The 56,526-nt window shown below is 71.6% G+C and carries 53 protein-coding genes (1 of these 53 only partly in view); 23 read left to right on the forward strand and 30 right to left on the reverse strand.

The window, feature by feature from the left end:
- Positions 1-2,328: the 5' end (the start) of an ATP-dependent helicase gene (locus FH608_RS09225; protein WP_139630403.1), read on the reverse strand. It extends 2,835 nt beyond the left edge of the window; 2,328 of the gene's 5,163 nt are visible here — the first part of the coding sequence; it begins with the start codon at positions 2,326-2,328; its stop codon lies beyond the left edge, outside the window.
- A 98-nt stretch (positions 2,329-2,426) separates the two neighbouring features.
- Here FH608_RS09225 and FH608_RS09230 point away from each other — a divergent pair, with 98 nt between their 5' ends.
- Positions 2,427-2,915 (forward strand): VOC family protein, encoded by a 489-nt coding sequence (locus tag FH608_RS09230; protein WP_139630008.1) that lies wholly within the window; start codon positions 2,427-2,429, stop codon positions 2,913-2,915.
- Between the two features lie 19 nt (positions 2,916-2,934).
- On the opposite strand, the gene FH608_RS09235 is transcribed toward FH608_RS09230, so the two are convergent.
- Positions 2,935-3,129 carry a hypothetical protein gene (locus FH608_RS09235; RefSeq protein WP_139630009.1) on the reverse strand — a complete coding sequence of 65 codons (195 nt, stop codon included), beginning with the start codon at positions 3,127-3,129 and terminating at the stop codon, positions 2,935-2,937.
- A gap of 44 nt (positions 3,130-3,173) precedes the next feature.
- On the opposite strand from FH608_RS09235, the gene FH608_RS09240 reads away from it, so the two are divergent.
- Positions 3,174-3,368, forward strand: a complete 195-nt coding sequence (locus FH608_RS09240) for a DUF3046 domain-containing protein (protein ID WP_139630010.1) — start codon at positions 3,174-3,176, stop codon at positions 3,366-3,368.
- On the opposite strand, the gene FH608_RS09245 is transcribed toward FH608_RS09240, so the two are convergent.
- Together FH608_RS09245 and FH608_RS09250 are read right to left on the reverse strand one after the other, a co-directional pair.
- Complete coding sequence (locus FH608_RS09245) at positions 3,365-3,637, reverse strand: hypothetical protein (protein ID WP_139630011.1); 273 nt, start codon at positions 3,635-3,637, stop codon at positions 3,365-3,367. The two genes, FH608_RS09240 and FH608_RS09245, sit on opposite strands and share 4 nt — an antisense overlap.
- 186 nt (positions 3,638-3,823) lie before the next feature.
- On the reverse strand, positions 3,824-4,585 hold the full coding sequence (locus tag FH608_RS09250) for an SDR family NAD(P)-dependent oxidoreductase (RefSeq protein WP_226899209.1): 762 nt from the start codon (positions 4,583-4,585) through the stop codon (positions 3,824-3,826).
- A 54-nt stretch (positions 4,586-4,639) separates the two neighbouring features.
- On the opposite strand from FH608_RS09250, the gene FH608_RS09255 reads away from it, so the two are divergent.
- The 4 genes from FH608_RS09255 (at position 4,640) to rny (ending at position 10,476) form a co-directional block, all read left to right on the forward strand.
- Entirely contained in the window at positions 4,640-4,993 is a 354-nt protein-coding gene (locus tag FH608_RS09255; RefSeq protein ID WP_139630013.1) for an ArsR/SmtB family transcription factor, read from the forward strand.
- A 614-nt stretch (positions 4,994-5,607) separates the two neighbouring features.
- A complete protein-coding gene (recA, locus tag FH608_RS09260) occupies positions 5,608-6,714 on the forward strand; it encodes a recombinase RecA (protein ID WP_139630014.1) in 1,107 nt (368 codons plus the stop codon).
- A 989-nt stretch (positions 6,715-7,703) separates the two neighbouring features.
- Positions 7,704-8,180, forward strand: a complete 477-nt coding sequence (gene recX, locus FH608_RS52520; protein ID WP_226899211.1) for a recombination regulator RecX — start codon at positions 7,704-7,706, stop codon at positions 8,178-8,180.
- Positions 8,181-8,856: 676 nt separating this feature from the next.
- Positions 8,857-10,476: a ribonuclease Y gene (gene rny, locus FH608_RS09270; protein WP_139630016.1), complete on the forward strand. Its 1,620-nt coding sequence runs from the start codon at positions 8,857-8,859 to the stop codon at positions 10,474-10,476.
- A gap of 63 nt (positions 10,477-10,539) precedes the next feature.
- Here rny and FH608_RS09275 read toward each other — a convergent pair whose 3' ends face one another.
- From FH608_RS09275 to FH608_RS09325, 11 genes are all read right to left on the reverse strand, one after another.
- Complete coding sequence (locus tag FH608_RS09275) at positions 10,540-11,499, reverse strand: ABC transporter permease (protein ID WP_139630404.1); 960 nt, start codon at positions 11,497-11,499, stop codon at positions 10,540-10,542.
- A 2-nt stretch (positions 11,500-11,501) separates the two neighbouring features.
- On the reverse strand, positions 11,502-12,458 hold the full coding sequence (locus tag FH608_RS09280; protein ID WP_139630017.1) for an ABC transporter permease: 957 nt from the start codon (positions 12,456-12,458) through the stop codon (positions 11,502-11,504).
- Entirely contained in the window at positions 12,455-13,438 is a 984-nt protein-coding gene (locus FH608_RS09285) for an ABC transporter ATP-binding protein (protein ID WP_139630018.1), read from the reverse strand. The genes FH608_RS09280 and FH608_RS09285 overlap by 4 nt, the downstream gene beginning before the upstream one ends.
- On the reverse strand, positions 13,438-14,460 hold the full coding sequence (locus FH608_RS09290) for an ABC transporter ATP-binding protein (RefSeq protein WP_139630019.1): 1,023 nt from the start codon (positions 14,458-14,460) through the stop codon (positions 13,438-13,440). Before FH608_RS09290 ends, FH608_RS09285 begins: the two co-directional genes overlap by 1 nt.
- Positions 14,460-16,286, reverse strand: coding sequence for an ABC transporter substrate-binding protein (locus FH608_RS09295; protein ID WP_226899213.1), 1,827 nt, complete (start codon positions 16,284-16,286; stop codon positions 14,460-14,462). Before FH608_RS09295 ends, FH608_RS09290 begins: the two co-directional genes overlap by 1 nt.
- 197 nt (positions 16,287-16,483) lie before the next feature.
- Entirely contained in the window at positions 16,484-18,292 is a 1,809-nt protein-coding gene (locus FH608_RS09300) for a prolyl oligopeptidase family serine peptidase (RefSeq protein ID WP_139630020.1), read from the reverse strand.
- Between the two features lie 20 nt (positions 18,293-18,312).
- Positions 18,313-19,191, reverse strand: coding sequence for a transporter substrate-binding domain-containing protein (locus FH608_RS09305; protein WP_139630021.1), 879 nt, complete (start codon positions 19,189-19,191; stop codon positions 18,313-18,315).
- Between the two features lie 144 nt (positions 19,192-19,335).
- Positions 19,336-20,220, reverse strand: a complete 885-nt coding sequence (locus FH608_RS09310) for an amino acid ABC transporter permease (protein WP_139630022.1) — start codon at positions 20,218-20,220, stop codon at positions 19,336-19,338.
- Positions 20,217-20,885, reverse strand: a complete 669-nt coding sequence (locus FH608_RS09315; protein WP_139630023.1) for an amino acid ABC transporter permease — start codon at positions 20,883-20,885, stop codon at positions 20,217-20,219. The genes FH608_RS09310 and FH608_RS09315 overlap by 4 nt, the downstream gene beginning before the upstream one ends.
- Positions 20,886-20,943: 58 nt before the next feature.
- On the reverse strand, positions 20,944-21,720 hold the full coding sequence (locus tag FH608_RS09320; RefSeq protein WP_226899214.1) for a glutamate ABC transporter substrate-binding protein: 777 nt from the start codon (positions 21,718-21,720) through the stop codon (positions 20,944-20,946).
- Positions 21,721-21,862: 142 nt separating this feature from the next.
- Positions 21,863-22,618 (reverse strand): amino acid ABC transporter ATP-binding protein, encoded by a 756-nt coding sequence (locus FH608_RS09325; protein WP_139630025.1) that lies wholly within the window; start codon positions 22,616-22,618, stop codon positions 21,863-21,865.
- Positions 22,619-22,756: 138 nt separating this feature from the next.
- Between FH608_RS09325 and miaB the strand changes: the two genes are divergently transcribed.
- The 4 genes from miaB (at position 22,757) to FH608_RS09350 (ending at position 27,681) form a co-directional block, all read left to right on the forward strand.
- The gene (gene miaB / locus FH608_RS09330) at positions 22,757-24,247 is read left to right on the forward strand and encodes a tRNA (N6-isopentenyl adenosine(37)-C2)-methylthiotransferase MiaB (RefSeq protein WP_139630026.1); all 1,491 of its coding nucleotides are present in this window, start codon (positions 22,757-22,759) and stop codon (positions 24,245-24,247) included.
- 1,200 nt (positions 24,248-25,447) lie between these two features.
- Positions 25,448-26,005: a hypothetical protein gene (locus FH608_RS51350; RefSeq protein ID WP_153261591.1), complete on the forward strand. Its 558-nt coding sequence runs from the start codon at positions 25,448-25,450 to the stop codon at positions 26,003-26,005.
- A 261-nt stretch (positions 26,006-26,266) separates the two neighbouring features.
- Positions 26,267-27,001, forward strand: coding sequence for an isocitrate lyase/PEP mutase family protein (locus FH608_RS09345; protein ID WP_139630028.1), 735 nt, complete (start codon positions 26,267-26,269; stop codon positions 26,999-27,001).
- A gap of 26 nt (positions 27,002-27,027) precedes the next feature.
- Positions 27,028-27,681 (forward strand): class III extradiol ring-cleavage dioxygenase family protein, encoded by a 654-nt coding sequence (locus FH608_RS09350; protein WP_139630029.1) that lies wholly within the window; start codon positions 27,028-27,030, stop codon positions 27,679-27,681.
- On the opposite strand, the gene FH608_RS09355 is transcribed toward FH608_RS09350, so the two are convergent.
- Positions 27,657-28,571, reverse strand: coding sequence for a ribonuclease Z (locus FH608_RS09355; RefSeq protein WP_139630030.1), 915 nt, complete (start codon positions 28,569-28,571; stop codon positions 27,657-27,659). The genes FH608_RS09350 and FH608_RS09355 overlap by 25 nt on opposite strands.
- A 1-nt stretch (position 28,572) precedes the next feature.
- Between FH608_RS09355 and FH608_RS09360 the strand changes: the two genes are divergently transcribed.
- The 6 genes from FH608_RS09360 (at position 28,573) to FH608_RS09385 (ending at position 34,791) form a co-directional block, all read left to right on the forward strand.
- On the forward strand, positions 28,573-29,082 hold the full coding sequence (locus FH608_RS09360; protein ID WP_226899216.1) for a methylated-DNA--[protein]-cysteine S-methyltransferase: 510 nt from the start codon (positions 28,573-28,575) through the stop codon (positions 29,080-29,082).
- A 13-nt stretch (positions 29,083-29,095) separates the two neighbouring features.
- Entirely contained in the window at positions 29,096-30,001 is a 906-nt protein-coding gene (gene miaA / locus FH608_RS09365) for a tRNA (adenosine(37)-N6)-dimethylallyltransferase MiaA (RefSeq protein WP_139630032.1), read from the forward strand.
- Positions 30,002-30,010: 9 nt separating this feature from the next.
- On the forward strand, positions 30,011-30,823 hold the full coding sequence (gene dapF / locus FH608_RS09370) for a diaminopimelate epimerase (RefSeq protein WP_139630033.1): 813 nt from the start codon (positions 30,011-30,013) through the stop codon (positions 30,821-30,823).
- Between the two features lie 49 nt (positions 30,824-30,872).
- On the forward strand, positions 30,873-31,628 hold the full coding sequence (locus FH608_RS09375) for an SCO6745 family protein (protein ID WP_226899218.1): 756 nt from the start codon (positions 30,873-30,875) through the stop codon (positions 31,626-31,628).
- A 19-nt stretch (positions 31,629-31,647) separates the two neighbouring features.
- Positions 31,648-33,924, forward strand: a complete 2,277-nt coding sequence (locus FH608_RS09380; RefSeq protein ID WP_193318322.1) for a tetratricopeptide repeat protein — start codon at positions 31,648-31,650, stop codon at positions 33,922-33,924.
- Positions 33,925-34,032: 108 nt separating this feature from the next.
- On the forward strand, positions 34,033-34,791 hold the full coding sequence (locus tag FH608_RS09385; RefSeq protein WP_139630035.1) for an SDR family NAD(P)-dependent oxidoreductase: 759 nt from the start codon (positions 34,033-34,035) through the stop codon (positions 34,789-34,791).
- Positions 34,792-34,796: 5 nt separating this feature from the next.
- Here FH608_RS09385 and FH608_RS09390 read toward each other — a convergent pair whose 3' ends face one another.
- The gene (locus FH608_RS09390; protein ID WP_139630036.1) at positions 34,797-35,297 is read right to left on the reverse strand and encodes a hypothetical protein; all 501 of its coding nucleotides are present in this window, start codon (positions 35,295-35,297) and stop codon (positions 34,797-34,799) included.
- A 92-nt stretch (positions 35,298-35,389) separates the two neighbouring features.
- On the opposite strand from FH608_RS09390, the gene FH608_RS09395 reads away from it, so the two are divergent.
- From FH608_RS09395 to FH608_RS09415, 5 genes are all read left to right on the forward strand, one after another.
- A complete protein-coding gene (locus FH608_RS09395) occupies positions 35,390-36,067 on the forward strand; it encodes a response regulator transcription factor (RefSeq protein ID WP_139630037.1) in 678 nt (225 codons plus the stop codon).
- A 25-nt stretch (positions 36,068-36,092) separates the two neighbouring features.
- Positions 36,093-37,331 carry a sensor histidine kinase gene (locus FH608_RS09400; RefSeq protein ID WP_139630038.1) on the forward strand — a complete coding sequence of 413 codons (1,239 nt, stop codon included), beginning with the start codon at positions 36,093-36,095 and terminating at the stop codon, positions 37,329-37,331.
- Positions 37,332-37,366: 35 nt separating this feature from the next.
- Positions 37,367-37,792, forward strand: a complete 426-nt coding sequence (locus FH608_RS09405; RefSeq protein ID WP_139630039.1) for a PepSY domain-containing protein — start codon at positions 37,367-37,369, stop codon at positions 37,790-37,792.
- A 100-nt stretch (positions 37,793-37,892) separates the two neighbouring features.
- A complete protein-coding gene (locus tag FH608_RS09410; protein WP_139630040.1) occupies positions 37,893-38,141 on the forward strand; it encodes a type II toxin-antitoxin system CcdA family antitoxin in 249 nt (82 codons plus the stop codon).
- Positions 38,138-38,539, forward strand: coding sequence for a DNA-binding protein (locus FH608_RS09415; RefSeq protein ID WP_139630041.1), 402 nt, complete (start codon positions 38,138-38,140; stop codon positions 38,537-38,539). The genes FH608_RS09410 and FH608_RS09415 overlap by 4 nt, the downstream gene beginning before the upstream one ends.
- Before the next feature lie 7 nt (positions 38,540-38,546).
- On the opposite strand, the gene FH608_RS09420 is transcribed toward FH608_RS09415, so the two are convergent.
- From FH608_RS09420 to FH608_RS09440, 5 genes are all read right to left on the reverse strand, one after another.
- On the reverse strand, positions 38,547-39,227 hold the full coding sequence (locus tag FH608_RS09420) for an HNH endonuclease family protein (protein ID WP_226899219.1): 681 nt from the start codon (positions 39,225-39,227) through the stop codon (positions 38,547-38,549).
- 64 nt (positions 39,228-39,291) lie between these two features.
- On the reverse strand, positions 39,292-42,414 hold the full coding sequence (locus tag FH608_RS09425) for a 2Fe-2S iron-sulfur cluster-binding protein (protein ID WP_139630042.1): 3,123 nt from the start codon (positions 42,412-42,414) through the stop codon (positions 39,292-39,294).
- Entirely contained in the window at positions 42,411-42,653 is a 243-nt protein-coding gene (locus tag FH608_RS09430; RefSeq protein ID WP_139630043.1) for a sarcosine oxidase subunit delta, read from the reverse strand. The genes FH608_RS09425 and FH608_RS09430 overlap by 4 nt, the downstream gene beginning before the upstream one ends.
- On the reverse strand, positions 42,653-43,867 hold the full coding sequence (locus tag FH608_RS09435) for a sarcosine oxidase subunit beta family protein (RefSeq protein ID WP_139630044.1): 1,215 nt from the start codon (positions 43,865-43,867) through the stop codon (positions 42,653-42,655). The genes FH608_RS09430 and FH608_RS09435 overlap by 1 nt, the downstream gene beginning before the upstream one ends.
- A complete protein-coding gene (locus FH608_RS09440; RefSeq protein WP_139630045.1) occupies positions 43,864-46,248 on the reverse strand; it encodes a GcvT family protein in 2,385 nt (794 codons plus the stop codon). The genes FH608_RS09435 and FH608_RS09440 overlap by 4 nt, the downstream gene beginning before the upstream one ends.
- Before the next feature lie 140 nt (positions 46,249-46,388).
- Between FH608_RS09440 and FH608_RS09445 the strand changes: the two genes are divergently transcribed.
- A complete protein-coding gene (locus FH608_RS09445) occupies positions 46,389-47,375 on the forward strand; it encodes a helix-turn-helix transcriptional regulator (protein ID WP_139630046.1) in 987 nt (328 codons plus the stop codon).
- A gap of 27 nt (positions 47,376-47,402) precedes the next feature.
- Here the strand turns inward: FH608_RS09445 and FH608_RS09450 are convergent, their stop codons facing one another.
- From FH608_RS09450 to aceB, 8 genes are all read right to left on the reverse strand, one after another.
- A complete protein-coding gene (locus FH608_RS09450) occupies positions 47,403-48,347 on the reverse strand; it encodes an acyltransferase domain-containing protein (RefSeq protein WP_139630047.1) in 945 nt (314 codons plus the stop codon).
- Between the two features lie 89 nt (positions 48,348-48,436).
- Entirely contained in the window at positions 48,437-48,649 is a 213-nt protein-coding gene (locus FH608_RS09455; protein WP_139630048.1) for a DUF2277 domain-containing protein, read from the reverse strand.
- A 3-nt stretch (positions 48,650-48,652) separates the two neighbouring features.
- On the reverse strand, positions 48,653-49,393 hold the full coding sequence (locus FH608_RS09460) for an IclR family transcriptional regulator (protein ID WP_139630049.1): 741 nt from the start codon (positions 49,391-49,393) through the stop codon (positions 48,653-48,655).
- A gap of 9 nt (positions 49,394-49,402) precedes the next feature.
- A complete protein-coding gene (locus tag FH608_RS09465) occupies positions 49,403-50,146 on the reverse strand; it encodes an IclR family transcriptional regulator (protein ID WP_139630050.1) in 744 nt (247 codons plus the stop codon).
- A complete protein-coding gene (locus FH608_RS09470) occupies positions 50,143-51,411 on the reverse strand; it encodes a (Fe-S)-binding protein (RefSeq protein ID WP_139630051.1) in 1,269 nt (422 codons plus the stop codon). Before FH608_RS09470 ends, FH608_RS09465 begins: the two co-directional genes overlap by 4 nt.
- Positions 51,412-51,413: 2 nt before the next feature.
- Entirely contained in the window at positions 51,414-52,580 is a 1,167-nt protein-coding gene (locus FH608_RS09475) for an FAD-binding oxidoreductase (RefSeq protein ID WP_139630052.1), read from the reverse strand.
- A complete protein-coding gene (locus FH608_RS09480) occupies positions 52,580-54,016 on the reverse strand; it encodes an FAD-linked oxidase C-terminal domain-containing protein (RefSeq protein WP_139630408.1) in 1,437 nt (478 codons plus the stop codon). Before FH608_RS09480 ends, FH608_RS09475 begins: the two co-directional genes overlap by 1 nt.
- A gap of 27 nt (positions 54,017-54,043) precedes the next feature.
- Entirely contained in the window at positions 54,044-55,621 is a 1,578-nt protein-coding gene (aceB, locus tag FH608_RS09485; protein ID WP_139630053.1) for a malate synthase A, read from the reverse strand.
- Between the two features lie 154 nt (positions 55,622-55,775).
- Between aceB and FH608_RS09490 the strand changes: the two genes are divergently transcribed.
- On the forward strand, positions 55,776-56,483 hold the full coding sequence (locus FH608_RS09490; protein WP_139630054.1) for a DUF4097 family beta strand repeat-containing protein: 708 nt from the start codon (positions 55,776-55,778) through the stop codon (positions 56,481-56,483).
- Positions 56,484-56,526 lie beyond the last annotated feature (43 nt).

Consider the following 56,526-nt stretch of genomic DNA (forward strand, 5'->3'; position numbering starts at 1 on the left):
CAGGAGGGTGCGGTCGTCGGGGACGTAGCCGGTGGCCTCGCGCTGCTCGTGGAGGTAGGCGAGGAGGTTCTCCGAGGCGTACTCGTCGAACCCGGCCGCGCGGATGCGCTCGGTCGAGCCCTGCTTGGCCTGCTCGCGGAGGAACTCCCCGATCGCCCTGCCCAGCTCGGCCGGCCGCCCCGGCGCGTCGCCGTGCCAGAACGGCAGCTTGCCCGGCTGGCCGGGCGCGGGCGAGACCAGCACCCGGTCGGCCGTGATGTCCTCGATCCGCCAGGACGTCGCCCCCAGCACGAACACATCGCCCACGCGCGACTCGTAGACCATCTCCTCGTCGAGCTCGCCCACCCTGGAGGCCTTCTCGCCCACCAGGAACACGCCGAACAGCCCGCGGTCGGGGATCGTGCCGCCGTTGGTGACCGCCAGCCGCTGCGCCCCCGGGCGGCCCTGGAGCACGCCGGTGACGCGGTCCCACACGACGCGCGGGCGCAGCTCGGCGAACTCCTCGCTCGGATAGCGCCCGGCCAGCATGTCGAGCGTGGCCTCCAGCGCGCTCCTGGGCAGCGTGGCGTAGGGGGCGGCCCGCTTGACGACCGCCTCCAGCTCGTCGACCGTCCACTCGTCCATCGCCGTCATGGCCACGATCTGCTGCGCCAGCACGTCGAGCGGATTACGCGGGTAGCGCAGCTCCTCGATCTCGCCGCTCTTCATCCGCTCGGCAACCACAGCCGTCTGTACGAGGTCGCCCCGGTATTTTGGGAAGATCACACCCTTGGACACCGCGCCGACCTGGTGCCCCGCCCGGCCGATGCGCTGCAGCCCGCTGGCCACGCTCGGCGGCGCCTCCACGCACGCGACCAGGTCGACCGCGCCCATGTCGATGCCCAGCTCAAGGCTGGAGGTGGCCACCACGGCAGGCAGCCGGCCGGACTTGAGCGCCTCCTCGATCTGCGCCCGCTCCTCCTTGGAGACCGAGCCGTGGTGCGCGCGGACGATCTCCGTCACGACGCCCTTGCTCGCCCCGGCCTGGGCCATCATGTCGGCGGGCATCCGCCTGACGGGCTCCCGCCCCGAGCCGTCCTCCAGGCCTCGCGTGCCCGGCATGCCGTGCGTCTCTCCAGGAGGGGGCGTCTCCCAGATCGACAGGTCGATGCTCTCGACGCCGCGCTCCCGCTCGTACGCCAGCTCGTTGAGCCGCGTGCACAGCCGCTCGGCCAGCCGCCGCGAGTTGGCGAAGACGATCGTCGAGCTGTGCGCCCCGATCAGGTCGAACAGCCGCTCCTCCACATGAGGCCAGATCGACCGGTTGGCCGGCTCCGGGGCGAAATCGCCCTCGCCGTCCGGCTGCGGGCGGCCGTCCATCTCGGTCATGTCCTCGACGGGGACGACGACCTCGACCTCGATGCGCTTCTCCGACGGCGGCTGCACGACGGTGGCCGGTCGCGTGCCGCCGAGGAACGCCGCGACCTCGCTCACCGGCCGCACGGTCGCCGACAGCCCGATCCGCTGCGCGGGCCGGTCGAGCAGCGCGTCGAGCCGCTCCAGGGTGAGCGCCAGATGGGCGCCGCGCTTGGTGGCCGCGACCGCGTGCACCTCGTCCACGATCACCGTCTCGACGCCGCGCAACGCCTCGCGCGCCTGGCTGGTGAGCAGCAGGAACAGCGACTCCGGCGTGGTGATGAGGATGTCGGACGGCCTGGTCGCGTATCGCCTGCGGTCCTCGGACGGGGTGTCGCCCGACCGGATCGCCACCGAGATCTCCGGCACCGGCAGCCCCAGCCTGCGCGCCGTCTGCCTGAGCCCCGCCAGCGGGGCGCGGAGGTTGCGCTCGACGTCCACGGCCAGCGCCTTCAGCGGCGACACGTAGAGCACCCGCGTGCCCTTACGCGGCTCGCCCTCCCCGCCTTCCTCGCCATTCCGGCCTGCCTTGCCCTGCCCGGTGGCCCTCGCCTGCGCGGTCGTTGCCTTCCCGGCGGTTTTCGCCTTGCCGGCCGCTCCCGCCTTGCCGGCGCGCCTGACCGCCTCCGGCTTCCCTGCCTTCCCGGTGCCGCTGACCGCCTCCGGCTTCCCTGCCGGGCCGGCACCCGTGACCGCCGCCGGATTCCCGGCCACGCCGGGTCCCCCGGGCTCCCCGATCTCCCCGGCCTTCTCGGACGCGAGCCGGTCGAGCGACCACAGGAACGCCGCCAGCGTCTTGCCGGACCCGGTGGGCGCGACGACCAGGGTGTTGTCGCCGCGCGAGATCGACTCCCACGCCCCCTCCTGGGCGGCCGTGGGCGCCAGGAAGGCGCCGGCGAACCATTCCCTGGTCACCTGGCTGAACTGGTCCATCGAGCTCACCAGCCCATAGTGCCTCGCGCCACCGACAGAAATCGCATTCGGGCCGCGGCGGGCGGTTGAGCCAGGGCCCCTGCGGACATACAGCGACCGTGACCATTGATTACGCGGCCATCGAAGCCCGCCGTGCGGAGATCCGGCGGCGTTACGTCTTAGCGCACCGGCCCTCGAGCAGCGCGCGCGGCCTGCACCACATGGCCCTGCTCTCGTCGGACGTCGAACGCACCATCAAGTTCTACCAGGAACTCCTGGAGTTCCCGCTCACCGAGATCATGGAGAACCGCGACTACAAAGGATCCAACCACTTCTTCTTCGACATCGGAAACGGCAACCTGCTCGCGTTCTTCGACTTCCCCGGGCTCGACCTCGGCCCGTACCAAGAGGTGCTGGGCGGGCTGCACCACATCGCGATCTCCGTCGACCCCGCCACCTGGGAGCGGCTGCGCGGGAAGCTGGAGATGGCCGGCGTGCCGCACCAGATAGAGAGCGGCGCCTCCATTTACTTCAAGGACCCCGACGGCGCCCGGCTGGAGCTGCTCGCCGACCATCTCGGTGAGATGTACGGCTCGCGCGTGTTGTGACCGCGGTCCGGCGCGCGCCCTAGCGTCGGGACGGGCGGCGCGTGCGGGGCCTGCCCGCACGTGGCGCCTGCCTGATGCCGGCGTGCCGTTCCACCCGCTCGGCCTTCTCCTTCTGTACGGCGAGACGCAGCGTGTGCAGCAGCCGGCGGCGCCTGGCGCGGTTGGCCTTGATCTTGGCTGTCTTCGGGGGTGAAGACTTGGGGGTCTTTGGCATGGGGATGTCTTACCCACGTCGCGGCCGTATCCATACTTGATGTCATGCGCCTGACGGAGTTCTGGAGACGGATGAACGCACATTTCGGTGAGACGTACGCCGAGTCGTGGGCGCGCGACTACGTACTCGCGCCGCTCGGCGGGCGCACCGTCGTGCAGGCGCTCGCCGACGGAGAGAGCGCCAAGACCGTCTGGCGCGCCGTCTGCCAGGTGGAGGACGTCGCGCCCAGGCTGCGCTAGGTCTGCGGCTTCTCCAGGATCTCCCGGAGCGCCGCCGCCGCCAGCTCCGGCTGGTCGGCGTCGCTCTGGCCGCCCGGCGACCACAGGTACGTCCATCCGCGGTGCGACGGAATGGCGAAGATCATCGTCTGGCGGCCGGTGCGCGGGTGCCAGACCCACAGCACCGGCTCGTGGTTGCCCACCATGCGGCTGACCAGCCCGTGATGAGGGAGCAACTCGGCGAGCGCCTCAAGACGGCTGCGTCGTTCACTGGTGTAGCCATTCGCCACTCGCCGCCTCCCAACCTCGCCCTGAAGTGAGTCTCCCCAGCTCATCGGGTGGACAACACGTTGGTGGCCAACATCATCCAGGCCGCATCGCGGTGCCGGTCCGGCAGCACGTCAGGGGTGCTTCCAGAGTGTTCCTCGCGGAGCGGAATCCTTTTTCAGGCACGTACGAGTTCCGTACCGTCCGGCTCAGACGAGCTCCAGGCCGCCGTCGACGGTGATGACCTGGCCGGTGATCCAGGTGGCGGCGGGGTCGGCCAAATGCAGGATCCACGCGGCAACCTCCTCGGGAGTGCCGCGGCGGCCGAGCGGGATGCGGTCGGCCTCGTCCCGTTTGATCTCCTCGACCACGGCGTGGGGCAGGCCGGAGGCGTGGAGCGCCTGGCTCTCGGTCGGCCCGGGGGCGAGGGCGTTGACCCGGATGCCGTCGGCGGCCAGCTCCAGCGCCCAGCTGCGGGTCAGCTGCTCCAGGGCGGCCTTGGACGCGGCGTAGTGTGCCGCGCCGGGCAGCGGCCGGTGGCCGAAGACGGAGGAGATGTTCACGATCGTGCCCCGGCTCGCGGTCAGGTGCGGCAGGGCGGCGTGGGCGAGCAGGCTGGGCGCGGTGACGTTGAGGGCGAGCAGGTCGGCGATGCGCCGGGCGTCGGTCTCGGCCAGCGGCATCATCGCGGTGGCGCCGGCGTTGTTGACGAGGACGTCTAGGCGCCCCCACCGTTCGACCGCCGCTTCGACGACCTTTCGGGGCGCGCCGTCGGCGGTGATGTCGGCGGTCAGTACGGCGATGCCGGGGTGCTGCGCGGCGGTGTCCCGCAGCGCGTCGCCGCGACGGCCCACGCCGAGCACGTGCGCCCCTGCGCGGGCGAGGGCCAGCGCTCCGGCGCGGCCGATCCCGGAGCCTGCTCCGGTCATGATCACGGTCTTGCCCTCAAGGCTGGCGGGATGGTCGGTCACGGCAGACTCTTTCATTCGATGTTCGGCAAACATCGAATAAGTTAGCATGGGGGGATGAGACGGGCGCATCACCCCCAGCTTGGCGATATCACCCTGACGGAGGTGATGGCCGCGCTCAGCGATCCCATCCGGGTCGGGCTGGTACGCGTACTGGCCGACGGGCATGAACGCGGCTGGGGAGAACTGCGCGCTCCGGTGGCCAAGTCGACGCTCAGCCACCACTTGCGGGTGCTGCGCGACGCGGGGCTCACCCGTACGCGCCAGGAGGGCACCCGGTGCTTCGTGGTGCTGCGCCGCGAGGAGGTGCAGGAGCGCTTCCCCGGACTCCTGGACGTGGTGCTGGCCGCCGCCGAGGCGGACGACGTGGGCCGCCAGGTCGGCGTGAAGGCGGCCCGAACGCCGGCCTGAACGTCAGCCCGAGCACCGACCCGAGCACCGGCTTGAACGTCGGCCCGAGCGCCCGCCTGGAACGTCGGCCCGAGCGCCCGCCTGAACGCTGATCCGAACGCCGGCCCGAGCGTCGGCTTGAATGCCGGTCCGAACATCCGCTTGAACGCTGACTCGAATGTCGGCCCGAACGCCGGGGCGCGGATGGCCGAGGTGGTGGCCTGGGGCGAGGAGGCGCCGACCCCGAACGCAGGAGGCGCGGCTCCGAACGTCAGGAGGCGCAGTCCCGAACTTCGGGGGAGTTCCAGGGCGGGCGGCAAGGGAGTGTCTGGACGGGCGTTGGCGAACACCTAGGCTGGCATCGGCTGAACGCCAGGACTGGCTACATCTCCGATCGAGCTTCGGTTCGTCGCCATGCGGCGGGCGCGCGGCCACCTGGGCCTCCGGCCGCCCGAGGTCACAGGGCAGGCGGCCGAAATGATGGCGACCTGCGTGTTCCTGCTGTGATCGAACAGCCGTTCGGCTACCATTGACTTCGCCGGGCCACCTCTTCCCCGGCAGTCGCAGAAAATGTCGGTGGCAGGCCGTAGCTTTCACTCGACTGATCGGACCACGACCCTCCAGGGGGAGCTCCCATGGCTATCAACGACCGCGAGAAGGCCCTCGAGACCGCCCTCGCTCAGATCGAGCGTCAGTTCGGCAAGGGCTCAGTGATGCGCCTGGGCGACGAAGCTCGAGCACCCATCGAGGTGATCCCCACAGGGTCGATCTCCCTCGACGTGGCTCTCGGCATCGGTGGCATGCCGCGTGGCCGCATCGTCGAGATCTACGGCCCGGAGTCGTCGGGTAAGACCACGATCGCCCTGCACGCGGTGGCCAACGCCCAGCGGGCCGGCGGCATCGCGGCCTTCGTCGACGCCGAGCACGCCCTCGACCCCGAATACGCCAAGAAGCTCGGGGTCGACACCGACGCCCTGCTGGTGTCCCAGCCCGACACCGGCGAGCAGGCGCTGGAGATCGCCGACATGCTGATCAGGTCCGGCGCCGTCGACATCATCGTCATCGACTCGGTGGCCGCGCTGGTGCCCAAGGCCGAGATCGAGGGCGAGATGGGCGACAGCCACGTCGGCCTCCAGGCCCGGCTCATGTCCCAGGCGCTGCGCAAGATCGCCGGCGCGCTCAACAGCACGGGCACCACCGCCATCTTCATCAACCAGCTCCGCGAGAAGATCGGCGTCATGTTCGGCAGCCCCGAGACGACGACGGGCGGCAAGGCGCTCAAGTTCTACGCCTCGGTCCGGATGGACATCCGCCGCATCGAGACCCTCAAGGACGGCACGGAGGCGGTCGGCAACCGCACCAGGGTCAAGGTCGTGAAGAACAAGATGGCCCCGCCCTTCCGCGTCGCCGACTTCGACATCCTCTACGGCGTGGGCATCTCCCGCGAGGGCGGCCTCATCGACATGGGTGTGGAGCACGGCTTCGTGCGCAAGTCCGGCGCGTGGTACACGTACGAGGGCGACCAGCTCGGCCAGGGCAAGGAGAACGCCCGCAACTTCCTGAAGAACCACCCCGACATGGCCAACGAGATCGAGAAGAAGATCAAGGACAAGCTCGGCGTGGGCCCCCGCCTCGACGCGCCCGCCGAAGCCGCCCCGGCCCCGGCCACCCCTGCCAAGGCCCCGGCCGGCGCGTCTTCCGGTCGTGGCTCCAAGTCCACTCCCAAGCCGGGTGACGTCTGATCGTCCGTCCCATGAGCGATCGCGTCCCTCCCATGAGCGACCCAGACCGGCCACAGGCGCCCCTACCTGGGGGTGCCCGGCCTGACTCCTCCTCCCGGGCCCCGTGGCGGGGCCGTGATCTGGCGCGCTCGGCGGCGGACGGCTGGCCATCGGTCGACGAGTGGCGCGACCAACGCGCCCGCCAGCGCCCCTCCACCTCACCCACCGACCCCCAACCCGACACAACCGCCCCTCGACCGGACACAACCGGCCCTCGACCTGCCGCGGCGGACCCTGGATCCGAGATAGCAGAATCTCCATCCGGGGCAGTGGCTTTCGAGGTGTCCGACCCTCCTTCCGGTCCTCCTCCCGGTGAGGCGGATCGTCGGCACGGTGCGGTGGATCTTTCCGATGGGGCGGATCGCCGGCATGGTGCGGCGGGCTTCGACTCGGAGGTGGAGGGCCTTCCATCCGGTACGGCGAGTCTGGGGGAAGAGGGTGTTCGATCCGGTATGGCGGATCGCGAGCCGGGCGTGGGGGATTCCCCTTCCCGGACGGCTGATCGCCGATCCGGCGCAACCGACTACGGAGGTGCCGGGTGGCACTCCGAAGTGCTGGCCGGCAGCAGTTGGTTCGCGGAGGAGCAGCCGGACGACGGAGGGGCCGGTCAGAAGCGGGCAGGCAGAGGACGGGGCTCGGGCCGCTCCAGCCGGCGGTCCGGCAAGAACGCGCGAAACCGGGGAAGGGCCTCCGAAGGGCTGGGCGCCGGAGCTGATCCAGACGCCGATGGTCCTGCGGGATCCTGGTGGGGTGGCGGTGAGGGCTCTGCTGGGGCGCCGTGGGGTGATGGCGCCGGCGGGTCCGGGCGAGGCGACGAGGGGGCTTTCTGGGCGCCGCATGGCGATGGTGGTGCCGAATCCGAGGCTGGGCGGGGGCGTGAGGGCGTTGCCGGGGCTGGGCGAAGGCGGGAGAGGGCTGCCGGGGGTGGGCGTGAGGCTGATCCGGAGTCGGTGGCCCGGGCCATCTGCCTGCGGCTGCTCACCATGGCCCCGAAGACGCGGGCCCAGCTCGCCGAAGCCCTCCGCAAGCGCGACGTGCCGGAGGAGGCAGCCGAAGCGGTCCTCAGCCGCTTCTCCGAGCTGGGGCTGATCGACGACGAGGCGTTCGCCGCCGCCTGGGTCGACTCCCGGCACCACGGTCGTGGCCTGGCCAAGCGCGCTCTGGCGGCCGAGCTTCGCCATCGCGGGGTGGACACCGACACGGTCAAGGAGGCGGTGGAGCGGCTCGATCCGGACCAGGAGGCGGAGACGGCGCGGCGGCTGGTGGACCGCAAGCTCGCCTCCACCCGCAAGCTCGACCCGAAGACGCGCACGCGGCGGCTGGCGGGCATGTTGGCGCGCAAGGGTTACTCCTCGGGGCTGGCCTTCCGCGTCATCCGCGAGGCGCTCGAAGAGGAGGGCATCGACGTGGAGGAAGACCTTCCCTGACGGAGATGCCTGTCGCGTGGGTGGAGGCGTGTGTTGACGGAAGCGTCTGCTGCGTGTGGGTGAGGGGCATCCCGTGATCGGGAGCGGCTGTGTGGCGTGGTGGTCGGTTGGAGGTTGTGCTGGGGGAGCGCCTGCAGGGGCATGGGCGCGGGGCGTTTCTTGGCACGAGCATCCGTATGGCGTGCTTGGAGGCTTTCCTCGGATGTGGATGTCCTGTGGCGTGGGGGTGAGAGCTGCCTTGAGCCGCATGTCGATGTCCCGAGGCAGGGCGTGAGGGCTTGCCTGGATGCGGGTGTCCTGCGGCGTGGGTGAGGGCTTCTTTTGGCGCGGGCATTCGTGTGACGCGGGCGCGGGCACCTCTTACGGAGGCGACCGTAAGACACGCTTGATGACGCGTTTGCTTGCTCGTGACCTGTTCGACGCATAACCTCGACGGCAGTGAGGAGTTACTCCGCGCAGTGCGGATTGCCATACCGGTGAACGACGGACGAACGAGGTTGATCGATCGAGGCAGGCGAGGTGTCGGCTTTGGCAGTCGACGCCGGGTCAGCCTTGGCCGCATATCGGCCGCCTATCGATCGTGACGTCCGCCGGGCCATCCGCTGCGCGCTTGTGACCCCTCCCGTTTGTGGCCGCGTTATGGGGTGTTCGAGGACGCGAGGAGGGCGGGGCGCACATGGGGCCGCTGGTCGTGGTGCTGATGGTGGCGGTGCTCGTGCTCGCGTTCGGGATGATCGTGGCGCTCCTCGTCGTCGTGCGGCGCACCTCGGGCGGCAGCGTGCCACGCGCGGCCAAGCCCAGCCCCGAGCAGGTGCAGGCCGTGCACGAGGAGCTTGAGCAGGCGCGGGAGGAGGCGCGGGAGATCCGCCACAAGGCGGAGAGCGACGCCGAGGAGATCCTGCGCAGGTCGGAGGCCGCCGCCGAGAGCGCCGCGCAGATGCGGCGGGAGGTCGAGGAGGAGAGCCGGATCCTGAAGTCCGAGCTCAAGGAGCTGCGGACCGACCTCGAGCGGCGGGAGGCCCGGCTGGCCGAGCGGGAGCAGCGGCTGGACGAGGAGGCCAGGCGGCACTCCGAGCGTGGCAGGAAGCTGGCCGAGACCGAGGTGGAGCTGGCCGACCGGCGCGAGGAGCTGCTCCGGGTGGAGGAGGAGCGGCGGGTCATCCTCGAGCGGGTGGCGGGGCTGACCGGCGAGCAGGCCAAGGCGGAGCTGGTCCGGGAGATCGAGAACCAGGCGAAGCGCGAGGCCGCGCTGATCGTCAGGGAGATCGAGGGCCAGGCGCGCAAGGAGGGCGAGAAGCGGGCCACGAAGATCGTGACGCTGGCCGTGCAGCGGCTGGCGGCGGAGCAGACGGCGGAGTCGGTCGTCAGCGTGCTGCACCTGCCCGGGGATGAGATGAAGGGCCGGATCATCGGCCGGGAGGGGCGCAACATCCGGGCCTTCGAGTCGACGACCGGGGTGAACCTGATCATCGACGACACGCCCGAGGCCGTCCTGCTGTCCTGTTTCGACCCGGTGCGGCGGGAGACGGCCCGGCTGACGCTGGAGAAGCTGGTGCTGGACGGACGGATCCATCCGCAGCGCATCGAGGAGGCGCACGACCGCAGCCGCCAGGAGGTGCAGGACCTGTGCGCGCGGGCCGGTGAGGACGCGCTGGTCGAGCTGGGGATCACCGACATGCATCCCGAGCTGACGCTGCTGCTCGGGCAGCTGCGCTACCGGACGTCGTACGGGCAGAACGTGCTGAAGCACCTCATCGAGTCCGCGCACATCGCCGGGATCATGGCGGCCGAGCTGAAGATGAACCAGGCGCTGATGAAGCGCTGCGCCCTGCTGCACGACATCGGCAAGGCGCTCACGCACGAGGTCGAGGGCAGCCACGCGCTGATCGGTGCGGAGATCGCCCGCAGGTACGGCGAGGAGGAGGATGTGGTGCACGCCATCGAGGCGCACCACAACGAGGTCGAGGTCCGCACGGTGGAGGCGGTGCTCACCCAGGCCGCCGACGCGATCAGCGGCAGCCGTCCCGGCGCCCGCCGCGAGTCCCTGGAGGCGTACGTCAAGCGGCTGGAGCGGCTGGAGGAGATCGCGCAGTCGTACGAGGGCGTGGAGAAGGTCTTCGCCATGCAGGCCGGCCGGGAGATCCGCGTCATGGTCAAGCCGGACGCGATCGACGACATCCAGGCGCAGGTGATCGCCCGTGACGTGGCCAAGCAGGTGGAGGAGGAGCTGACCTATCCCGGTCAGATCCGTATCACCGTGGTGCGGGAGTCCAGGGCTACCGAATTCGCCCGATAGCCACTCATCAAGCCCGGCCGGCGGGCGGTGGCCGAAAAGGGGGCGCCCGCCGGGGGCCGGGTTTCAGGAGAGCCGGATGCGCGGGTCGAGCAGCCCGTACGCCACGTCCACCAGCAGGTTCGCCACCACCACGGCGGTCGTCGCCAGCGTCACCACGCCCATGATCACGGGCAGGTCCCCGCTGATGAACGCCTGCACCACCGCCTGTCCCACCCCTCCCAGGCCGAAGACCGACTCCGTCACCACCACCCCGCCGATCAGCGTGCCCACGTCCACGCCGAGCTGTGTCACCACCGGGGTCAGCGCGGCGCGCAGGCCGTGCCGGTAGATGACGCTCCGTTCCGGCACCCCCTTGGCGCGGGCCGTGCGGATGTAGTCCTCGCCGAGCACGTCCAGCATGGAGCCTCGGGTGAGCCGGGCGTACGAGGCCGCCTGGACGGTGGCCAGCGTGACCCACGGCAGGATCAGGTGGCGGGCCCATTCGGCGGGGTTCTCCGAGAACGGCACGTACGAGTCGGGCGGCAGGACGGGCACCCCCGCCATCGTCAGCTGGAAGAACAGGAAGTAGAGCAGCAGCAGCCCGACCACGAACGTCGGCATGGACACCCCGGCCAGCGCCAGCAGCGTCAGGCCGCGATCCACCAGCGAGCGGACCCGGGTGGCGCTGAGCACCCCCGCGCCCACGCCCAGCGAGAACCAGAGCACCGCGCCGCCGAGCACCAGCGAGAAGGTCGGAGGGAAGTCGGCCGCGAGGAGCTTGCCGACCGATTCACCGGAGAAGTACGACTGGCCGAGGTCGCCGTGGACCAGCTTGCCCAGGTAGTCGAGGTATTGGGTGAGGATGGGACGGTCGAGGCCGAGGTTGTGGCGGATCAGCTCCACCTGTTCGGGGGTGGCCTGCCGCCCGGCCAGGGTGCGCGCAGGGTCGCTGGGCGCCACGTAGAACAGCAGGAACGTCCCGAGCGTCACCAGCCACAGGACGAGCAGGCCGAGCAGGGCCCGGCGCAGCAGGAAAGCGCGCATCGTCACGCCCCCTTACGCGTGCGGCGGCGACGGCTGAACAGCCGCTCCATCCGCGGGTCGATGGCGTCCCTGATCCCGTCGCCGAGCAGGTTGAACGCGAGCGTGGTGATCAGGAGCGTGGCGGCGGGGAACCCGAGATACCAGTACGCCACCCGGTAGAAGCCCTGCGCCTCGCTCAGCAGGTTGCCCCACGAGGGGGTGGGCGGCACGATGCCCAGCCCCAGGTACGACAGCGTCGACTCGAACACGATGGCCGCCGGCACCAGCAGCGTGGTCAGAACGATGACGGGGGCCAGCAGGTTCGGCAGGATGTCCACGAACATGATCCGGAGGTCGCCCGCCCCCATGGAACGGGCGGCCTCGACGTACTCGCGTTCCTTCAGCGCCAGCGTCTGCCCGCGCACCACGCGGGCGATGGCCGCCCACGAGTAGAAGGCGATCACCCCGATCGTGGCCGTCAAGGAGGGCCCGGCGATGGACACCACCGCGATGGCGAAGATCAGGTACGGGAACGACAGAACCACGTCCATCAGCCGCGACAGCAGGGTGTCGACGGCGCCGCCGTAGTAGCCGGCCAGCAGCCCCACCACCACCCCGACCAGCGCCGCCATCCCGGTGGCGACCACGCCGACGAGCAGGGAGACGCGGGCCCCGTACAGGACCCTGACGAACAGGTCGCGTCCGAGCCGGTCGGTGCCGAACCAGAACTCGCCGTTCGGGGGCACCGGCAGCCCCTGGGCGGTGATGCCGGTGTCGCGGAACTGCTCGTCGGGGCCGTGGCCGGTCCAGGCGGCGATGAGCGGCGCGGCCAGCGCCAGCGCGCACAGCAGGACGACCACCGCGCCGGAGACCATGGCCACCTTGTCGGTCCTGATCCGGCGCCAGGCCAGCTGCCAGGGTCCGCGCCCGGCGACGGGACCGCCGCCGACGGCCCCCGGCCTGATCTCGGTCAGCGTCATACGACCACCTCCATGGGGAAGTGGCAGGCCGCGGTGCCCTCCGTGCCCTCGGTGCCCTCCAGCAGGGGCTCCTCGGTGGAGCAGATGTCCTGGGCCCGCGGGCAGCGGGGATGGAAGCGGCATCCGGAGGGCGGGTCGATCGGCGAGGGCACGTCACCGGTCAGCACGACGCGCCGCCGCCGCTGCGCCTCGTCCGGATCGGCCACCGCGGTCGCGGACAGCAGCGCGTTCGTGTACGGGTGGCGCGGCCGGTCGTACACCGGGTCGGCGGCGCCCAGCTCGACGATCTTGCCGAGGTACATGACCGCGATCCGGTCGCTGATGTGCCGCACCACGGACAGGTCGTGGGCGATGAACAGGTACGTCAGCCCGTACTCCACCTGCAGGTCCTTCAGCAGGTTGAGGATCTGCGCCTGGATGGACACGTCCAGCGCCGACACCGGCTCGTCGCAGATGATCAGCCGGGGCCGCAGCGCGAGCGCCCTGGCCACCCCGATCCGCTGCCGCTGCCCGCCGGAGAACTCCGCGGGGAACCGGTTGTAGTGCTCGGGGTTGAGCCCGACCCGCTCCATCAGCTCCTGCACGGTCCTGCGCAGCTGCTCGCCGCTCATCACCCGGTGGATCACGAGCGGGTCGGCGATGATCGACCCGACGCGCCTGCGCGGGTTCAGCGAGCCGTACGGGTCCTGGAAGATGACCTGGATGTCACGCCGGTAGGGCCGCATGCGCCTGCGGGGCAGGTTCGTGATGTCCGTCCCGTCGAACCGCACGCTGCCCGACGTGACGGGATGCAGCCCGGCCAGGCACCGCGCGAGCGTGGACTTGCCGCAGCCCGTCTCGCCCACCAGGCCCAGCGTCTCGCCGGCCGCGAGGTCGAAGCTGACGCCGTCGACCGCTCTGACCTGGCCGACGACGTGCTTGAAGAGCGCGCCGGCGGTGATGGGGTAGTGCTTGACCACGTTGGAGACCTCGAGCAACATCACGACTCCTTCGCTTTGAGCCGCAGCGCCTCGGCCTCGGCCCCCAGCCCGACCGCGTCGTGCGGCAGCCAGCAGGCCGAGGCGTGGTTCGCCCCACCGGTGACGGCGGCCAGGGGCGGCCGCTCGGCCGGGCAGACGGGCATCGCGTACGGGCAGCGCGGGTGGAACGCGCACCCGGACGGGATCGCGATCAGGCTGGGCGGCGAGCCGGGGATCGGCCGCAGCCGCCCGCCCCGGTCGCCGCTGCTGCCCGGGATCGACTCCAGCAGCCCCTTGGTGTACGGGTGGTGCGGCCGGTAGTAGAGCGTGCGCCGGTCGGCCCGCTCGACCGCGAGCCCGGCGTACATGACCAGCACCTCGTCGGCCATGCCCGCCACCACGCCCAGATCGTGCGTGATGAGGACGAGCGCGATCCCGAACTCCGCCTGCACCCGCGCGATCAGCTCCAGGATCTGCGCCTGCACGGTCGCGTCGAGCGCCGTGGTCGGCTCGTCGGCCACGATGAGCTTCGGGTTGAGCGCGAGCGACATCGCGATCATGGCCCGCTGCCGCATGCCGCCGGAGAACTGGTGCGGGTAGTCGTCCACGCGGCGCTCCGGCCGCGGGATGCCGACGAGCCCGAGCAGCTCCACCGTCCGCCTCCTGGCCTCGGCGCGCGAGGTGTCCGGCAGGTGCACCCTGATCAGCTCCTCGATCTGCCGGCCCACCGTGTAGAGCGGGTGCAGGCTGGTCAGCGGGTCCTGGAAGACGACGCTGATCTCGGCGCCGCGGATGCGGCGCAGCCGCTCGCCGTCGAGGTCGAGCAGGTTGACGCCGTCGAACAGGGCGGTTCCGGAGATGTCGGCCCCGGGGGTGAGCCCCAGGATGGCCTGGGTGCTCACCGTCTTGCCGCTGCCGGACTCGCCGACGATCGCCAGCGTGCGGCCGCGTTCGACGCGGAACGACAGCCCTCGCACGGCCTGCACCACGCCGTCGGACGTGGGGAAGGACACGTGGAGATCGGTCACCTCCAGCAGGCTCATCACGGCGTGTTGGGGTCGAGCCAGAGGTTGGTGAAGTCGTAGAGCTGGAACGCCGGCAGGTAGAGCGCGTTGTGCACCCGCTTGCTGTGGTAGATCGGCGTGTTCTGGTTGTTGAGCGGCACGATCACCGCGTCCGCCATGACCGTCGTGTCCACCTCGTGCCACAGCGCGGCCGCCTTGGCCTGGTCCTGCTGGGCCAGCGCCTGCTTGATCAGCGAGTCCACCTTGGGGTTGCTGTAGCAGCCGTAGTTGCTGGTGCCGGGGTTGCAGTTGGTCTCGAACAGCGGCTGGACGACCGCGCGGCCGTTGTTGCCGTACCAGTCGGGGACCCAGCCGGGGGCGGAGATGTCCCACTTGCCGGCCTTGGCGAGGGACGGGTTCTGCAGGAAGGCGCCGTAGTAGTCGCCCTGCCGGACCGGCAGGCCCTTCACCGTGATGCCGCACTTCTCCAGGTCCGCCGCGTACGACTGGAAGTTGGCCGGGTGGTTGCCCGCGTTGCGGTAGGCGCCGATGAGGGTCAGCCCGTTCGGGTATCCGGCCTCGGCGAGCATCTGCTTGCACTTGGCGGGGTCGCCCGCGTCACCGGGGCTCGGGTACGGGTTGTACTCCTGGTAGCCGATGTTGCCCGGCGGGATCGCGGTGTGCAGCGCCGTGGCCACGTCGGAGCCGCCGTAGACCTTGGCGATGGCGACCTTGCTGACCGCGTACTCGATGGCCTGGCGCACCTTGAGCTTGCCCATGGCGCCGTCGGCGTTCTTGCTCTGCAGGTTGAAGACGATGTACGGGTTGCTGACCGCGCCGGGGAAGATCGTGAAGTTGGGGTCGCCGGAGCTCTTGAGCCGCGGGATCTGCGCGGTCGGCACCGGCAGGTCCCACGACAGGTCGGCGCTGCCGGCCTCGAGCTGCTGCTGCACGGCGTCCGGCTCGGCGACGCCCATCTTGACCTCGATGGCGCCGACGTACTGGTGCCTGATCGGGTCGGACTCCTGCTTCCAGGCGGGGTTGCGCTCCAGCCTGATCGACTTGGTGGCGACGTATTGGGTGATCTTGTAGGGGCCGTTGGAGATCGTGTGCCGGCGGAAGGTCGCGTCGTCCGGCACGTACTGGTCGTACTCCTCGGGCGCGGCCACGGAGAAGTTCAGCGACAGGATGTTGAGGAAGTCGCTGGCGGGCTGGGTCAGCGTGAAGACCAGCGTCTTGTCGTCCTTGGCCTGCACGCCCGCGATGTCGTGGCCGTTCTGGAAGTCCGCCAGCGCCTTCGCGGTGGGCTTGGCCTTGGTGAACGCCTTGGCGTAGGCGTCGCAGTACGCCTGCATGCCCTTGATCGTGCTGGTGTAGTACCCGGGCGCCCCGGAGCCGGCCACCGGGTTGCAGATCCGCTTGAAGCCGCGGACGAAGTCGCCCGCGGTCACCTCGCGCGGCGGCTGGGTGTCCCACTGCACGCCGTCACGCAGCTTGATCGTGTACGTGATCCCGTCGGCGCTCAGCCCGCCGTTCTCCTTCGTGGGCATCTCCGCGGCCACGTCGGGGACGAGCGTGAAGCCCTTGGTCGTGTCGGCCCCGGCGGGCACCCCGTTCAGCCCGAACAGGCCCCGCGCGTACGTGCGGAGGATGCCGTTGGTGACCGTGTAGTAGGAACTGGTGGGATCGAGATGATCGACGTCACCGCTGCCCACGAGCCGGAGCGTGCCGCCGGACACCGGGCTGCCCGAGGCGGCGGTGGACGGCGGCGCGGAATTCCGCGCTCCGGTGTCGGTCTGGCAGGCGGTGACGCACAAAGTTGCGGTGACCACCACGGCAATGCTGAAATGGCGCATGCTGGCCATCTGGCCTCCCTCGTGCCGAGATGCGGGGCGTGCATGGCTGGCCGTAGTGGGGCGTGCGCCGTGGCCGCGGAGCGCGCCCCACATTGCATGGTCACGCTGGACGCGGCGGCAGGGAAAAGGCGGTTATATAAACGATGAGAATTAGCGACTGCTAAGTAATGTTGATTCAGTGTCAATTGCGTGAATAAATCGCGACATCAGCCGAAGATCTGCTGGTAGAAGGCCAGCTCGGCGGCCAGCGCCGCCACCCGCGTCTCCATGCGGCGAAAGCCGTGCGACTCGCCCTCGAACGCCAGATACGTGCACGGAACGCCACGCTCCGACAGTGCGTCGGCGAACGCCTCCGACTGCGCGGGCGGCACCACGGGGTCGTCGAGCCCCTGCAGGAGCAGCATGGGGCAGGTCACGCCGTCGACCAGGGCCAGCGGCTCCCGGCTCGCGTACACCTGCGGGTCCTCCGGCCCGACCAGCCACTCCACGTAACGCGACTCGAAGTCGTGGGTGTGCGCGGCGAGCGGTGCGAGCGCGCTGACGCCGTAGTAGGAGACCCCGCCCGCGAACACCTCCGACCGGCAGCAGGCCGCCATCACGGTCCACCCGCCCGCGCTGCCGCCGCGCACCGCGATCCGCCGGGGATCGGCCAGGCCCTCGGCGGCCAGCCACTCGGCGGCGGCGATCGTGTCGGCCACGTCGACCAGCCCCCACTGCCCCTTGAGCCGCTCGCGGTAAGCCCGGCCGTAGCCGGTGGAGCCGCCGTAGTTGACGTCGAGCACGCCGATGCCGCGCGAGGTCAGGAACGCCTTCTCCAGGTCGAGTGCGGTCTCGGCGTGTGCGGTCGGCCCGCCGTGGACGAAGATCACGAAGGGCGGCACGCCCTCGGTGGCCGGGCCGAACGGGGGGTAGAGGAAGGCCGGCACCGGCGACTCGACGGCCCTCGGCACGGGCAGGCAGGCCGGGTCGGGCAGCCGCGCCGCCTCCCTCGTGAGCCGGGTGCTCTCGCCGGAGGCCGTGTCCACGCTGACGACCGACCGGGGGAGCGTGGGCGCGTAGCCGACGCCCACCACGGACGTGCCCTCGGCGCTCAGCCCCGCGTCCCAGCCGTCGCAGGGCACGTCGAGGTCGGTGAGCGTGCCGGAGGCCGGGTCGAGCACGCCCAGGCGCAGGTCGCCGCGCCCGTGCAGGACCGCGAGCCGCCCGTCGCCGAGCGGGGTGTACGGCTGCCCGCCCAGCCGCCACGGCGGCGGCGCGAACTCCTCCTCGGCGGCGTGCAGCGCCCGGAGCCCGTCGCCGTCCAGGCCGCTCTCGTAGAGGTTCCACCAGCCGGAGCGGTCGGAGATCAGGTAGAGGGTCGAGTCGTCCTTCCAGGACGGCGCCAGCACGGACTCCGCCGGGCCGCCCGCCACCGTCCGGAAGCCTCCACCCGCCAGCGAGGCGACCCGCAGCTCGGTGCCGTCCCAGGGCATGCGCGGGTGGTTCCAGCAGACATAGGCGAGATGCCGCCCGTCGGGGGAGACGGCGGGGGAGGCGTAGAAGTCGCAGCCGGTGGCCCATACGCGGATCTCGCCGCCGTCCAGCGGGATCGACACGATCGCCCTGGTGACCTTCCCGTCCTCGTCGTGGCACTCGCGTACGCACCAGACCTCGCCGTCGCGCACCGCCGGGTCCGCGTAGCGGCAGCCCTCCTCCGTAAGGGGTTTCGGTTCGCCGTAATCGCGAAGAATGTACAGGCGTTGGTCTTTGAGGTTGGAGAAGACCACCTCGCCCTCCGGAGTCACCGCGTACGGCCTGCCGCCGTACTCGTGGACCCGGGTCCGCGCGCTCCACGGAGCCCGCAGCAGCTCATGCAGGGTGCCGTCGGCCGCCCGGCACATGATCGTGGTGCGCCCGCCCTCGCCGGGACGGTCCTCGGTCCACCAGACCCGGCCGTCCTGGGCCGTGGGCCAGCCGGGGCGCACGCCGGCGGCGGCCACGTCTCTGGTCGAAATGGGGGAGGGCCAGAAAGGCATACCCGCATCCTGCCGGAAGATCAGCCACGGTGTGGGGCGGTCCCCACAGTTGAGCGGCACCCTTCCGGATCGGGCCGGGACGCCGGCAGCTCGACCCCTGTCTTGCCGAACCACTTCCGCAACAGCCGCGTGGCCGTGCCGTCGCGCCACATGTCGTCGATCGCCCTGTTGACGGCCTCGCAGGTGGCGGCGTCACCGTGCTTGAGCCCGATGCCCCACTTCTCCACCGAGATCGGGTCGTTCAGCAGCCTGAACCGGCCCGGCTCCCGCTGGGCGTACCCCGCCAGCGCCAGGTTCTCGGTGCTCACCGCGTCGAGCTCGTGGGCCTCGAGCATGCGGACGCAGTGGGAGTAGTCGGCCGCGTGCACCAGCTCGGCGGGCAGGGCGAGCATCCCGTCGGGCGGCGAGCCGACGATCCTGCGGTAGGAGTTGGAGCCCGCCGCCAGGCAGATCCGCTTGCCCTTCAGGTCGGTCACGTTCTTGATGCGGTTGTCGTCGGCGCGGACCAACGTGTCCTGCCGGACGATCACGTACGGGCCGCCGAAGGTCACCTTGGGCTTGCGGGACTCGGTGATGCTGTAGGAGGCCGCGATGAGGTCCACGGAACCGTTCTGGAGCAGCGCCTCCCGGGCCGACGACGGCGCCTCCCGCCACGTGATGTCCACCTCGCGCCCGCCGGAGAGGTGGTCGACGATGTACCTGGCGACGTCCACGTCGAACCCCTGCGGCGGGCCCTTGCCCGCCTTCAGGCCCAGGCTCGGCTGGTCCCACTTCGTACCGACCACGACGTGGCCGGTGTTCCTGATCTTGTCCGCGACGGTGGTGTACGAGCCTCCGCCGCCGCACGCGGCCGGCCCCAGGACGAGAGCTGCCGCGAGCGCCACGTACGTCCGGCGCATCCGTGCACCCCTTCTGTTGCTATAGAAGGAGTTTGCAAGCCGAACGCCCGCGACGGGAACGCTCCAACGTCGTTTTTGGCCGGACGTTGACGCCTTCTTGAGGCTGGTCTGAGGGGCGGCGGGTAACCGCCGCCCCTCAGAGACCTACGGTACGGCGGCCGAGCCCACCCCGGACTCGATGGGCCCCGGTCCGGTGGTGATCGGCGGCGTGGTGGACCTGCGGCTGCGCCTGCTGCGCCGTTCCAGCCAGGTGGCCAGGAAGCTCAGCGCCATGTTGAGCGCCACGTAGATGACGCCCACGACGATCGCCGCAGGGATGAGCGCCCCGAAGATCGCGGCCGGCAGGATGTTGAAGCCGGTGTTGAGCAGGTCGACGTAGGCGATGATGTAGCCGAGCGCGGTGTCCTTCAGCAGCACCACGAGCTGGCTGACGATCGCCGGCATCATCGCCGTGACGGCCTGCGGCACCAGCACCAGCCGCATCACCTGGTTCTTGCGCATGCCCACCGCGTACGCGGCCTCCGCCTGGCCCTTCGGCACGGCGTTCACGCCCGCCCTGACGATCTCGGCGAGCACCGAGCCGTTGTACAGCGTCAGGCCCAGGACCAGCGCCACGAACCCGTAGTCGCCGCCGCCCATCAGCGTGGGGAACAGATAGAAGATGAAGAAGATCAGCAACAGCAGCGGGATGGCGCGGAAGATCTCCACCACCGCTCCGGCCGGGATCCTGATCCAGGAGTGGTCGGAGAGCCGGGCCAGGCCGAAGACGATCCCGAACACCAGCGCCAGCACCGAGGCCGCCGCGGCGGCCCGCAGCGTGCCGATCAGGCCGGGGAAGATGTAGACCTGCCAGGTGTTCCACTTCAGGAACGGCAGCCAGATCTCGGCCGCCCACTGGCCCTTGGCGTCGAAGCCGGCGTACACGCCGTACAGGGCGGCAGCCACCGCGGCGACGCCGAGCACCGTGAGCAGGCCGTTGCGCAACCGCGCGCGCGGGCCGGGGATGTCGAACAGGACGGACGCGCTCATCGGACCACCGCCAGTCGTCGCGACAACCAGCCGGTGAGGAACCCGATGGGCATGGTCAGCACCATGAAGGCGATGATGAGGCCAATGAAGATCGGGATCGACGCGCCCGTCTGGTCGAAGGTTATCTTCATCACGGCAGCCGAGTCGGCGAGGTACCCGCCGGCGGTGGCGACGGTGGTGTTCTTGATCATGGCGATCATCACGCTGCCCAGCGGTGCGATGACCGCGCGGAACGCCTGGGGCAGGATGATCATCGTCAGTGACTGCATGAACGTCAGACCGATCGACCTGGCCGCCTCGGCCTGCCCGATCGGCACCGTGTTGACACCGGCGCGCAGCGCCTCGCACACGAAGGCGGCGGTGTAGGCCGACAGGCCCAGCGAGACCAGCCAGAAGGAGTTGGTCAGTGGCACGTCGGAGAAGACCAGGCCGAGCCGGTCGCTCAGGCCCAGCGCCGAGAAGGCCAGCACCAGGGTGAGCGGGGTGTTGCGTACCACATTGACGTAGACCGTGCCGGCCGCGCGCAGCACCGGCGTCGGAGAGACCCTCATCGCCACCAGGATCGTGCCGAGGATCATGGAGACCACCGCGCCCACGGCCGCGATCTTGACGTTCTCCAGGAATCCGAGCGCGAGATCAGGGGCGTATTTGATTAGTTCGTCCATCGTGCTCCACCGCAGGGGTGACCGGCGGCCGGCTCACCGGCCGCCGTCACCGACGTGATCAGGCGCAACCCTCGGCCGGCGGGGCCGACTCGGTGAGCTTCAGGCCCTGGATGCCGCCGAACCACTGGTCCTGCAGCTTCTTCATGGTGCCGTCGTCCCACAGCTTCTTCACCGCGGCGTTGACGGCCTCGCAGGTCTTGGTGTCGCCCTTCTTCAGGCCGACGCCGTACTTCTCGTCCGTGAAGCCCTGGCCCAGCACCTTGAAGCTGCCCCCGGCCTGCTGCGCCTGCTTGGCGAAGCCCGCCAGGATCAGGTCGTCGGTGGTCACGGCGTCGAGGTTGCTGCCCTGGAGCTTCTGCACGCACTGCGAGTAGTTGGCCGCGTCGACGGTGGTGGCGTCGATGTCGAGCTCGCCGTCCGGCGGCGGGTCCGTGATCCGCTTGTACGAGTTGGAGCCCGCGGCCTTGCAGATCCTCTTGCCCTTGAGGTCCTGCGGGCTGTTGATCGCGGTGTCGTCCTGGCGGACCATGACGTCCTGGTGCGCGATGACGTACGGGCCGCCGAAGGTCACCTTGGCCTTGCGCTCCTCCGTGATGGAGTAGGTGGCGAAGATGATGTCGACCGTGCCGTTCTCGAGGAACGGCTCGCGGTTGGACGAGGCCGACTCCTTCCAGGAGACCTTGACGTCCTTGCCGCCGTTCATCTCCTTCAGGACCGCCTTGGCGACGTCGACGTCGAAGCCCTCGGGCTCGTTGCCCACCTTCAGGCCCAGGCTCGGCTGGTCCCACTTGGTGCCGACGACGATGGTGGCGCCACCCTTGATCTTGTCGATCACGGTGGAATAGCTCTGATCTCCACCACCGCTGTCCCCGCCACCGCAAGCGGTCAGGCCGGCGGCCAGAGCCGCAATCGAGAGCACCGCTCCCATTCGACGCATGTGCATGTATACCTGCCTCATTTATCAGTACGAGGGATTCTCAGTGCGTGAGGATCTTGGAAAGGAAGTCGCGCGCCCGGTCGGTCTGGGCGTTGGTGAAGAACTCGTCGGGGGTGTTCTCCTCCACGACCTGCCCGTCCGCCATGAACACCACCCGATTGGCGGCCCTGCGGGCGAAGCCCATCTCGTGCGTGACGACCACCATGGTCATCCCGTCACGCGCCAGCCCGATCATGACGTCGAGCACCTCCTGCACCATCTCGGGGTCCAGTGCGGAGGTCGGCTCGTCGAACAGGATCATCTTCGGGTCCATGGCCAGCGCCCTGGCGATCGCGACCCGCTGCTGCTGGCCACCCGACAGCTGCGCCGGATACTTGTCCGCCTGCGCCGCGATGCCCACCCGCTCCAGCAACTCCATGGCGCGCTTGTTGGCCGCGTCCTTGGCGACGCCGCGCACCTTGATGGGGCCGAGCGTGACGTTCTCGCGAATGGTCTTGTGGGCGAACAGGTTGAACGACTGGAAGACCATGCCCACTTCTGAACGCAGCCGCGCCAGCGCCTTGCCCTCCGCGGGCAAAGCCTGGCCGTCGAATATGATCTGCCCGTCGCTGATCGTCTCCATACGGTTGATCGCGCGGCAGAGCGTGGACTTCCCGCCGCCCGACGGGCCGATCACGACCAGAACCTCACCACGAGAGACGGTCAAGTTGATGTTCTTCAGGACATGAAGCGCCCCGAAGTGCTTGTTGACGTTCTCCAACTTCACCAGTGGAGTGGCGTCGCCCTTCTCCGTCATGGACCAAAACGGTAGAGGGCATTAAGACGCTGGTCACTATCTGAGCGGTACCGATCCGATCACATCCGGCCACCAAGCTGGTGTTTTAGAACCGTACGGCCCGTCCCAAGCCCGGCAGCGACTACCCTTGAACGTGCCATGACTGTGACCCAGGAGGGCGCCCGCACATACGAAGTGCGCACATACGGGTGCCAGATGAACGTGCACGACTCCGAGCGGCTGTCCGGTCTGCTGGAGGACGCCGGCTACGTGCCGGCCCCCGACGGTGAGACCGCCGACGTGGTCGTGTTCAACACGTGCGCCGTGCGGGAGAACGCCGACAACCGCCTCTACGGCAACCTCGGCCACCTCCGGCCGGCCAAGACGCGCAACCCGCGCATGCAGATCGCCGTGGGCGGCTGCCTGGCGCAGAAGGACCAGGGCGAGATCGTCCGCAAGGCGCCGTGGGTCGACGTGGTCTTCGGCACCCACAACATCGGCTCGCTGCCGGTGCTGCTGGAGCGGGCCCGCATCGAGGGCGAGGCGCAGGTCGAGCTGAAGGAGTCGCTCGAGGTCTTCCCCTCGACGCTGCCCACCAAGCGCGAGTCCGCCTACGCCGCCTGGGTGTCCATCTCCGTCGGCTGCAACAACACGTGCACGTTCTGCATCGTGCCGTCGCTGCGCGGCAAGGAGAAGGACCGCCGCCCCGGCGACATCCTCGCCGAGGTCCAGACGCTGGTCGACCAGGGCGTGCTGGAGGTGACGCTGCTCGGCCAGAACGTCAACACGTACGGCGTGGAGTTCGGCGACCGCCTGGCCTTCGGCAAGCTCCTGCGCTCGTGCGGCACGATCGACGGCCTCGAGCGCGTCCGCTTCACCTCCCCGCACCCGGCGGCCTTCACCGACGACGTCATCGCCGCCATGGCCGAGACGCCCAACGTCATGCACCAGCTCCACATGCCGCTGCAGTCGGGCTCCTCGCGGGTGCTGCGCGAGATGCGCCGCTCCTACCGCGCCGAGCGCTACCTCGGCATCATCGAGCGGGTGCGCGCCGCCATGCCCGACGCGGCCATCTCGACCGACATCATCGTCGGCTTCCCCGGCGAGACGGAGGAGGACTTCCAGGCCACCCTCGACGTCGTCCGCCAGAGCCGCTTCGCCAACGCCTTCACCTTCCAGTACTCCATCCGCCCCGGCACCCCGGCGGCCACCATGCCCGACCAGGTGCCCAAGGAGGTCGTGCAGGAGCGCTACGAGCGGTTGGTGGCGCTGCAGGAGGAGATCTCCTGGGAGGAGAACAAGCGGCAGGTCGGGCGCACGCTGGAGGTCCTGGTGGCCGAGGGCGAGGGCCGCAAGGACGACGCCACCCACCGCCTGTCGGGCCGGGCTCCTGACAACCGCCTGGTCCACTTCACCGCCGGCGCCGAGCAGCCCCGGCCCGGGGACATGGTGACGGTGGAGGTGACGTACGCGGCGCCGCACCACCTGGTGGCCGACGGTCCGGTCAAGGAGGTCCGGCGCACGAGGGCGGGGGACGCCTGGGAGTCCCGCCGGCCGGGCTCGGCGGCGTCGCCGGGGGTCCTGCTCGGCATGCCCACCCTCGGCCGCCCCGCTCCGCTCCCGACCACGGGCACCTGCTCCGCCCACTGACCCGCCCCTCGCCCACACCGCCTGCCGCCACCGGGGCCGGTGGCCGACGCCATCTCCCGTGTGCGGCGGCCGACGTCACGGATCGTGCCGTCATCGGCCGGTGACGGTCGGTGTCATGGCCGTGCCATCATCCGTCGGCGACGGCCGCCTCATGGGCCGGCGTAGCGGGCGCAGGCAGAGGGCGGGCGCCATCACCCCTCTTCACCGGCCGTTGCCACGGTCGCCGTTCACCATGCGCGCCGGGTCACGCCGCGCCCCCTCAGCCGGTCGCCCTTCCGGCGCCGGCCGAGCGGGGTCCAGCATGCCGTTGCCCGCCGACCGCCCTCCATGCGAGCCGACCCTCGCCCTGGGGCCGCCTGCAGCGGCGGTCAGCGGGTGAGGCGGTCCAGGTAGGCGTAGCAGGGCCGGCGGCGGAAGTCGTGGAACGTGGCGCAGGGATCCACGACGGCCCGGCCGGCGATCGACGGAGGCGGGCCGGCCCGTCGCTCCGCTTCAGGCGCTTCAGGGGCCGCCCGCTCCACGGAAGGCGCCTGGGGAGGCGTTTGCGGAGCGGCCGACACCACCGGCGAGGGGACGGCCGGGCGGGGCTGGGGAGGCGGCTGGGGAGGCGCCGACCGCTGAGGTCCCGGCCGCGTCGCCGTGGGCGGGGGAGGTGGCGGCGGAGGCGCGGAAGCAGGCGGTCCGGTGGCCGGACCGAGAGGGCTCCCGAGGACCACGGGTCCGGTGAACGAGGGCAGCGGTCCGGACGTGGACGTCGGTGCGCCGGAGACGGCCAGGCCGGGCGGCGGGACGGGCTCGATCCAGGACAGCGGTAGGAGACGCGACGGACTCGGAGAGTGATTTTGGATCGTTCCAGAGCCATATGAAACGGTCTGAGTCGGAGTGAGGGAGACGTACGAGAAATTCGATCTTGAGAAAAGTGTGGTTTTCGTCTCGAATTCCGGCGAACTTTGCGATGGTGGTTCGTGTGAGTTGCTGAATGCCAGGAATATGCCGGTGATCGCGGTGGCGAGGACTACCGCAGCTCCTGCGACGGGTGCGAGGGCCGTACGACGACCTGGGCAAATGGATCTACGGGGGGACATGTCGTGATTCCTTTGTGATTGTTGTGCGAGCATTCAGCCGTTGCGGCTAGTGTGGTCCATCACCCGCGGAAGCCGGCGAGCTTTCCCCGATACGACCGCAGGGAGCTGCACCACCATGCAAGATCCGATCGAGCCGGATCGTCACGAGACGCTGTACGGGCCCGGAGACACGCGCCTGGCGGCCGGGAACGCGACCTCGACCGGCAAACGCCAGAAGAAGAACACGAAGAAGACCACCTTCATCGCCGCGTCGGCGCTCGTCGCCGTGCTCGCGGCGGGCGGCGTCGGCTACATGCTGGCCGCGAACCCGTCCGAGGCCGCGCAACCGGGCGGCGGGAATCCCGTGCCCTCCCAGAGCGTCGCGGGGAACGACGACCCCGGCGGCGAGGACGCCACCATGGGCGACGCCACCGTCGACGACTCGGACGGCGACACCTCCACGGGCACCGGCAACGACGGCACCATGGGCGACGCCGTGACCGACCAGGGCTCGGGCGGCGACAACACCGCCGGTACGGGCTCGAACCCGGATCGTGGCACGGCCCAGACCAACAACCACAAGACGCCCTCGAAGTCGTCCCCCACCAAGGCGCCGCAGTCGTCCGACGCGGACACCCCCGCCGACGGCCCGGCGGGACTGGTCAACGGGCAGTGCGCGACGAGCGGCTGCTGAGCGCGGACCGGCCACCACGTAGCGCGGGTGGAGCTGCAGGGCCGCGCCCCGCGTGTCCGCCCGCGTGCGGCAGGTGAAAGGCCGCACCGGACGGCCTGGTTGTGCCGGGCGCCGGTCCGGCGTACGGGCGTTCCTGGCAGGTGCACGGGCGTTCCCGACCGGCGGACGCTGGTCCCGGTGCCGGACGAGGTGAAGTGGCTCGGCGGTTGCCGGCCGTATTGGACCTACGGCGGGAGCGGCGGCGTTCCGTAGGGTCGAAGGATGACGACTGACAAAGCCGGGACCCTGCGGGCGTTGCACGTGCCGGGAGACCCCGTGGTCCTGCCCAACGTCTGGGACGCCGTCTCTGCCGGAGCCGTGCGGGAGGCCGGGTTTCCCGCCGTCGCCACCAGCAGCGCCGCCGTCGCGAACGTGCTGGGGTACGAGGACGGCGAGGAGACGCCGGTCGGCGAGATGATGGCGGCGATCGCCCGGATCGTCCGGGTGGTGGACGTCCCCGTGACGGCCGACATCGAGCGTGGCTACGGGCTCAAGCCCGCCGAGCTGGCCGAGCGCCTGGCCGCCACCGGGGCGGTCGGGTGCAACCTCGAGGACTCGTCCGCCGGAAAGCTGGTCGACCCGGCCGAGCAGGCGGACTTCCTGGCCGAGGTGCGGGACGCGGCCGGCCCGGGGCTGGTGATCAACGCGAGGGTGGACGTCTACGTGCACGGGCAGGGCGACCGCGAGGAGGCGGTGGAGCGCGGGCGGCGTTACCTGGAGGCGGGGGCCGACTGCGTGTACCCGATCGGGCTGGGCGACGAGGACGAGATCAGGGCCCTGGTGAGCGAGGTGGGCGGGCCCGTCAACGTGCTGTTCAGGCCGGGCGTGCCGGCGCTCGGGCGGCTGGGGGAGCTGGGCGTGGCCAGGATCAGCTTCGGGGGCGGCCTGCACCGGGCGGCTCACGGCTACGCGCGGAGCCTGTTCGCGAAGATCAAGGAGGGCGGCGACCCGTACTGACCGGGCCGCCGCGTACGCTTGCCTCCGTGCTCGTCGCCGCGGCCGTCTGCCCGCCCACCCCGCTCCTCCTGCTCCAGCTGGAAGACCTCCGCTCCGCCTGCCGGGCCGCCGTCGCCGCGCTGCGCGAGACCCGTCCGGACGCGCTGATCGTGGTGGGCGGGGCAGCGGCCACGGCGGCGTACGACGGCGGGGCGGCCGGCACGCTGCGCCCGTGGGGCATCGACGTCACGAGCGGCCACGGCGAGCGTCCCGTGCTGCCGCTGTCCCTGACCGTGGGCCGGTGGCTGCTGGGTGACCAGGCCCCGGACGGCTTCCGGGCCGTCGCGCTCGACGCGACAAGCGAGGAATGCCGGAAATATGGCGAGGAAGTGGGGGCGACGGCGGAGAGGGTGGCGCTGCTGGTCATGGCCGACGGCTCCGCCTGTCTCAGCTCGCGCGCCCCGGGCAAGCACGACGAGGCCGCGAAGCCGTACAACGACCTGATCGCGCGCGCCATCGCCGGCGCCGACCCCGCGACCCTGGCGGCCCTCGACCCCGAGCGCGCGGACCGGCTGTGGGTGAGCGGGCGGGCCGCGCTCCAGGTGCTGGCCGGCGCCGCGGGCACGCGCGGGCTGTCGGGCCGCCTGCTGATGGAGGCGGCCCCTTACGGCGTGGGCTACTTCGCCGGGCTGTGGACCTGACGCCGCGGCACCGGGATCTTCATCAGGTCGCGGGCGAGCACGACCTCCCCGTCGTAGTGCCGGCGCACCTCGGCGACGAACGCGGGCTCGTCGCCGAACCCGTACCGCTCGGAGAAGTGCGTGAGCACCAGCCTGCGCACCCCCGCGTCCGCCGCCACCAGCCCCGCCTCGAATGCCGTCAGATGCCCGTACTCCTTCGCCAGCGCGCTCTCCGTCGACAGGAACGTGCTCTCGATCACCAGCAGGTCCACCCCTGACGCCAGCTCGAACACCGTGTCGCACAGCCGCGTGTCCATGACGAACGCCGCGCTCTGTCCCGGCCGGGGCACGCTGCACTCCTCCAGCGTCACCCCGCGCACGGAGCCGGTGCGCTGCAGCTCGGCGATCTCCGGGCCGCGGATGCCGCGGGCGGCCAGCCTGTCGGGCAGCATGCGCCGGCCCGCCGGCTCCTGCACGCGGTAGCCGTACGACTCGACGGGGTGCGACAGGCGGCGCGCGGTCAGCGGGCCGACGGCGGCCAGGTCGCCGGAGACGGGGTGCTCGGAGATCACGGACGTGTCGGCGAACGCGGCGGCGTGGCGGAGCCTGCGCCAGTACGTGCCGCCGGAGGCGGGGAAGACCGCCCGCACCGGGTGTCGCACCCTGTCGCGGGCGATGCGCTGCACGACCCCTGGCACGCCCAGGCAGTGGTCGCCGTGGAAGTGCGTCAGGCAGATCCAGTGCACGTCGTGCGCGCTCACCCCGGCGTGCAGCATCTGCCGCTGGGTGCCCTCGCCGGGATCGAAAAGGTAGCCTTGTCCGTCCCAGCGCAGAAGGTACCCGTTGTGGTTACGGTGGCGGGTAGGGACCGCGCTGGACGTGCCCAGCACCACCAACTCACGTGAGGACATGATGACCACGGTCGCAATCGCCGAGGTGCCGACGCCGGTGGGGCCGTTCGTGCTGGCCGTCACCGAGGTCGGTCTGGTCGCCTCGGGCTGGGGATCCCGGGCGCGGCCGGCCGCCCAGCTCGGCCTGGCTGAGGTCCATGACTCGGATCGTACGGCCTTCGCGGTCTCCGAGCTGAACGCTTATTTCGCCGGAGAGCTGAAGACCTTCGAGACGCCGGTGGACTGGCGGCTGATGTCGGGCTCGCGGCTGCGCGTGCTCCAGGCCCTGCACCAGGTGCCCTACGGCACCGCCGTCACCTACGGCGAGCTGGCCAGGCGCAGCGGCTCCAGCGTGCCGGCCCGCGGCATCGGCTCGATCATGGGCTCCAACCCGATCCCCATCATCGTCCCGTGCCACCGCGTGATCGCGGGCAACGGCCTCGGCGGGTTCAGCGGTGGCGAGGGCGTGGAGACCAAGCGCTGGCTGCTCACCCACGAGGGGTACCTGCAACCGACGCTCCTGGATCTCTAGCACACTGGTCGTCGTGCGTCAGCAGCCAGTCATCGCCGTCGTCGGTCCCACGGCGGCCGGGAAGTCCGATCTCGCCGTCGACCTCGCCCTGCGCCTGGGCGGCGAGTGCGTCAACGCCGACTCCATGCAGCTCTACCGCGGCATGGACGTCGGCACCGCCAAGCTCACCCCCGAGGAGCAGCGCGGGGTGCCGCACCACCTGCTGGACATCTGGGACGTCACGGTCACCGCGAGCGTGGCCGAGTACCAGCGGATGGCGAGGGCCGTCATCGACGCCGTCGAGGTGCCCGTGCTGGTCGGCGGCAGCGGCCTGTACGTACGGGCGGCGATCGACGAGCTGGAGTTCCCCGGCACCGACCCCGAGATCAGGGCCAGGCTGGAGGGCGAGCTGGCCGAGCGCGGCCCCGCCCCGCTCCACGAGCGCCTGCGCGGCCTGGACGCGGCGGCGGCGGAGGCCATCCTGCCGAGCAACGGCCGGCGCATCGTCCGCGCGCTGGAGGTGATAGAGCACACCGGGCGCCCGTTCTCGGCCACCATGCCGTCCTACGACGCCGTCTACCCGAGCGTGCAGATCGGCCTCGACGTGCCCAGGCCGGAGCTCGACGCGCGCATCGAGGCCAGGGTGGGACGCATGTGGCGGGCCGGGCTGGTCGACGAGGTGCGCCGCCTGCTCGGGCAGGGCCTGGCGGAGGGTCGCACCGCCGGCCGCGCCCTCGGATACGCCCAGGTCATCCGCTACCTCGCGGGCGAGTGGAGCGAGGAGCAGGCGATCGAGGAGACCGTCAGGAGCACCAGGCGCTTCGCCCGCCGCCAGGAGTCGTGGTTCCGCCGCGATCCGAGGGTGCGCTGGGTGCCGTACGACGCCCCGGATCTCGTTGAGCGGTCCCTCGCGCTGATCTCGGCACACCCTTCCGCATAAAATTGTAAAATGCGGTTTTTCAAGGGGCACGGCACCGAGAATGATTTCATCATCCTTCCCGATCCCGAGGGCGAGGCAGGCGTCTCGGCCGCACTCGTCGCCAGGATCTGCGACAGGAGAGCCGGCATAGGCGCGGACGGCGTGCTGGTGGTGACGCGTACCAAGGAGAGCCGGGAGGTCGGCCACCACGCCGCGGCGGCCGAGTGGTTCATGGACTACCGGAACTCCGACGGCGGAGTGGCCGAGATGTGCGGCAACGGCGTGCGCGTGTTCGCCCGCTACCTGATCGACGCCGGGCTGGAGCAGGCGGGCGAGTTCGGGGTCGCCACGAGGGGCGGCGTCCGCACGGTCAGGGTCGAGCCGAACGGCGACATCACCGTCGACATGGGCAAGCCGGTCGTCCACGGCGAGAGCGTGGCGATCGTCGGCGGCCAGGAGTACACCGGGCTCCACGTCGACATGGGCAACCCCCATCTGGCCTGCGCCATCGGCGACCCCGTCGTCCAGCTCGACCTCACCCACCAGCCGGGCTTCGACACCGGCGTCTTCCCGGCCGGCGTCAACATCGAGCTGTTCAACCCCGTCGGCACCAGGCGCGCCGTCATGCGCGTCTACGAGCGCGGCTCCGGCGAGACCCGCTCCTGCGGCACCGGCTCGGTGGCCACGGCCGTCGCCGCCGCGGCCCTGTCGGGCGAGACCACCGGCACCTGGACGGTCGAGGTGCTGGGCGGCACGCTGACCGTCATCCTCGAGGAGGAGACGAGCTACCTCTCCGGCCCCGCGGTCATCGTGGCCAGCGGGGAGCTGATGCTTGCAGAATGATGTTCTCCTGAGGGATGCTGAGTCCACTTGACGAACTGAGGGGTGGACCATGGCGGACGCACGCACCACGGCAGTGCAGGTGAAAGCGCCGATCGGCCAGTACGGCGGCGGATTCATGGTGTCCAGGGAGGCCAAGGCCGTCTGCGAGGAGTACGGTCTCGGCCCCCGCGAGTTCTACTTCAGGGGCCGCTGCGGCGTGCTCGGCGAGTGCCACGCCGACGTCGTGACCTCGGTCGCGGTCTTCTTCCCGCCGTCGCACGTCGAGGAGAGCTGGAACGGCGGCCGCAAGCTCCCCGCCGAGCAGGCCGTCGAGCTGTACGCCGAGGTGTGCCGGGCCTGGGGCCGGCGCAAGCTGGGCGGCTACGACGGCTGTGCCAGGATCGCCGAGCTCCTCCAGCCGGTCGTCGAGCGGGCCTCGCCCGTGGGCGCCCCGCTGTTCGCCGGGTGGCGGGCCGTGCCGCTGGCCGACGACCCGCCCGCGCGGGCCGTGCAGCTCATGCACGTCGTACGCGAGCTGCGCGGCGCCCTCCACGGCAACGCCGTGGTCGCGGCCGGCCTGCACCCGCTGGAGGCCACGCTCGCCACCGGCCACGACGCGACCCCGTTCGGGGAGGTCACGGGGGAGGGGATCGCGCGGTTCTTCCAGTGGCCGGAGCCGTACGCCACGCCCGGCCCGGACGTCGTCGCGCGGCGCGCGGCGGTCGAGGAGACGACGGACGACCTGATGGCGCCGGTGTTCTCGGTGCTCGACGACAGCGAAACGGACGAGCTGATCGGGCTTCTGCGTTTTGGGCACGGTCGTTGACCTGGCAGACTGGCTGCCCATGGACGTGGACATCTGGGCCTGGGTCGGCGAAACCCAGCAGCAGCTTTCCGAGGCGGGCAACCTTGGCCTCGCCATGGCGCTGGGAGATCTTCCCGCACAGGCCTACGAGGGCCGATATCCGCAGCTCGACGTCATGGCGCCGGCCATCGCGCAGCAGGCGGAGGCTCTGGAGCTGCCCTGGCTCGAGTTCTACGCCCGCTACTGGCACCTCGTCGGCCGCATCGGCGACCGGGCGCAGGGCGCGGTCGCCATCGACGACGCGCAGCAGCTTCTGGCGTTCGCCCAGCGCGAAGACGTACGCGAGTGCCCGGCCGCCCCGGCGGCGATCGAGGCCCTCGCCATCACGTGGGCCAACGCCGACGGCCCCGGCCACGCGAGCGAGCGTCTGGAGGCGCTGGCCCCCCACATCGAGGGCCTGAGCCCGGAGAAGCCGGCCTTCGCCGGCCTCGTCACCCAATACGTCGCCGCCCTCATCGACGCCGGCAAGCCCGGCGAGGCCGTCACCTACGCCGAGTCCGCCGTCGAGCGGCTGCGGGTCGCGGGCCGCGAGGCCAGCTGGGAGCTCGGCGCCGAGAGCGCCCGCGCGCTCCTGGCCGCGGGCCGCGCCGATGACGCGCTCACCGCGCTGCAGGCCGCGGCCGAGTTCAAGCCGGACGACCCGGTGGCCAAGGAGCACCGCGACGGCGTGCGGCGGGCCCTGATCCTCGCCACGCTGGGCCGCACCGCCGAGGCCGTCGACGCGCTGCCCGACCTCGACGTGGTGGGCGAGCACCCGCGGGTGTTCGTGGAGTGGTCGCAGGCGGTCAGCGCGCTGGCCTCCTCCGCCCAGATCGCCAACACCTGGCAGCTCGGCCGCGTGCTGCGCCAGTGGATGGACTACTTCGGCATGATGGGCGGCTACCGCGCCCGCGTCGAGCTCGCCCTGGTCGCGGGCGACCTGGCCGTCGCCAGGCAGGGCGTGTGGCAGGCCCGCCTGCTCGCCGACCTGGCCGAGTCCGGCGCCGCCGAGCTGCGCTCGGCCGAGGGCGTCGCCGAGCGGGTCGCCGCGCTGCGGGCCGCCGCCGACGCCACCTCCGAGCCCGAGGCGCCCGGCCCCCTGGAGGAGCGGGTCGGCCTCTTCGACGCCGCCGACGGCTTCAACGCCGACCCGGAAAAGTGGGTGGGCTGGCTCGCGCCGCTGTCCGGCCAGGACCTGGAGGCCACCCGCCGCCACACCACCACGCTCGGCTTCCTCGGCTTCCCCGCCACCGGCGCCGACATCTACTGGAAGCTGCTGGTCGACTCCGGCGACATCGCCACCGCCGACCCCGACGACGTGGCCTACCTCACCACGCTGCTCGTCGAGGCCCGCCAGGACGAGCGGCTGGAGCAGATGGCCGCGATGCTGCCGCACGACGCCCAGTACCTCGCGCTGGCCCGGCTCCACAGCGCCCGCGAGCGCTGGCCGGAGACGCTCGACGCGGCCGAGCACGCCGTCGCCGCGGGCGCCGGCATCGAGGCCCGCCGCCTGCTGTCCGGCGCCGCCCAGCAGCTCGACCAGAACTCCAGGGCCGCCCAGGTGCTGCTGGAGGTGATCGACGAGCTGGTCGACGAGGACGTCTGGCGCATGATCGTCATGGCCACCTCGGCGGAAGACTGGGAGACCGTGCGCAAGGGCGCCGCCAAGATCGGCATGCCGATCAAGTCCAAGGAGGGCCCGATCGAGGAGGAGATGGGCCTCATCAGGGTCATCCTCCCGGCGCCCGACGGCGGCCAGCGCCAGGTGCTCTCCATCCGCACCGGCCCCGCCAGCGCCCGCCTGGCCCTGCCGCAGCCGCGCGGGATGGACTACAACGCCGGCGACCTGGTGGTCTTCGACCCGCAGCTGCTGGAGCCCGTCCCCGACGACCCGCAGGAGCAGCAGAACTTCGTGCCCCCGTTCGCGGCGGTGCGCATCCTGCGGCCCGGCGGCTACACCAGCTACTTCTTCGACGGCGCCGCGCCGAGCGAGGAGGACTGGGCGGAGTTCACCGAGGTCATGGCCGAGCGCGGCTGGCCGATGTGGGTCTACAGCGACGAGAACTACACCGTCACCCACCCGTCCAGCGGCGAGTCGCTGCCAGGCGTCTTCGGCTGGGTCGCGGTGCCGCCCAACGTGTCGCCCTCCGAGGTCGACGCGCTGCTCGACGACGCCACCGAGCGGTGGGTGCACCCGCTGGCCTGGCTCGACCTGGCCCGCGAGATCGACGTCGAGGTCGAGCGGCACGAGCGCATCGTCAAGGAATACGGCCTCTGACCGACCGGCGCGCCCCGTACCCGCCCGCGGCGGAGTGCGGGGCCCCCGCTCGCGGTGGCGCACGTGCGTGATGATGCTCCTGTCGGCCGGCCGGAAGGTGGAAGTGGCGTGTTAGGGCGGTTCGCTCTCGACGGCAAGGTGGCCATCGTCACCGGGGCCTCCTCGGGGCTGGGCGTGGCGTTCGCACGCGGGCTGGCCGAGGCCGGCGCCGACGTCGTGATCGGAGCCAGGCGGGCCGACCGGCTGGAGGAGACGCGGCGGCTGGTCGAGGAGACCGGGCGGCGGTGCCTCGCCGTGCGGACCGACGTGTCGCGGCCGGAAGACTGCGACGCGCTGGTGGCCGCCGCCGTCGAGGCCATGGGCGCGGTCGACGTGCTGATCAACAACGCCGGCATCGGCACCGCCGTGCCCGCGCTGCGCGAGACGCCCGAGGAGTTCCGGCAGGTGATCGACATCAACCTGCACGGCACGTACTGGATGGCCCAGGCCTGCGCGCGGGTCATGCGCCCCGGCTCCTCGATCGTGAACATCGGCAGCGTGCTCGGCGAGACCACGGCCGGCCTGCCGCAGGCCGCCTACAGCGCCTCCAAGGCAGCGATCGGCGGGCTCACGCGCGACCTCGCGCAGCAGTGGACCGGCCGGCGCGGCATCCGGGTCAACTGCCTGGAGCCGGGGTTCTTCCGCTCGGAGATGACCGAGCAGTACAAACCCGGCTATGTGGAGCAGACCGTCGAGGCGAGGACGGTGATGAAGCGGCCGGGCGACCCCGTGGAGCTGGTGGCGGCGGCCGTCTTCCTGGCCGGCGACGCGGCCTCGTACATCACCGGGGTGACGCTGCCGGTCGACGGCGGCGTGCTCCTCACCTAGGGCCGCTAGGAGCCGATGCGGCTCACCGGCCGGCCGGCCGGGCAGCTGATCTCGAGCTTGACGTCCTCCCCGTCGTCCGGCTCGAACTCCACCTTGGCCTCGCGCGCCGGGCCGGGCTCGACGCCGTCCACCGAGTAGCCCTGGGCGGGGCTCCACGACCGCAGCGTGACCAGGTCGCCGGCGCAGGAGGCGATCACGGTGCCGCCGACGCTGTGGATCAGCTTGCCGGGCCCGGTGGGGGACGGGGCGGCGGTGGTGGAGGCCTCCGCCGGCCGGTCGTCGTCGTCCCCGTCGTCCGGGTCTCCCGCGGCGTCGCTCGGCGTGGTGGTGGGTGCGGTGGTGGCGGGGCGCTGGGTGGCGGTGTTGAGGGCCGAACGGGCCTCGGCCTGGCTGAGCACGTGGCCGGAGTCGCCGGTCAGGCCGGTGCCGAGGAGGCCGAGCACGCCCAGGGCCGCGCCGGTGGCCGCGACGGCCGTGGCGGCCCAGGCCAGCACGAGTCTCTTCATCGCCCTCACGTTCCCCCATGTACGGCTAAGGCCAGGTTAAGGCGACGCTAACGCTGCTCAACGCATGCTCGTCGAGCGTCTAGGTTTTCTCTATGGCGGACATCCTGCTCATCGAGGACGACGTGGCGATCCGCACGGCGCTCAGCCGCGGGCTGCGGGAGCTGGGGCATGCCGTGTCGTCGTCCCCGACGGCGCTGGACGGGCTGCGGCTGGCCGTACAGGACCGTCCCGACCTCATCGTGCTGGACCTGGGGCTGCCGGACCTCGACGGGGTGGAGCTGCTGCGGATGCTGCGCGCGGTCAGCCGGGTGCCGGTGATCGTGGCGACCGCCCGCGACGGGGACGCCGAGATGGTGCCGGTGCTGGACGCGGGGGCCGACGACTACGTGGTCAAGCCGTACAGCGCGGCGCAGCTCGACGCCCGGGTGCGGGCGGTGCTGCGGCGGGCCGGTGGTTCGGTGCCCGAGCCGCTGTCCGTGGGGGAGCTGCGGGTGGACCCGCGGGCGCGTACGGCCACGCTGGACGGGGCGGCGCTGGACCTGACGCCGCGCGAGTTCGACGTGCTGCACTATCTCGCCGCGCGGCCCGGCGAGGTGGTGACCAAGCGCGAGCTGCTGACGGAGGTGTGGCAGCTGCCGTACGGCGGGGCGGACAAGACCGTGGACGTGCACCTGTCGTGGCTGCGCAGGAAGCTCGGCGAGACCGCCGCCGAGCCGCGCTACCTGCACACGGTCCGCGGCGTCGGCGTCAAGCTGGTCGCGCCGTCATGAGCGGCCACATTGTGGGGGTGCGGGCGTGAGGCGGTGGCTGGCGCTGCTGGTGGCGGCGACGACGTCCCTGGTCCTGATCGCGCTGCTGGTGCCCATGGCGCTGCTCATCCGGGCCGTGGCCGAGAACGGCGCGATGAACAGGGCGACCGCCGCCGCCGAGTCCGTGGCGCTCTCGGTGGGCTCGCCCGACCTGGCGCTGGCCGTGGAGCAGGTGTCGCGGCGGGTGACGGTGTTCCTGCCCGACGGGAGCACGGTGGGCGCGCCCGCGCCCCGTACGGACGCGGTGCGCCTGGCCGCCACCGGGCGCAGCGTCACCGCCGCGACCAGCGGCGGCCGGGAGGTGCTCGTCTCCATGCAGTCGCCCGGCGGCACGGCCGTGATCAGGGTGTTCGTGCCGGACGCGGAGCTGGCGCGGGGCGTGCGGGAGGCGTGGCTGGCGCTGCTCGTGCTCGGGCTCGCGCTGGTGGTGCTGGGGATCGTGCTGGCGGACCGGCTGGCGCTGCGGGTGACGAGGCCGGTGGACGGGCTCGCCCGGGTCTCGCACCGGCTGGCCGGAGGCGACCTGACGGCGCGGGCGGAGCCGGGCGGGCCGCCCGAGGTGCGGTCGGTGGCGCTGGCGCTCAACCACCTGGCGGGGCGGATCGACGAGCTGCTGGTGGCAGAGCGGGAGTCGGTCGCCGACCTGTCGCACCGGCTGCGTACACCCCTGACGGGTCTCAGGCTGGACGCCGAGTCGCTGCGGGACCCCGAGGAGGCGGCCCGCGTACAGGCACGCGTGGACGCCCTGGAACGCGCGGTGAGCGCCGTCATCACGGAGGCGCGGCGCCGCTCGGCCGGGCGCGACTCGTGCGACGCGGCGGCGGTGGTGGGGGAGCGGGTGCGCTTCTGGTCGGTGCTGGCGGAGGACCAGGGGCGGGAGGTGTCGGTGTCGCTGCCCGGCGCGCCCCTGCCGGTCGCGGTGGGCGCCGAGGAGCTCGCGGCGTGCGTGGACGCGCTGCTCGGCAACGTGTTCGCGCACACCCCCGAAGGGGTCTCCATGTCGGTACGGCTCGTGCCGCGCCCCCACGGGGCCGTGCTGGCGGTCGAGGACTCGGGCCCCGGCTTCGACCCCGCGCTGCTGGAGCGGGGCACCAGCGGGGGTGGATCGACCGGGCTGGGCCTGGACATCGCCCGGCGTACCGCCGAGTCGGCGGGCGGCGGGCTCACCGTCTCCACGCCCGAGGGGGGCGGCGCGCGCGTGGAGGTGGTGTTAACCGCTCCTTAGCGCGCGGTTACCGGCGCTCGCGATTTCGTGGAGTCATGCAGATCACGAAGAAGTTCATCGTCATCGGGGCCGGGGCCGTCACGCTGATCGCGGGCGGGGGCGCCGCGTTCGCCGGCACCACGGGCGCCGGCACCACGGGCGCCGCCACGACCGGCACCGCGACCACGGGCGCGGCGGGCTTCGCGGCCGCCGCGCCGAAGGTCACGGCCGAGGAGGCCATCAAGATCGCGCACAACGCGGTGCAGGGCGCCTGGGTCAGCGAGCTCGACTTCGACCGCAGGGGCGCCAGACCCGACGTGTGGGAGGTCGAGCTGGTCAAGGGCTCGGCCCGGCACGAGGTGGACGTGGACGCGGCCACCGGCAAGGTCACCAAGCACGAGCGGGACCACGACGACCACGGGCGCGACGACCACGGTCGCGATGACCACGGCTCCGACGACCACGGTCACGACGACGACTGATCCCCCGTCCACCGGCCCACCGCGTCGCCCGCGGTGGGCCTTTCGCCGTGCGGGGACGAAGTCGCAGGCGGACGCGCGCATATCGGGGTATGCTCGCAGCATGGCCGACACGACGCGCATCACAGTGACGCTGCCGAGCGACCAGGTCGCCGAGCTCAGGAAACTCACCGACAACGTTTCCGGTTATGTCGCCGAGGCGGTCGCTCGTCAGCTACGGCACCAACTGCTCGGAGCCGACCTGCTGCGTCACCAGGAGGAGCACGGGACGTTCACCGAGGAGGAGCTCGCGGAGGCCCACTCCAGGATCTTCGGCAAGGCCGAAGCGGACGGGCCGGCCAGTGCGGCGTGAACGAGCACGTCGAAACCGTCGTCCTTGACTCCCAGGGGCTCTCCGCCTGGATTGCGCAGGACCGCAAGATCCTTGCGATGTTCCAGGTGTTTCACACTATGGGTGCTGATTTCGTCATCGGAGCCAACACCATCGTGGAGGTCAGCCACGCACGGGTGAACCTGCCACGGCTGCGGTGGGTGCTGTCGCGCGTCAAGGTCGAGCCGGTGACCGAGAGCGCGGCGAAGGCGGCGGCAGAGCTGCTCAAGGCCGCTGGCCTGCACGGCCACAAGTATGCGATCGACGCCACCGTCGCCGAGATGGCACTGCGCCAGCCGGCCCCGGTGGCCGTTCTGACCTCGGACGTCGATGACCTTGCCAGGCTGTGCGGCGACCGGGTCCGGCTCGTCGGCGTCTGACATCACGTCAGCAGCCGTCGAGGATGCTCTCCATCGCGTCCTTCTCGGCGGAGGTGACCCAGACCTCGTACTTGGCCTTCACATCGATCTGGCGGGCGATGTACGCGCACCGGTACGCCTTGCGCGGCGGCAGCCAGGTGGCGGCGTCGGCGTCGCTCTTCTGGCCGTTCAGCGGCCCGTCCACGGCCAGGAGGTTGAGCGGGTCGTTGGCGAACTCCTTGCGTTTGTCCGCCGACCACTTCTGCGCGCCCTTCTGCCAGGCGTCCGACAGCGGCACCAGGTGGTCGATCTGGACCTTCGTGCTGGTGTCCTGGCCGCGCTCGAAGTGGATGGTCTTGCCGCCGTACGGGTCGTGCAGCGTGCCGGTCAGCACGATGCAGTCGTGCGTGCCCGCCTTGAAGGTCTCGTCCTCGAGGTCGCGCTTGAGGATGTCGTTACGGGTGTCGCAGCCGTTGTGGTCCACGTCCGACCAGGCGGGGCCGAACTTGTCGCGGTCGTAGCCGGTCTTCGGCGCGCGGCCCTTGACGGCCAGGTCGGCGAGCTTCTCGCGGGCGTCGGCGATCGAGGCCGAGTCCGGTTTGGAGCTTTCCGCCCCGCCGATCGTGGACTGCGCGGCCAGGTCGCCGCAGCCCGCCAGCATCGCCACCGTGGCCGCACCGGCCATGAACGCCCGAACCCGCCGCCCCACCACGCCGTCTCCCAGACTTGTCGCGAACCTTCGTAAAGTCTAGGTCAAGTGGCCATAAAAGGGCTTACAACGCGTCCAGGGCATCCACCAGCCACTCCGCCAGGTACCGGGTGAAGGACGATCTCACGTAGATGCGGTACGTGTCGCGCTCCCGCCGTTCCAGGATCACCGAGGTCCTGCCCAGGAGGGTCTGGGTGGGGCCGGGCAGGGTGTCCAGGTCCACGGGGCAGCCGGTGATCAGGACCTCGGTCGCGTCGGGGCCCGACAGCTCCAGGATCGTGCGCTGTCCCGACACGTCCACCCAATCCGGCTGGGGCGTGATATTTCCGGATACGAGCCACCAGGACGGCCCCAGCCGCAGGCCCGTTCCCGGGTCTGTGCCCCGTACCTCCCACATGGGCTCGAACGGCACCTCCCGCAGCCGCGCCCGTGGCCCGCTCGCCGCCGCGAAGCGCCCCGCGAAGGCGGCGGCCGGGCTCTCCGAGCGGCACTCCCCCCGGTGCGGCTCCGGCCGGAAGGCCAGGGGCTCGCCGTCGCGCCGGGCGTTCTCCGGGTCGTAGAAGACGGGCGCCACGACGGTCACGCCGTGCGAGGAGCCGCCCGACACCGCCGTGAGGCGGTCGCCGGCCTCGACGTTCGCGGCCAGGGCGAGGCCGAAGGCGCGGCCCAGCGCGACACTGGCGTAACTTGACGTCACGTGCCCGACCATGCCGCCGGCGGGCTCGGCGACCAGTTGCGCGCCCTCCTCCACGACCGCCGCCGGATCGTCGGGCAGCAAACCGACCAGGCGCTTGCGGCCGGGCCTCGCGGTGTCCGGGCGGGAATGGGAGCGCCTGCCCACGAAGTCCGGCTTGCGCTTGGAGACGATCCACGACATGCCGAGATCGTGCGGGGTGACGGTCCCGTCGGTCTCCTGGCCGACGATCGCGAACCCCTTCTCTGCCCGCAGCACGTGCATGGTCTCCGTCCCGTACGGCACCGCGCCGAGCTCCAGCACGGTTTCCCACAGGGCGCGGCCGTACCGCCAGGGCACGTTCACCTCGTACGCCAGCTCGCCCGAGAAGCTGATCCTGAACACCCGGCCCTCGACGCCGAGCACGGGGGTGCTCGCGTACCGCATGAACGCCAGGTCCAACGCCCCCGGCACGACGGCGGCGATGACCTCGCGCGCCCGCGGTCCCACGACGGCGACCGTCGCCCAGTGGTCGGTGACCGACGTGAACGACACGTCCAGGTCCGGCCACTCCGTCTGCCGCCACTCCTCCAGCCAGTCGAGCACCGCGGCGGCGTTGCCCGTGGTCGTGGTCATGAGGAAGTGCTCCTCGCCGAGCCTGGTGGTGGTGCCGTCGTCGAACACCATCCCGTCGGCCGTGCACATCAGCCCGTAGCGGCAGGCGCCGACGGCGAGCGTGGAGTACATGTTCGTGTAGATCCGGTCGAGGAACGCGCCCGCGTCCGCGCCCCGTACGTCGATCTTGCCCAGGGTCGAGGCGTCCATGGCGGCCACGGCGGTGCGCGCCGCGCGGCACTCGCGCAGCACGGCGGCCTCCATGGTCTCGCCGTCCAGGGGGAAGTACCACGGGCGCTTCCACTGCCCGACGTCCTCGAACACCGCGCCCCGCGCCACGTGCGCGTCGTGCATCGCCGTGGTCCTGACCGGGTCGGACAGCGCGCCGCGGTCGCGCCCCGCCAGGGTGGCGAAGGACACCGGCGTGTACGGCGGCCGGAACGTGGTCGTGCCCACCTGGCCCGGCTCGGCGCCGAGGAGCGCGGACATGACGCCCACGACGGCCGCGCCCGACGTCTTGCCCTGGTCGGCGCCGGTGCCCGCGGTCGTGTAGCGCTTGACGTGCTCCACCGAGCGCATCCCGGTGCCGGTGGCCCTGGCCAGGTCGGCCACGGTCACGTCCCGCTGGAGGTCCACGAACGACTCCTCCTGCGACGTGCCCTCGACCCACCAGAGGGCGGCCGGCGGACGCTGGGGCCCTTCGTCGCACTCGGGCACCCGCAGGCCGGGGTCCGCGTCCCGCCCGGCCGCCTCGGCGCCGGCCGCGTAGCCGTCGGCGATGGCCTCGCGGGTGCCGTAGACGCCCCTGCACGCCCCGGCCGAGCGCTCGGCCTGCGCGGACGTGCCGGGGACGAACGCCCGCAGGTCCTCGTCGTACCGCAGCCGCCCCTGCGACTGGCTGAACAGGTGCACGGCCGGGTTCCAGCCGCCCGCCACGGCCAGCAGGTCGGCGGGGAAATGCCGGTCGCCGACCTGTACGCCGGTCAGCACGCCGTCCGCGTCACCGGTCGTGCCGGTCACGACCGCACCGGTGACGACCGCGCCGGCCACGACCGCGCCGATCACGGCCGCTTGAGGCCCGCCGTTCCTGGGGTCCACGATCGCGACGACCTCGACCCCGGCCGCCGCCAGGTCACGCGCCGCCTCGTAACCGGAGTCCGCGCAGGCGAACACCACCGCCCGCCGCCCGGCCGCCACGCCGTACCGGTTGGCGTAGGCGCGCGCCGCCGAGGCCAGCATCACGCCGGGACGGTCGTTGCCGGGAAAGGCGACCGAGCGCTCGTGCGCCCCCGTGGCCAGCACCACCCGCCGCGCCCTGATGTGCCAGAGCCGCTCGCCGCGCGCCCGCCGCTCGACCGCCACCACGTAGTTGTGGTCGTAGTAGCCGACGGCGGTCGTCCTCGTGAGCACCCGGGCCTGGAGCGACAGCCCGTCCGCCCAGTCGCAGCCGGGGGCGCCGTCGAGCCGGAGGCGGCTGTTCAGCAGGTCGCCGCCCAGGACGGGCTGGTCGTCCACGAGGATCACCCGCGCCCCCGCGCGGCCCGCCGCGAGCGTGGCGGCCAGCCCGGCCGGTCCGCCGCCGACCACCAGCACGTCGCAGTGCAGGTAGCCCTTGTCGCAGCGCCGCCCGTCCACCGCGTCCGGGTCCACCCGGCCCTTGCCGCGCAGGCTCCACGCCTCCAGCCCGTCGTACAGCTCCACGGTGGTGGCCGCGAGCATCGGGTCGGCGCCCACGCGGACCAGCGCGTTCGGCTCCTCGGGGCCGGCGGAGAAGACGCCGCGCGGCCGGCCGAGCCGTACGCTGCGGCCCACCACGCGCACCCCGTTGCGCAGCAGCGCGGCGGCCAGCGTGTCACCCGGCTCGCCCAGCAGCGGGCGGCCGTCGAAGGTGAACCTCATCGTGCCTTCCTGACCTCGTGGGTGACCGTGTGCCGCTCGACGTCGAACCAGGTCCGGCAGCCGTGCACGTGGAACCAGCGCTCGCGGAACCAGCCCTTGGGGTTGTCGCGCATGAACACGTACGCGGCCCACTCCTCGTCCGACACGTCGCCGGTGGGGCAGGAGATCCCGGCCTGGCCGCCGTACCGGAACTCGGTCTCGTCGCGGGGCCCGCAGTGGGGGCAGTCGATCAGCAGCATCAGTGCGCCACCGCCGCCGCGCCGTGCTCGTCGATGAGCGCTCCCGTGGTGAACCTGTCCAGCCCGAACGGCTCCGCCAGCGGGTGCGGCCGGCCTTCGGCGATCGTGTGGGCGTACACCCAGCCGGAGCCGGGGGTGGCCTTGAAGCCGCCCGTGCCCCAGCCCGCGTTGATGTAGAGGCCCTCGACGGGCGTCGGGCCGATGATCGGCGAGGCGTCGGGGGACACGTCCACGATCCCGGCCCAGGTACGCAGCACGCGCACCCGGCTGAAGATCGGGAACAGCTCCAGCGCGGCCGCCATCTGCGCCTCGATGACGTGCACGCCGCCGCGCTGCCCGTAGGAGTTGTACGCGTCGATGCCCGCCCCCATGACCAGCTCGCCCTTGTGGGCCTGGCTCACGTACACGTGGACCGCGTTCGACATGACCACGCAGTCCAGCACCGGCTCCAGCAGCTCCGACACCAGCGCCTGGAGCGGGTGCGACTGCAGCGGCAGCCGGATGCCCGCCCGCTCGGCCAGCACCGACGTGTGCCCGGCCGCCGCGAGCGCGACCTTCCCGGCCGCGATGCGGCCGCGCGAGGTCTCGACGGCCGTCACCCTGCCGCCCGCGATCTCGAAGCCGGTGACCTCGCATCCCTGGATCAGGTCGATCCCGTACGCGTCCGCCCTGCGCGCCAGCGCCCACGCCACGTGGTCGTGCTTGGCGATGCCGCCGCGCCGCTGCAGGGTGGCGCCCATGACCGGGTAGCGGGCGCCGCCGGAGACGTTGATGATCGGGCAGAACTTCCTGACCTCGTCCGCGTCGAGCCATTCGGCGTCCACGCCGTTCAGCCTGTTGGCGTTGACGCGGCGCCTGCCCTCGCGCACGTCGCCCAGGTTGTGCGCCAGGTTGAGCACGCCGCGCTGGCTGAACTGCAGGTCGTAGTCCAGCTCCTCGCTCAGCCCCTCCCACAGCTTCAGCGAGTGCTCGTAGATCGCCGCGCTCTCGTCCCACAGGTAGTTGGAGCGGATGATCGTGGTGTTGCGGGCCATGTTGCCGCCCGCGAGCCAGCCCCGCTCCAGGACCGCGACGTTGTTGAGGCCGTGGTTCCTGGCCAGGTAGTAGGCGGTGGCCAGGCCGTGCCCGCCGCCGCCCACGATGACCACGTCGTAGGACGGCTTGGGGTCGGGGTTGCGCCACAGGAAGTCGGGATGGGTGTCGGGGTGGGTCAACGTCTGATCTTCTCCATCCCGGGGTCGAACAGCGGCTCGGCGGCGACTTCCGCGAGGACGCGGCGCCCGAAGTACGAAATGTCCACATCCGTCCCTGGTTCGGTGAGCTCGGCCGGCAGCCAGGCGTACGCGATGGGCCGCCGGATCGTGTGCCCGTAGGCGGCGCTCGTCACGTACCCGACCGTGCGGCCGCCGTGCCGTACCGGCTCCTTGCCCATGACGACCTCGTCGGAGAGCAGCGGCACCAGCCGGCGCGTGACGTCGGTGGTCAGGGCGTCGCGGCCGATGAAGTCCTTGTCCGCCTTGACGGCGAAGGCCAGCCCGGCCTCGTACGGGTTGTGCTCGGTGGTCATGTCCAGGCCCCACAGCCGGTAACCCTTCTCCAGCCGCAGGCTGTTGAACGCGGCCCGGCCACCGGCGACCGCCAGGCCGCGCGACCACAGCGTGTCCCAGAGCTTGAGGCCCATGTCGGCGCTGGTGTAGAGCTCCCAGCCCAGCTCGCCCACGTACGACACGCGCAGCGCGAGCACCGGCACGTGCCCGACATATCCGGATCTGCAGTTGAAGTAGCGGAAGTTCTCGTGCGACAGGTCCATGTCGGTGAGCGGCTGCACCAGCTCCCTGGCCAGCGGCCCCCACACGCCCACACAGCAGGTGCCGGGCGTCAGGTCGCGCACCCGCACCCCGCCCGGCGCGTGCCGGGTCAGCCAGTCGAGGTCGAGGTTGCCGTTCGCGCCGACCTGGAACACGTCCTCCGCCAGCCGCGCCACCGTCAGGTCCGAGCGGATGCCGCCCCTGGCGTCCAGCAGCAGCGTGTACGTGACCGAACCCGGCTTCCTGTCCACGTTGTTCGTGGTCATGCGCTGGAGGAACGCCGCCGACCCCGGCCCGCTGACCTCGATGCGCTTGAGCGGCGTCATGTCGTAGAGCGCCACCCGCTCGCGCGTCGCGTACGACTCGGCGGCGGCGATCGGCGACCAGTAGCGGGAGGCCCACGCGTCGCGCCGCGCGTCCGGCTCGTCCAGCCCGTCGAGGAGCGGCGCGTTGGACTCGAACCAGTGCGGCCGCTCCCACCCGGCCGCCTCCAGGAAGAACGCCCCCAGCTCCCGCTGCCGGACGTGGAACGGGCTCGTGCGCAACGGCCTGGGCGACTCCATGGGCTGGAGCGGGTGGATGACGTCGTACACCTCGACGAAGTTCTGTTTGCCGCGCTCCTCGACGTACGCGGGCGACAGCTGCGCCTGCTCGAACCGGGACAGCTCGCACTCATGCAGGTCCACCTCGGAGCGCCCGTCCACCAGCACTTCGGCCAGCGCCCGCGCGACCCCGGCCGAATGCGTCACCCAGACGGCCTCGGCCAGCCAGAACCCGTCGAGGTGCGGCGCCTCGCCGATCAGCGGGAACCCGTCGGGCGTGAAGGAGAAGATGCCGTTGATGCCGTCCGTGTACTTCGTCTCGGCCAGCGCGGGCAGCAGCTCGACCGCGTCCCGCCAGGCGGGGTCGAAGTCCGCCTCGGTGAACGCCTGCACCGACGGCATCGTGGTGGCTCTGGGGCCGATCTCGTCCTGGGCGACCGGCATGGGCCTGTGGGCGTACGAGCCGATGCCGACGCGGTCGCCGTGCCAGCGGAAGTACAGGTCGCGGTCCTGGTGGCGCAGGATGGGACCGTGCGGCCGGCGGGCCAGGGAACCCGATTTGGCGTACTGGTGGGCCAGCGGGAGCAGCGGCACGGTCAGCCCGGCCATCCGCCCGATGGACGGCCCCCAGAACCCGGCCGCGCACACGACCACGTCGGCGGGGATCGTCCGGCGCTCGCCCCCGGTCTCCACGGAGACGCCGGTCACCCGGCCGCCGTGCTGCTCGATTCCCACCACCGTGTGGCGCGCCAGGAACCTGGCCCCGCGCTCGATGGCCCGTGCGGCCTGCGCCTCGCCGCACGCGACCGCCGCCGCCAGCCCGTCACTCGGTACGTGGTAGCCGCCGAGCACCCTGCCCCTGTCCAGCAGCGGCCACAGCTCCGCGCACCGCTCGGGGTCGAGCAGGCGGCCCTCGACTCCCCACGACTCGGCCCAGCCGAGCTTGCGGTGCAGGTCGGCCCAGCGCTCCGGCGTGGTGGCCACCTCCAGCCCGCCGACCTGGCGGAAGCACGACTCGCCGAGCGCGGTGTACTTGCGCACGGTGTAGGCGGCGAACTCGGTCATCGTCTTCGACGGGTTCGTCTGGAAGACCAGGCCGGGGGCGTGCGAGCTCGATCCGCCGGCGGCGAAGAGCGGCCCCCGGTCGACCACCGTGACGTCGGTCCACCCTCGCTCGGTGAGCTCGTCGGCGAGGGCACAGCCGACGATCCCCGCTCCCACGATCACCAGACGGGGCCGGCTCATGGACGCCTCCGGTTTGTTCCCTAATGCGCAACCAGTACCGGACTACGCAACGACGATAAGGCCCCACGCAGCGCCGAACAAGCCTGTCGTACGCTGAACGCGGATCATGGCACGTCAGGAAGAAGAAGGACAGAGGGGACATGGCGCAGCGGCGCTTGCTGGAGGGACTCGGGGTCTCCGTCGCCGAGGAAGGCGCCTACCGGGCGCTGCTCAGGCACGGGCCCGCGACGCTGAGCGAGCTCGCCACCGAGACGGGCTCGTCCGCCGCGGCCATCCGCCGCATGCTGCCCAGGCTGGAGGACCTCGGCCTGATCTCCCGCGTGGCCGGCCGCCCCCTGCGCCTGCTCGCCACGCCGCCCAACATCGCCATCGACATCCTCGTCGCGCGCCGCCAGGAGGAGATCACCCACAGCAGGGCAGCCGCCGCGGTCCTGGCCACCGAGGTCGCCGAGCGCAGCGGCCCGCACCCGGAGGAGGTGCTGGAGGTGGTCAGCGGCCGTGACGCCGTGGCCCGCCGCTACCTCCAGATGGAGCGCAACGCCACCGAGGAGATGCTGGTGCTGGTGCATCCGCCGTACGCGGTGGACATCAGCGACGACCGCGAGAACCGGCAGCGCGCCGCCCGCCAGGGAGCGCCCACGCGCGGGATCTACGGCCCGCAGGCGTTCGAGCAGCCCGGCATGCTGGCGCACACCCGCCGCGCCATCGCCGACGGCGAACAGGCCAGGCTCGGCCACGTGCCCGTCAAGCTCGCCATCGCCGACGCCCGCACCGCCATCCTGCCCCTCGTCTCCGACGAGGACCAAGCCGTGGAGAGCGCCCTCGTGGTGCACCCGTCCGCCCTGCTCGACGCCCTCGTCGGCCTCTTCGAGACGCTGTGGCGCGCCGCCGTACCGCTCCGGCTCACGGGCGCGGAGGCGCTGGAGCCGGAGGTGTGGCCGCAGACCCCGGACACGGAGGTGCTCGCCCTGCTGGCGGCCGGCATGAAGGACGACACGATCGCGCGGCAGCTGGGGTTGTCACCGCGTACGGTGCAGCGGCGGGTGCAGATGCTCTCGGAGCGGCTCGGAGCCAGGACCCGCTTCCACGCCGGCTTCCTGGCGGCCCAGCAGAACCTGCTCAAGTGAGGAACCGCGGCGGCTGTGCCGGCCTGGCTAGATCGGGAAGTGGCCGCGGTGCCAGTGCCAGTGGCGGCCGGCCTTCAAGTGGTCGACGATCGCGCGCTGGAGCACGGTGCGGCGCGGCAGCTGGTCGAGCGGCGTGGTCACGGTGCGGAACACGAACCGCAGCACCTCGACGTCGGCGTCCAGCCCCTCCGGCTCCTCGTAGGGCTCCAGCTCGAACCTCCGCTGGAACCGGACGATGTTGGAGTCACCGGGCAGGTACTCCTGCAACTGCGGGTCGAGCAGCCACGAACCGCAGGAGAACGCCGTGTAGCGCTCGTCCGGAAAATGGCGCGGGAAGAACGCGCGGGCCTCGTCGAGCGACGCCGCGACCGCCTCCGGGGTCAGCGGCCCCGACTCGGGGATGTGCAGGTTGATGGCGGCGTCGCCGCGATGGTGCTGCAGCCGGCCCAGCTCGTAGATGCCGCCGCGCACGTGCAGCGTCAGCCAGCTCTGCATGACCGGCCAGCCCTCGCGGTGCATCCGCCGGTCGATCGCGAGGTTCCGGCCCAGGTCCGCGAGGCTCGCCCACGACGTGGCATCGTCGATGCCGTGGTCGCGGTGGTAGCCCGTCACGATGCCGACCAGGGCCAGGTACGCGTACACGTAGAGGTGGCGCCAGGCGGGGCCTCGCTCGCGCGGCAGCTCAGGACCGGGCGGCAGCCAGCCGTACCCTCCGAGATCGGCCCGGACCAGGGCGATCGAGCGGTCGAGCAGCCAGCGCAACTCCGGGGTCCACAGGGGGGAGTCGGGGTCGGGCCAGCCCGCCATGATCTCGGCGGCGTCGTCCGGCCGCACCGCGAGCCGGTCGAGGATCGCGGGCGCGTCGGCCTTGGCGGGCAGTGGAGCGGACGGGCGGTCACCGGCGAGCCGGTGCACGCGCTCGACGTCCTCGACGGGTACCCCGAGCCGGGCGGCGGTGTCCTTGAGATCCACTCGGATGATCCTACTTGCCCCGTGTCCTCGGTGATGTCCCGCTTTCTTCGGCGCCAGGGGACTGCGAGCAGGGTCACCGACCGCACCGGTCAGCGGGACCCGCGGACCTCCAGGGCCCCCAGCAGTTCCTCCGACGCTTTCGCGATCGTCTCCACGGCCCGGTCGAAGGCCTCCGCGTTGTGCGCCGCCGGCGCCCGGAAGCCCGAGATCTTCCTGACGTACTGCAGCGCCGCCGCCCGCACGTCCTCCTCCGTCACGCTCTCGGTGTACGGGGGGCGCAACGTCTTGATGCTTCTACACATGCCTCAACGGTAATAGCCGAGCCGCTGGCTTATCTCCCGCGCGGCCTCCACGAGCCGCGCGGCCACCTCCGGCAGCCGTTGGGGCGTCAGCCGGTAGGACGGGCCGGAGGCGCTGACGGCGGCCACGACGGAGCCGTCGCGGCCCCGGATGGGGGCGGCCACCGCGTTGAGGCCGAGCTCCAGCTCCTCCACGGTGGACGCCCAGCCGCGTTCCCTGATCTCGTCGAGGCCCAGCCCGTCGGGTGAGGTGATCGTCCGGGGCGTGTAGCGCTCGAGCTCGGCGAGGACCCGCAGGGCGCCGTACGCCAGCAGCACCTTGCCGCTGGACGTGGCGTGGGAGGGGGTGCGCTGGCCGACCCAGTTGTGGCCGCTGATGGCCGCCGGGCCGCGCACCTGGCTGATGTTGACCGCGTCTCCGTCGCGCGGCACCGCGATGTTGACGGTCTCGCCGACGGTCTCGGCCAGCCGCAGGCAGATCGGCCGGCTCTCCTTGGCGAGGTCGAGCTGGGCGGTCGCGGCGCCGGCGAGCCGGATGACCCCGAACCCCAGTCGGTAGCGGCCCCGGTCGCCGCTCTGTTCCACCAGCCCGCCGTGTTCCAGCGCGGCCAGCAGCCGGGATGCCGTTGATTTGTGGACGTCGAGCTCCGTCGCGAGGTCCGTCACCCGGCTGTCGCCCTCACGGGCGAGGATCTCCAGGATCGCGATGGCCCGGTCGACTGACTGAACCGTCGTGCTGTTGCTCATAGCGCAACATTATGGCGCAGGGCTGAGCTCGTTGCCGAAGTCGAGCGCGATCTTCCGCATGCCTTCGGCCAGGTCCTCCCGGTCGAGCGCGTCGATCCGCTCGGCCGGACCCGAGACGGACATCGCGGCCACCACGCGGTCGCCGTCCCAGACGGGCACCGCCAGGCAGTGCACGCCGAGCTCCTCCTCGCCCAGGTCCATGGCGTGGCCGCGGTCTCGGACGAGGTCGAGTTCGGCCAGCATGCCGGTCATGTCGGTGATCGTCCTGGGGGTGCGGCGCGGCATGCCCGTACGCTCGAAGACGGCGACCGCCTCCGCCGCCGGCCGCCCCGCCAGCAGCACCTTGCCCACGGCCGTGCTGTGCGGCAGCACCCGCCGGCCGACCTCGGCGAACATGCGCAGCCTGCGCGGCGAGGGCACCTGTGCCACGTAGACGACGAAGTCGCCTTCGAGCACGGCCAGGTTCGCGGTCTCGCCGGACAGCTCCACCATCTTCGTCAGGTACGGCTGCGCCCACACGCCCACCATGCTCTCGGCGATGCCGCCCAGGCGCACGAGGCCGCCGCCCAGGGCGTACCTCTTGTCGGTCTCCTGCCGTACGTAGCCGCGGGCGAGCAGCGTGCGCAGCAGCCGGTGGATGGTCCCGTACGGAAGCCCGGTCCTCGCGGCGATCTCCGACAGGCCCGCCGCGCCCCCGTGCTCGGCCAGTGCCTCCAGCACGTCGAGCGCCCGATCGACCGACTGCACGCTCACTGGCCCTCCTCCGTCGGGCCAGTGAGCACGCTCCCGTGCTTATTGGGTCGCTCGCTTCGCTCACTCAGCCGGACCCCGCGCAGCGAGGCGTCGAGCACCTCGGCCACGTGAGCGACCCTGATCTCCGAGCCGGCGCGCCGCGTGGCCGCCGCGATCTGCATGGTGCAGCCGGGGTTGGCCGACACCAGCAGCTCGGCGCCGGTCGTGGCCACCGCCGCGGCCTTGCGGTCGCCGAGGTCGCGCGCCGCCTGCGGCTGGAACATGTTGTACGTGCCCGCCGAGCCGCAGCAGATCGCCGACTCGGGGATCTCGCGGACCTCCAGGCCGGGGATGCCGCGCAGCAGCTCGCGGGGCTGGGCGCGCACGCCCTGGGCGTGGGCCAGGTGGCAGGCGTCGTGGTAGGCGACGGTGACCGGCAGCGGGTGCCGCTTGGCGGCGGGTCCCAGCTCGGCGAGGTATTCGGACAGGTCCACCACCCGGAACCCGGGCTCGCGCCCCAGCAGCTCGCCGTACTCCTTCATCGACGAGCCGCAGCCGGCCGCGTTCACCACGACGGTGTCCACCCCGGCCCGCTCGAACGTCCTGACCGTCCGGCGGGCCAGCCGCCTGGCCTGGTCGTCGCGGCCGGAGTGGACGCTGAGCGCCCCGCAGCAGCCCTGGCCGGGCGGGATCACCACGTCGCAGCCCTCCAGCGCGAGCACCCGCGCGGTGGCCGCGTTCACCTGCGGGAAGAACTCGCCCTGCACGCAGCCGGTGAGCATGCCCACGACGGCCCTGCGCCCGCCTCTGGCCCTGACCAGGCGCGGCAGCCGCTGGCGGTGCTCCACGCGCGGCGCGAGCGCGGCCATGGCGCCGAGGCTGGGATGCGCCTTGGCGAGGAACGGCGCCATCCGCTCGGCCAGCCACATCGTGGGGCGCAGCAGCCGCAGTCGGCGCGGGTAGGGGAACAGGGCGAACACGATGCCGCGTACGGCCCGCTCCTGCGGTTCGCGTTCGTGCCGCCGCTCCACGGCCACCCTGGTCTGCTCGATCAGGCGGTCGTACCGAACGCCGGACGGGCAGGCGGTGACGCACGCCATGCAGCCGAGGCAGGCGTCGAAGTGCCCGGCCATCTCGGGGGTGATCGGGGTGCCCTCGACGTGCTGCTTCATCAGGTGGATGCGCCCGCGCGGGGAGTCCATCTCCTCGCCCCACAGCACGTACGTGGGGCAGGTCGGCAGGCAGAACCCGCAGTGCACGCAGTCGTTGATCAGCTCGGGGTCCATGCTCAGATGCCTCCCACGAACCGGCCCGGGGACATCCTGCGCCCCGGGTCGAACCGTTCCTTGACCCGCCGCATCAACGGCAGCCCGCTCACCTGCCCCCACCGGTCGACGCCCGTCTCCGGCGCGGCCAGTACGTGCAGCCGCCCGCCCAGCGCCTCGACGCGGGCGCGCAGCCCGGTGACGGCAGCCAGCTCCTCCTCGGAGCCTTCCAGGTACGCCCGCCCGGTCGCGGCCGAACCGCGGAAGGCGAACCCGGCCTCCCCGGCGGCGGCCAGCGCCTCCAGAGCGCGCGCGGGCGGGAAGCGCAGCTCCAGCAGCACGTCGTCGCGCAGGATCAGCCCCCACCACTCCGGCCGTTCCGCCGTGATCGTGCCGTCCCCGAGCACCTCGCGCAGCTCCAGCGCCCGCGCCTCGGCCGCCGAGCCCTCCACGAGCACCGCGACCGTCGCGTCCGCGCCCTCCGCGCCGCCGGGGCAGTCGATCTCGACGGCGGACGGCTCGGCCTGGGAGGCGGTCACGCGCGCCAGCGCGTCGCCGGACGGCAGGGGGGCCACCACCCAGCGGCTCTCGGCGGGCAACGGGTGCAGCCGGAACGTGGCCTCGGCGATCACGCCGAGCGTGCCCTGCGAGCCGGTGAACAGCTTGCCGAGGTCGTAGCCGGCGACGTTCTTGACGACCTTTCCGCCGGATCTGGCGATCGTCCCGTCGGGCAGCACGACGGTGATGCCGATGAGCAGGTCGCGGGCGGTGCCGTACCGGAAGGAGCGGGGGCCCGCCGCCGCGGTGGCCAGCGTGCCGCCGACCGTCGTGTGCTCGGCGAACGGCGGGTCGAGCGCGAGCTCCTGGCCCTTCTCCGCGAGCACGCCGGCCAGCGCGTCCATGGTGACTCCGGCCTGCGCGCGCACCACGAGGTCGCCCGCGGCGTGTTCGAGCACCGCGTTCATGCAGCACATGTCGAGCAGGACGTCGCAGCGCTCGGGCGGGAGCCCCCAGTGCAGCTTCGTGCCGCCGCCGGCGGGCACCACCGCGAGGTCCCGCTCGGCGCAGTCCCGCAGCACGGCCGAGACCTCCTCGACGGTCTCGGGCAGGGCGACCCAGCGGGGCTGCACGCCGCCGACGGCGTCGTCCGCGCCCGCCTGCCTGACGGTCACCCCGGAGAACGGCTCCATCAGAACTGCTCCGCCTTCCCCGACTCCACCAGGGGGTGCACGCCCTTGCGCACTCCCGGCACCTCGCCGCACAGGCGCGGCGTGGGGAACACCTTGCCCGGGTTGGACAGGCCACGGGGGTCGAACGCGCACCGGACGAGCTGCATGGTGTCCAGGTCGTCCGCGCTGAACATCTTCGGCATGTATCGCGACTTGTCCACCCCGACCCCGTGCTCGCCCGTGATCGAGCCGCCGTTCTCGATGCACAGGTCGAGGATGGCGCCGGAGACCACCTCGGCCCGCTCGCCGGCCCCCTCCTCCGCGTCGTCGAACAGCACGAGCGGGTGGAGGTTGCCGTCGCCGGCGTGGAAGACGTTCGCGACCCTGATGCCGTGCTCCTCCGAGAGGCGGTCGATGGCGGCCAGCACGCCGGGCAGCGACGTGCGCGGCACCACGCCGTCCTGGACGATGTAGGCCGGGCTGATGCGCCCGACGGCGGCGAACGCCGACTTGCGGCCCTTCCAGATCGCCGCCCGCTCCTCCGCGCTCGCCGCGACCCGCAGCTCGAACGCGTCCGAGCAGATCTCCTCGAGCTGCGCGAACTGCCGCTCCACCTCGGCGCTCGGGCCGTCCAGCTCGACGATCAGCACGGCGCCTGCCCCTTTGGGGTAGGCGCAGGCCACCGCGGCCTCGGCCGCCTCGATGGCGAGCGCGTCCATCATCTCGATGGCGGCCGGTACGATGCCCGCCCCGATGATCGCGGAGACCGCCTGGCCGCCCTGCTCGATGCTCTCGAACGCGGCCAGCACCGTGGTGACGGCCTCGGGCGTGCGGCACAGGCGTACCGTGATCTTGGTGGCGATGCCCAGCGTGCCCTCCGAGCCGATGAACGCGCCCAGCAGGTCGTAGCCGGGGTCCATGCGGTCGAGCGTGACCAGGTCGCCGTCGGGCGTGACGATCTCGCAGGCCTCGACGTGGTTGACGGTGAAGCCGTACTTGAGGCAGTGGGCGCCGCCGGAGTTCTCCGCGACGTTGCCGCCGATGGAGCAGACCTGCTGGCTGGAGGGGTCGGGCGCATAGTAGTGGCCGCGATCGCGCACGGCCTCGGTGATGGCCAGGTTCGTGACGCCGGGCTCGACGACCGCCCGGCGGTTGGCCAGGTCGATCTCCAGGATGCGGCGCATCTTGGAGGTGACGATGAGCACGCCGTCCTCGCGGGGGAGCGCGCCCCCCGACAGGCCGGTGCCCGAGCCCCTGGCCACGAAGGGCACGCCGAAGTCGTTGCAGACCCGTACCACGCGGGCGACCTGCTCGGCCGTGTCGGGCAGCACGACCACGCCGGGGGTCGCCCGGTGGTAGGTGAGGCCGTCGCACTCGTACGTGCGCAGGCGGACCGGGTCGGTGATGACCGCGTCGTGGGGCAGCAGCGAGCGCAGGGCCGCCGTCAGCGTTTCCAGCACCCGAACCCCCTCTTTCTGGTAGTTCTACGGCATTTGAGCATAGGCGGGAAGAGTCAGGAACTCGGCGAAGTCGTCGTCCAGCGCGACCTCCTTGAACAGCGCCGTCGCCTGACCGTACAGGCCCTCGTCGTAGCCCGGCTCCTCGGCGATCTTGGCGAGCTCCTCGGAGATGACCCGCTCGACCAGCTCCTTCGTCACCTGCTCGCCCGTGTCGTCGAGCGTGATGTCGTTGTGGATCCACTGCCAGATCTGCGAGCGCGAGATCTCGGCCGTGGCGGCGTCCTCCATGAGGTTGTGGATCGCCGCCGCGCCCTGCCCGCCCATCCAGGCGGCCAGATAGCGCAGCCCCACGTCCACGTTGTTGCGCAGCCCCGTCTCGGTGATCTGGCCGGGCGTCTCGGAGACGGCCAGCAACTCGGCGGCGCTCACGCTGACGTCCTCGCGCAGCCGGTCGAGCTGGTTGGGCCGCGAGCCGAGCACGCCGTCGAACACCTCGCGGCACACCGGCACCAGATCGGGGTGCGCCACCCATGAGCCGTCGAACCCGTCGCCCGACTCGCGGGTCTTGTCCGCCCGCACCTTCTCCAGCGCCACCGCGTTCACCTCGGGGTCACGCCGCGAGGGGATGAACGCGGCCATCCCGCCGATGGCGTGCGCGCCGCGCTTGTGACACGTACGCACCAGCAGCTCGGTGTACGCGCGCATGAACGGGGCCGTCATCGTGACCGAGTTGCGCTCGGGCAGCAGGAACTCCCGGCCCCTGGTCCTGAACTTCTTGATCACGCTGAACAGGTAGTCCCAGCGGCCCGCGTTGAGCCCCGCCGAGTGGTCGCGCAGCTCGTACAGGATCTCCTCCATCTCGAACGCCGCCGGGTAGGTCTCGATGAGCACGGTCGCCCTGATCGTGCCGTGCGGGATGCCGAGCAGCTCCTGCGCCCTGGTGAACACGTCGTTCCAGAGCCGCGCCTCCAGGTGGGACTCGATCTTGGGCAGGTAGAAGTACGGGCCCTTGCCCTTGTCGATCTGGCGCTGGGCGCAGTGGAAGAAGTAGAGGGCGAAGTCGAACAGCGACCCCGAGACCGGCCGCCCGTCCACCTGGGCGTGCTTCTCGTCCAGGTGCCAGCCGCGCGGGCGCACCACGACCGTGGCCAGCTCGCCGTCCGGGCGCAGGGCGTACGCCTTGCCGCCGCTCTCGAAGTCGATCGTACGGTCGAGCGCGTCACGCAGGTTGAGGTGGCCGTTCACGCAGTTCTCCCAGAGCGGGGAGTTGGCGTCCTCGAAGTCGGCCAGCCACACCTTGGCGCCGGAGTTGAGCGCGTTGATGGTCATCTTCTTGTCGACCGGCCCGGTGATCTCGACCCGGCGGTCCTCCAGACCCGGCGCCGGGGGCGTGACCTGCCAGTCGGCCTCCCTGACCTGCTTGGTCTCCGGCAGGAAGTCGAGCATCCCACCCGCCGACAGCTCCGCCTGGCGCGCCTGCCGGGCCTCCAGCAGCTCCAGCCGCCTGTCGCCGAACTCCCGCTGGAGCGCCGCCACGAAACCGAGCGCCTCCGGCGTGAGGATCTCGTCGAACCGGTCGAGCATCGGGCCGGTGATCTCCATGAGGACCTCTTTCCGCTCTGTGGAAAATGAGTTCTGGATTGTGGAAGTGAAGCTACCCGGCCAGTGGTCCCCGGTCAAAGGCTGGGGTTCCGTCGGGGAGTCCTGGGGGGCATCCCCGATGTCGGGCGCGGCATGCTCGGTCAGGATTGACGGCATGAAGACCTTCGCGATCGCGGGCGGGCTGCTGGCCTCCGCACTGATGCTGACCGGATGCGGGCTCGCGAGCATCGCGGGCCCGAGCAACCACGACACCTCGACGTACGAGGTGACCGACAAGGTCACCAAGCTGCAGCTCAAGACCGGGTCGGGTGACGCCGTGATCACCGAGTCCGACGGGGCCGCCGTCCGCGTCACCGAGACGCTGAACTGGCGCGGCGACGAGAAGCCGAAGCCCGAGCACACGGTCGAGGGGGAGTCGCTGCTGCTCACCTACGACTGCGCGTCCGACCTCGGCACCTGCAGCGTCGACTACAAGATCGAGGTCCCCAAGGGGCTGGCCGTCGACCTGGACGCCGGCTCGGGCAACATCACGCTCAGGGGCCTGACCGGGCGGCTCGACGGCCACGTCGGCTCCGGTGACCTGGACGCCGCCGACCTCAGGGCCAAGCAGGCCGTCGTGGAGGCCGGCTCGGGCAACGTCGAGCTCAAGTACGCCGCCGCGCCCGACGGCGTCGAGCTGAAGCTCGGTTCGGGCAACGTCGTGCTGCACGTGCCCGACGGGGCCTACGACGTGAAGACCGAGACGGGATCGGGCGACGTGGACGTCTCCGTGAAGGACGACGACTCCTCGCCGCGCAAGATCACGCTGACCTCCGGCTCGGGCGACGTCACGGTGTCGGCCGAAGGAGCGGATGCCGGATAGCCGGATGCCGGACGGCTGGGTGCCGGATGGATGGATGCCGGAT

Source organism: Nonomuraea phyllanthi, from assembly GCF_006334985.2.
In the GTDB taxonomy this organism is placed as follows: Bacteria; Actinomycetota; Actinomycetes; order Streptosporangiales; family Streptosporangiaceae; genus Nonomuraea; species Nonomuraea phyllanthi.

What these genes read in the sequence shown, in the direction of transcription:
- FH608_RS09235 (WP_139630009.1), bottom strand. Translation starts at nt 3,129, where the DNA reads ATGCCAAAGACCCCCAAGTCTTCACCCCCGAAGACAGCCAAGATCAAG.
- FH608_RS09240 (WP_139630010.1), top strand. Translation starts at nt 3,174, where the DNA reads ATGCGCCTGACGGAGTTCTGGAGACGGATGAACGCACATTTCGGTGAG.
- FH608_RS09255 (WP_139630013.1), top strand. Translation starts at nt 4,640, where the DNA reads ATGAGACGGGCGCATCACCCCCAGCTTGGCGATATCACCCTGACGGAG.
- recA (WP_139630014.1), top strand. Translation starts at nt 5,608, where the DNA reads ATGGCTATCAACGACCGCGAGAAGGCCCTCGAGACCGCCCTCGCTCAG.
- rny (WP_139630016.1), top strand. Translation starts at nt 8,857, where the DNA reads ATGGGGCCGCTGGTCGTGGTGCTGATGGTGGCGGTGCTCGTGCTCGCG.
- FH608_RS09275 (WP_139630404.1), bottom strand. Translation starts at nt 11,499, where the DNA reads ATGCGCGCTTTCCTGCTGCGCCGGGCCCTGCTCGGCCTGCTCGTCCTG.
- FH608_RS09280 (WP_139630017.1), bottom strand. Translation starts at nt 12,458, where the DNA reads ATGACGCTGACCGAGATCAGGCCGGGGGCCGTCGGCGGCGGTCCCGTC.
- FH608_RS09285 (WP_139630018.1), bottom strand. Translation starts at nt 13,438, where the DNA reads ATGTTGCTCGAGGTCTCCAACGTGGTCAAGCACTACCCCATCACCGCC.
- FH608_RS09290 (WP_139630019.1), bottom strand. Translation starts at nt 14,460, where the DNA reads ATGAGCCTGCTGGAGGTGACCGATCTCCACGTGTCCTTCCCCACGTCC.
- FH608_RS09295 (WP_226899213.1), bottom strand. Translation starts at nt 16,286, where the DNA reads ATGGCCAGCATGCGCCATTTCAGCATTGCCGTGGTGGTCACCGCAACT.
- FH608_RS09300 (WP_139630020.1), bottom strand. Translation starts at nt 18,292, where the DNA reads ATGCCTTTCTGGCCCTCCCCCATTTCGACCAGAGACGTGGCCGCCGCC.
- FH608_RS09305 (WP_139630021.1), bottom strand. Translation starts at nt 19,191, where the DNA reads ATGCGCCGGACGTACGTGGCGCTCGCGGCAGCTCTCGTCCTGGGGCCG.
- FH608_RS09310 (WP_139630022.1), bottom strand. Translation starts at nt 20,220, where the DNA reads ATGAGCGCGTCCGTCCTGTTCGACATCCCCGGCCCGCGCGCGCGGTTG.
- FH608_RS09315 (WP_139630023.1), bottom strand. Translation starts at nt 20,885, where the DNA reads ATGGACGAACTAATCAAATACGCCCCTGATCTCGCGCTCGGATTCCTG.
- FH608_RS09325 (WP_139630025.1), bottom strand. Translation starts at nt 22,618, where the DNA reads ATGACGGAGAAGGGCGACGCCACTCCACTGGTGAAGTTGGAGAACGTC.
- miaB (WP_139630026.1), top strand. Translation starts at nt 22,757, where the DNA reads ATGACTGTGACCCAGGAGGGCGCCCGCACATACGAAGTGCGCACATAC.
- FH608_RS51350 (WP_153261591.1), top strand. Translation starts at nt 25,448, where the DNA reads ATGCAAGATCCGATCGAGCCGGATCGTCACGAGACGCTGTACGGGCCC.
- FH608_RS09345 (WP_139630028.1), top strand. Translation starts at nt 26,267, where the DNA reads ATGACGACTGACAAAGCCGGGACCCTGCGGGCGTTGCACGTGCCGGGA.
- FH608_RS09355 (WP_139630030.1), bottom strand. Translation starts at nt 28,571, where the DNA reads ATGTCCTCACGTGAGTTGGTGGTGCTGGGCACGTCCAGCGCGGTCCCT.
- FH608_RS09360 (WP_226899216.1), top strand. Translation starts at nt 28,573, where the DNA reads ATGACCACGGTCGCAATCGCCGAGGTGCCGACGCCGGTGGGGCCGTTC.
- dapF (WP_139630033.1), top strand. Translation starts at nt 30,011, where the DNA reads ATGCGGTTTTTCAAGGGGCACGGCACCGAGAATGATTTCATCATCCTT.
- FH608_RS09375 (WP_226899218.1), top strand. Translation starts at nt 30,873, where the DNA reads ATGGCGGACGCACGCACCACGGCAGTGCAGGTGAAAGCGCCGATCGGC.
- FH608_RS09380 (WP_193318322.1), top strand. Translation starts at nt 31,648, where the DNA reads ATGGACGTGGACATCTGGGCCTGGGTCGGCGAAACCCAGCAGCAGCTT.
- FH608_RS09390 (WP_139630036.1), bottom strand. Translation starts at nt 35,297, where the DNA reads ATGAAGAGACTCGTGCTGGCCTGGGCCGCCACGGCCGTCGCGGCCACC.
- FH608_RS09395 (WP_139630037.1), top strand. Translation starts at nt 35,390, where the DNA reads ATGGCGGACATCCTGCTCATCGAGGACGACGTGGCGATCCGCACGGCG.
- FH608_RS09405 (WP_139630039.1), top strand. Translation starts at nt 37,367, where the DNA reads ATGCAGATCACGAAGAAGTTCATCGTCATCGGGGCCGGGGCCGTCACG.
- FH608_RS09410 (WP_139630040.1), top strand. Translation starts at nt 37,893, where the DNA reads ATGGCCGACACGACGCGCATCACAGTGACGCTGCCGAGCGACCAGGTC.
- FH608_RS09425 (WP_139630042.1), bottom strand. Translation starts at nt 42,414, where the DNA reads ATGAGGTTCACCTTCGACGGCCGCCCGCTGCTGGGCGAGCCGGGTGAC.
- FH608_RS09430 (WP_139630043.1), bottom strand. Translation starts at nt 42,653, where the DNA reads ATGCTGCTGATCGACTGCCCCCACTGCGGGCCCCGCGACGAGACCGAG.
- FH608_RS09440 (WP_139630045.1), bottom strand. Translation starts at nt 46,248, where the DNA reads ATGAGCCGGCCCCGTCTGGTGATCGTGGGAGCGGGGATCGTCGGCTGT.
- FH608_RS09445 (WP_139630046.1), top strand. Translation starts at nt 46,389, where the DNA reads ATGGCGCAGCGGCGCTTGCTGGAGGGACTCGGGGTCTCCGTCGCCGAG.
- FH608_RS09455 (WP_139630048.1), bottom strand. Translation starts at nt 48,649, where the DNA reads ATGTGTAGAAGCATCAAGACGTTGCGCCCCCCGTACACCGAGAGCGTG.
- FH608_RS09460 (WP_139630049.1), bottom strand. Translation starts at nt 49,393, where the DNA reads ATGAGCAACAGCACGACGGTTCAGTCAGTCGACCGGGCCATCGCGATC.
- FH608_RS09470 (WP_139630051.1), bottom strand. Translation starts at nt 51,411, where the DNA reads ATGGACCCCGAGCTGATCAACGACTGCGTGCACTGCGGGTTCTGCCTG.
- FH608_RS09475 (WP_139630052.1), bottom strand. Translation starts at nt 52,580, where the DNA reads ATGGAGCCGTTCTCCGGGGTGACCGTCAGGCAGGCGGGCGCGGACGAC.
- aceB (WP_139630053.1), bottom strand. Translation starts at nt 55,621, where the DNA reads ATGGAGATCACCGGCCCGATGCTCGACCGGTTCGACGAGATCCTCACG.
- FH608_RS09490 (WP_139630054.1), top strand. Translation starts at nt 55,776, where the DNA reads ATGAAGACCTTCGCGATCGCGGGCGGGCTGCTGGCCTCCGCACTGATG.